49 protein-coding genes (1 of these 49 running past the window's edge) are annotated in these 57,671 nt (G+C 68.4%); 24 read left to right on the top strand and 25 right to left on the bottom strand.

What is annotated here, in order from left to right:
* The 3 genes in view from IEY88_RS31750 to IEY88_RS31740 are tightly spaced (each overlapping or abutting the next) and all read right to left on the bottom strand, a layout consistent with a single transcriptional unit that may run on beyond the window.
* Positions 1-226: the 5' end (the start) of a tripartite tricarboxylate transporter permease gene (locus IEY88_RS31750; RefSeq protein WP_189158586.1), read on the bottom strand. It extends 1,271 nt beyond the left edge of the window; the window shows 226 of its 1,497 coding nt (coding positions 1-226); it begins with the start codon at positions 224-226; the stop codon falls past the left edge of the window.
* On the bottom strand, positions 219-710 hold the full coding sequence (locus IEY88_RS31745) for a tripartite tricarboxylate transporter TctB family protein (RefSeq protein WP_189158585.1): 492 nt from the start codon (positions 708-710) through the stop codon (positions 219-221). The genes IEY88_RS31750 and IEY88_RS31745 overlap by 8 nt, the downstream gene beginning before the upstream one ends.
* Positions 707-1,681 carry a Bug family tripartite tricarboxylate transporter substrate binding protein gene (locus IEY88_RS31740; RefSeq protein ID WP_189158584.1) on the bottom strand — a complete coding sequence of 325 codons (975 nt, stop codon included), beginning with the start codon at positions 1,679-1,681 and terminating at the stop codon, positions 707-709. The genes IEY88_RS31745 and IEY88_RS31740 overlap by 4 nt, the downstream gene beginning before the upstream one ends.
* Before the next feature lie 204 nt (positions 1,682-1,885).
* Between IEY88_RS31740 and IEY88_RS31735 the strand changes: the two genes are divergently transcribed.
* From IEY88_RS31735 to IEY88_RS31715, 5 genes are all read left to right on the top strand, one after another.
* On the top strand, positions 1,886-3,394 hold the full coding sequence (locus IEY88_RS31735) for an ATP-binding protein (RefSeq protein ID WP_229693978.1): 1,509 nt from the start codon (positions 1,886-1,888) through the stop codon (positions 3,392-3,394).
* Positions 3,391-4,062 (top strand): response regulator, encoded by a 672-nt coding sequence (locus tag IEY88_RS31730; protein WP_189158582.1) that lies wholly within the window; start codon positions 3,391-3,393, stop codon positions 4,060-4,062. The genes IEY88_RS31735 and IEY88_RS31730 overlap by 4 nt, the downstream gene beginning before the upstream one ends.
* A gap of 75 nt (positions 4,063-4,137) precedes the next feature.
* Positions 4,138-4,665, top strand: coding sequence for a DUF4232 domain-containing protein (locus tag IEY88_RS31725; protein ID WP_189158581.1), 528 nt, complete (start codon positions 4,138-4,140; stop codon positions 4,663-4,665).
* Between the two features lie 62 nt (positions 4,666-4,727).
* Entirely contained in the window at positions 4,728-5,336 is a 609-nt protein-coding gene (locus IEY88_RS31720; protein ID WP_189158580.1) for a LysE family translocator, read from the top strand.
* A gap of 19 nt (positions 5,337-5,355) precedes the next feature.
* Entirely contained in the window at positions 5,356-5,964 is a 609-nt protein-coding gene (locus IEY88_RS31715) for a LysE family translocator (RefSeq protein ID WP_189158579.1), read from the top strand.
* Here IEY88_RS31715 and IEY88_RS31710 read toward each other — a convergent pair.
* From IEY88_RS31710 to IEY88_RS31695, 4 genes are all read right to left on the bottom strand, one after another.
* A complete protein-coding gene (locus tag IEY88_RS31710) occupies positions 5,961-8,111 on the bottom strand; it encodes an ATP-binding protein (RefSeq protein WP_189158578.1) in 2,151 nt (716 codons plus the stop codon). The two genes, IEY88_RS31715 and IEY88_RS31710, sit on opposite strands and share 4 nt — an antisense overlap.
* 159 nt (positions 8,112-8,270) lie before the next feature.
* Positions 8,271-10,712, bottom strand: a complete 2,442-nt coding sequence (locus tag IEY88_RS31705) for a DUF2156 domain-containing protein (RefSeq protein ID WP_189158577.1) — start codon at positions 10,710-10,712, stop codon at positions 8,271-8,273.
* On the bottom strand, positions 10,709-11,995 hold the full coding sequence (locus tag IEY88_RS31700; protein WP_189158576.1) for an alpha/beta hydrolase: 1,287 nt from the start codon (positions 11,993-11,995) through the stop codon (positions 10,709-10,711). The genes IEY88_RS31705 and IEY88_RS31700 overlap by 4 nt, the downstream gene beginning before the upstream one ends.
* A 103-nt stretch (positions 11,996-12,098) precedes the next feature.
* On the bottom strand, positions 12,099-13,037 hold the full coding sequence (locus tag IEY88_RS31695) for a maleylacetate reductase (protein WP_189158575.1): 939 nt from the start codon (positions 13,035-13,037) through the stop codon (positions 12,099-12,101).
* 101 nt (positions 13,038-13,138) lie between these two features.
* Between IEY88_RS31695 and IEY88_RS31690 the strand changes: the two genes are divergently transcribed.
* Together IEY88_RS31690 and recQ are read left to right on the top strand one after the other, a co-directional pair.
* Positions 13,139-14,989 (top strand): Xaa-Pro dipeptidyl-peptidase, encoded by a 1,851-nt coding sequence (locus tag IEY88_RS31690; RefSeq protein ID WP_229693964.1) that lies wholly within the window; start codon positions 13,139-13,141, stop codon positions 14,987-14,989.
* Positions 14,990-15,028: 39 nt separating this feature from the next.
* Positions 15,029-17,005 carry a DNA helicase RecQ gene (gene recQ / locus IEY88_RS31685; RefSeq protein ID WP_189158574.1) on the top strand — a complete coding sequence of 659 codons (1,977 nt, stop codon included), beginning with the start codon at positions 15,029-15,031 and terminating at the stop codon, positions 17,003-17,005.
* A gap of 14 nt (positions 17,006-17,019) precedes the next feature.
* On the opposite strand, the gene IEY88_RS31680 is transcribed toward recQ, so the two are convergent.
* The 5 genes from IEY88_RS31680 to IEY88_RS31660 form a co-directional block, all read right to left on the bottom strand.
* Entirely contained in the window at positions 17,020-17,718 is a 699-nt protein-coding gene (locus IEY88_RS31680; protein ID WP_189158573.1) for an RlpA-like double-psi beta-barrel domain-containing protein, read from the bottom strand.
* A 51-nt stretch (positions 17,719-17,769) separates the two neighbouring features.
* The gene (locus tag IEY88_RS31675; RefSeq protein WP_189158572.1) at positions 17,770-19,785 is read right to left on the bottom strand and encodes an NACHT domain-containing protein; all 2,016 of its coding nucleotides are present in this window, start codon (positions 19,783-19,785) and stop codon (positions 17,770-17,772) included.
* 147 nt (positions 19,786-19,932) lie between these two features.
* Positions 19,933-20,127: an antitoxin gene (locus IEY88_RS31670; protein ID WP_189158571.1), complete on the bottom strand. Its 195-nt coding sequence runs from the start codon at positions 20,125-20,127 to the stop codon at positions 19,933-19,935.
* A 54-nt stretch (positions 20,128-20,181) separates the two neighbouring features.
* Positions 20,182-21,957: an FtsX-like permease family protein gene (locus IEY88_RS31665; RefSeq protein ID WP_189158570.1), complete on the bottom strand. Its 1,776-nt coding sequence runs from the start codon at positions 21,955-21,957 to the stop codon at positions 20,182-20,184.
* On the bottom strand, positions 21,954-22,637 hold the full coding sequence (locus tag IEY88_RS31660; RefSeq protein WP_229693963.1) for an ABC transporter ATP-binding protein: 684 nt from the start codon (positions 22,635-22,637) through the stop codon (positions 21,954-21,956). Before IEY88_RS31660 ends, IEY88_RS31665 begins: the two co-directional genes overlap by 4 nt.
* Positions 22,638-22,745: 108 nt before the next feature.
* On the opposite strand from IEY88_RS31660, the gene IEY88_RS31655 reads away from it, so the two are divergent.
* From IEY88_RS31655 to IEY88_RS31640, 4 genes are read left to right on the top strand one after another with little or no spacing between them, the layout of a single operon-like run.
* Positions 22,746-23,819 (top strand): sensor histidine kinase, encoded by a 1,074-nt coding sequence (locus tag IEY88_RS31655; RefSeq protein WP_189158568.1) that lies wholly within the window; start codon positions 22,746-22,748, stop codon positions 23,817-23,819.
* Entirely contained in the window at positions 23,816-24,442 is a 627-nt protein-coding gene (locus IEY88_RS31650) for a response regulator (RefSeq protein ID WP_189158567.1), read from the top strand. The genes IEY88_RS31655 and IEY88_RS31650 overlap by 4 nt, the downstream gene beginning before the upstream one ends.
* Before the next feature lie 60 nt (positions 24,443-24,502).
* On the top strand, positions 24,503-24,835 hold the full coding sequence (locus IEY88_RS31645; RefSeq protein WP_189158566.1) for a hypothetical protein: 333 nt from the start codon (positions 24,503-24,505) through the stop codon (positions 24,833-24,835).
* 59 nt (positions 24,836-24,894) lie between these two features.
* The gene (locus tag IEY88_RS31640; RefSeq protein WP_189158565.1) at positions 24,895-25,590 is read left to right on the top strand and encodes a peptidylprolyl isomerase; all 696 of its coding nucleotides are present in this window, start codon (positions 24,895-24,897) and stop codon (positions 25,588-25,590) included.
* On the opposite strand, the gene IEY88_RS31635 is transcribed toward IEY88_RS31640, so the two are convergent.
* The 7 genes from IEY88_RS31635 to IEY88_RS31605 all read right to left on the bottom strand — a co-directional run bounded on the left by IEY88_RS31635 (position 25,587) and on the right by IEY88_RS31605 (position 32,777).
* Positions 25,587-26,129, bottom strand: a complete 543-nt coding sequence (locus IEY88_RS31635; RefSeq protein WP_189158564.1) for a TetR/AcrR family transcriptional regulator — start codon at positions 26,127-26,129, stop codon at positions 25,587-25,589. The two genes, IEY88_RS31640 and IEY88_RS31635, sit on opposite strands and share 4 nt — an antisense overlap.
* 103 nt (positions 26,130-26,232) lie before the next feature.
* A complete protein-coding gene (locus IEY88_RS31630) occupies positions 26,233-27,393 on the bottom strand; it encodes an acyl-CoA dehydrogenase family protein (RefSeq protein ID WP_189158563.1) in 1,161 nt (386 codons plus the stop codon).
* Between the two features lies 1 nt (position 27,394).
* On the bottom strand, positions 27,395-28,480 hold the full coding sequence (locus IEY88_RS31625) for a CaiB/BaiF CoA transferase family protein (RefSeq protein WP_189158562.1): 1,086 nt from the start codon (positions 28,478-28,480) through the stop codon (positions 27,395-27,397).
* Positions 28,477-28,872 (bottom strand): hypothetical protein, encoded by a 396-nt coding sequence (locus tag IEY88_RS31620; RefSeq protein WP_189158561.1) that lies wholly within the window; start codon positions 28,870-28,872, stop codon positions 28,477-28,479. The genes IEY88_RS31625 and IEY88_RS31620 overlap by 4 nt, the downstream gene beginning before the upstream one ends.
* A 152-nt stretch (positions 28,873-29,024) precedes the next feature.
* The gene (locus IEY88_RS31615; RefSeq protein ID WP_229693961.1) at positions 29,025-30,143 is read right to left on the bottom strand and encodes a Glu/Leu/Phe/Val family dehydrogenase; all 1,119 of its coding nucleotides are present in this window, start codon (positions 30,141-30,143) and stop codon (positions 29,025-29,027) included.
* Positions 30,144-30,151: 8 nt separating this feature from the next.
* A complete protein-coding gene (locus IEY88_RS31610; protein WP_229693977.1) occupies positions 30,152-31,249 on the bottom strand; it encodes an NAD(P)/FAD-dependent oxidoreductase in 1,098 nt (365 codons plus the stop codon).
* A 43-nt stretch (positions 31,250-31,292) separates the two neighbouring features.
* Positions 31,293-32,777, bottom strand: a complete 1,485-nt coding sequence (locus tag IEY88_RS31605; RefSeq protein WP_189158559.1) for an aldehyde dehydrogenase family protein — start codon at positions 32,775-32,777, stop codon at positions 31,293-31,295.
* Positions 32,778-32,858: 81 nt separating this feature from the next.
* Here IEY88_RS31605 and IEY88_RS31600 point away from each other — a divergent pair, with 81 nt between their 5' ends.
* The 4 genes from IEY88_RS31600 to IEY88_RS44535 all read left to right on the top strand — a co-directional run bounded on the left by IEY88_RS31600 (position 32,859) and on the right by IEY88_RS44535 (position 42,493).
* Positions 32,859-33,776 carry a LysR family transcriptional regulator gene (locus tag IEY88_RS31600; RefSeq protein WP_189158558.1) on the top strand — a complete coding sequence of 306 codons (918 nt, stop codon included), beginning with the start codon at positions 32,859-32,861 and terminating at the stop codon, positions 33,774-33,776.
* A gap of 341 nt (positions 33,777-34,117) precedes the next feature.
* Positions 34,118-40,231 (top strand): PA14 domain-containing protein, encoded by a 6,114-nt coding sequence (locus tag IEY88_RS31595; protein ID WP_229693960.1) that lies wholly within the window; start codon positions 34,118-34,120, stop codon positions 40,229-40,231.
* A 117-nt stretch (positions 40,232-40,348) separates the two neighbouring features.
* A complete protein-coding gene (locus IEY88_RS31590; RefSeq protein ID WP_189158557.1) occupies positions 40,349-41,104 on the top strand; it encodes a hypothetical protein in 756 nt (251 codons plus the stop codon).
* Positions 41,105-41,326: 222 nt separating this feature from the next.
* On the top strand, positions 41,327-42,493 hold the full coding sequence (locus tag IEY88_RS44535) for an RHS repeat protein (RefSeq protein WP_229693959.1): 1,167 nt from the start codon (positions 41,327-41,329) through the stop codon (positions 42,491-42,493).
* A gap of 7 nt (positions 42,494-42,500) precedes the next feature.
* Here the strand turns inward: IEY88_RS44535 and IEY88_RS31580 are convergent, their stop codons facing one another.
* The 5 genes from IEY88_RS31580 to IEY88_RS31560 form a co-directional block, all read right to left on the bottom strand.
* Complete coding sequence (locus tag IEY88_RS31580) at positions 42,501-42,986, bottom strand: DinB family protein (RefSeq protein WP_189158556.1); 486 nt, start codon at positions 42,984-42,986, stop codon at positions 42,501-42,503.
* On the bottom strand, positions 42,983-43,153 hold the full coding sequence (locus IEY88_RS31575; protein WP_189158555.1) for a DUF397 domain-containing protein: 171 nt from the start codon (positions 43,151-43,153) through the stop codon (positions 42,983-42,985). Before IEY88_RS31575 ends, IEY88_RS31580 begins: the two co-directional genes overlap by 4 nt.
* A gap of 13 nt (positions 43,154-43,166) precedes the next feature.
* Entirely contained in the window at positions 43,167-44,000 is an 834-nt protein-coding gene (locus IEY88_RS31570) for a helix-turn-helix domain-containing protein (protein WP_189158554.1), read from the bottom strand.
* A gap of 109 nt (positions 44,001-44,109) precedes the next feature.
* Entirely contained in the window at positions 44,110-45,489 is a 1,380-nt protein-coding gene (locus IEY88_RS31565; protein ID WP_189158553.1) for an ArnT family glycosyltransferase, read from the bottom strand.
* 29 nt (positions 45,490-45,518) lie between these two features.
* Positions 45,519-47,105 carry a thiamine pyrophosphate-binding protein gene (locus IEY88_RS31560; protein ID WP_189158552.1) on the bottom strand — a complete coding sequence of 529 codons (1,587 nt, stop codon included), beginning with the start codon at positions 47,103-47,105 and terminating at the stop codon, positions 45,519-45,521.
* A 430-nt stretch (positions 47,106-47,535) separates the two neighbouring features.
* Between IEY88_RS31560 and IEY88_RS31555 the strand changes: the two genes are divergently transcribed.
* The 4 genes from IEY88_RS31555 (at position 47,536) to IEY88_RS31540 (ending at position 50,170) form a co-directional block, all read left to right on the top strand.
* Positions 47,536-47,892, top strand: coding sequence for a PLDc N-terminal domain-containing protein (locus IEY88_RS31555; RefSeq protein ID WP_189158551.1), 357 nt, complete (start codon positions 47,536-47,538; stop codon positions 47,890-47,892).
* A gap of 166 nt (positions 47,893-48,058) precedes the next feature.
* A complete protein-coding gene (locus tag IEY88_RS31550) occupies positions 48,059-48,490 on the top strand; it encodes a signal protein (RefSeq protein WP_189158550.1) in 432 nt (143 codons plus the stop codon).
* Positions 48,491-48,694: 204 nt separating this feature from the next.
* A complete protein-coding gene (locus IEY88_RS31545; protein ID WP_189158549.1) occupies positions 48,695-49,516 on the top strand; it encodes a hypothetical protein in 822 nt (273 codons plus the stop codon).
* A 42-nt stretch (positions 49,517-49,558) separates the two neighbouring features.
* Positions 49,559-50,170 (top strand): ANTAR domain-containing response regulator, encoded by a 612-nt coding sequence (locus IEY88_RS31540; RefSeq protein WP_189158548.1) that lies wholly within the window; start codon positions 49,559-49,561, stop codon positions 50,168-50,170.
* A gap of 1 nt (position 50,171) precedes the next feature.
* Here IEY88_RS31540 and IEY88_RS31535 read toward each other — a convergent pair whose 3' ends face one another.
* Positions 50,172-51,578: a hypothetical protein gene (locus tag IEY88_RS31535; RefSeq protein WP_189158547.1), complete on the bottom strand. Its 1,407-nt coding sequence runs from the start codon at positions 51,576-51,578 to the stop codon at positions 50,172-50,174.
* A 450-nt stretch (positions 51,579-52,028) separates the two neighbouring features.
* Between IEY88_RS31535 and IEY88_RS31530 the strand changes: the two genes are divergently transcribed.
* The 5 genes from IEY88_RS31530 (at position 52,029) to IEY88_RS31510 (ending at position 57,488) form a co-directional block, all read left to right on the top strand.
* On the top strand, positions 52,029-53,255 hold the full coding sequence (locus IEY88_RS31530; RefSeq protein ID WP_229693958.1) for a branched-chain amino acid ABC transporter substrate-binding protein: 1,227 nt from the start codon (positions 52,029-52,031) through the stop codon (positions 53,253-53,255).
* Positions 53,256-53,333: 78 nt separating this feature from the next.
* Positions 53,334-54,248: a branched-chain amino acid ABC transporter permease gene (locus IEY88_RS31525; RefSeq protein ID WP_189158546.1), complete on the top strand. Its 915-nt coding sequence runs from the start codon at positions 53,334-53,336 to the stop codon at positions 54,246-54,248.
* Complete coding sequence (locus IEY88_RS31520; RefSeq protein ID WP_189158545.1) at positions 54,245-55,960, top strand: branched-chain amino acid ABC transporter permease; 1,716 nt, start codon at positions 54,245-54,247, stop codon at positions 55,958-55,960. The genes IEY88_RS31525 and IEY88_RS31520 overlap by 4 nt, the downstream gene beginning before the upstream one ends.
* Positions 55,957-56,775 (top strand): ABC transporter ATP-binding protein, encoded by an 819-nt coding sequence (locus IEY88_RS31515; protein ID WP_189158544.1) that lies wholly within the window; start codon positions 55,957-55,959, stop codon positions 56,773-56,775. The genes IEY88_RS31520 and IEY88_RS31515 overlap by 4 nt, the downstream gene beginning before the upstream one ends.
* Positions 56,772-57,488: an ABC transporter ATP-binding protein gene (locus tag IEY88_RS31510; protein ID WP_189158543.1), complete on the top strand. Its 717-nt coding sequence runs from the start codon at positions 56,772-56,774 to the stop codon at positions 57,486-57,488. Before IEY88_RS31515 ends, IEY88_RS31510 begins: the two co-directional genes overlap by 4 nt.
* Positions 57,489-57,671 lie beyond the last annotated feature (183 nt).

Here is a 57,671-nt window from a genome sequence, read left to right as displayed (position 1 = left end):
AGCCGCCGTACATGCCGCCGTAGTAGATGCCGGCGAAGATGATCAGCGCCGCGGTCGGTTCCAGCGTGTAGGTCAGCGGCAGCAGCAACGCCACCGTCATCGCCGGTCCGATGCCCGGCAGCACACCGACGGCAGTGCCGAGCGTGACGCCCAGCAGCGCGTACAGCAGGTATTCGGGCTGCGCGGCCGTCGCGAAGCCCTCCATCAGCATGGTGATGCTATCCATCGAGGAACGGCACCCCTTCGAAGATCCCGGCGGGCAGCGACAGGCCCAGGCCGTACGCGAACACCACCTGCACGACCAGCGCCAGCACCACCGCGATCGGCAGCGCCCGCCACCAGGTCGCGCCCAGCGTCCAGGCCGCGCCGAAGAACAGCAGCGCTGCCGCCACCGGCCAGCCGATCACGTCGATCAGCACCAGGTGCGCGACCAGCACGGCCACCAGCTTGGCCACGGTGAGCCAGTCGGTGCGGACGTTCTCGTCGACGTCCTCGGCGTCCTCGGCCTGGCCGAGCTTTCCGCGCGCCGTCGCGATGATGGCCGCGATGCCCGTCACGACGAGCAGAATCCCCACGGCGTAAGGGAACGCGCGTGGTCCTACGACGTTGTCGTCGCGCCCGGCGATCGTGGTCGCGTCGACCAGGGTGAAGACCCCGACCGCCGCGACCAGACCGCCGAACGCGTACTCCTCGACTTTTGCAGCAATCACTTGACGAGCCCGATGTCCTGCAGTGCGGGCTTCACACGACCGATCTCCTTGGCCATGAACGTGGAGAACTCGGCGCCGGTCAGGAACGTGTCCGTCCAGCCCTTCTTGGACAGCTCGTCCTTCCACTGCTGGCTCGCGTGCATGTCGGTGACGAGCTTGGTCAGCTTGGTCTTGGCCTCGGCCGAGATCGACGCGGGCGCCACGACGCCACGCCAGTTGATCAGCTCGACGCCCAGTTCCTTGAACGTCGGCACGTTCAGGTCGGGGACCGGGTTCGGGCCGGACGTGCCCAGCGCGCGCAGCTTGCCCGCCTTGATCTGCTCCTTGTACTCGCCGACGCCGGAGATGCCCGCGTCGACCTTCTTGCCCAGCAGCGCCGCCAGCGACTCACCACCACCGGAGTACGGCACGTAGTTCAGCTTGTCCGGGGCGATGTTCTTCGCCTTGAGCAGCATCCCGGCGAGGATGTGGTCGGTGCCGCCGGCCGAACCGCCGGTGATCGAGACGCCCTTGCCCTTGTCGGCGACGGCGGCCAGGAGGTCGTCGATCGTCTTGTGCGGCGAGTCGGCCGGCACGACGACGACCTCGTCCTCGGCCGTCAGGCGCGCGATCGGCGTGGTCTCCTCGAGGCGGGCCGGCGACGCGTTGGTCTCCACCGCGCCGACCATGACCAGGCCGGTGATCATGAGGAACGACTCGGAGCGCTCGTTGAGCAGCTTCTGCAGGCCGACCGTGCCGCCGGCCCCGCCGACGTTGCTGACCTGCACCGAGTTCGCGAGCTTCGCACCGCTCACCGCCGCCTGCATCGACCGCGCCGTCTGGTCCCAGCCGCCACCGGGGTCGGCGGGCGCCATGATCTCCAGCTTCGCGATGGAGTCACCGCCGCTCGCGCTCTTCGCCCCCTGACCGCATCCGGCGAGCACCAGTCCAGCAGCGGCGACCGCCACTGCTCGTCTCCAGGCCGTACCCATCGAGGACTCCTCGCTTCGTCGCGAACGTTGGGCGGGGACGCTAGGTAACTGCCGGAAGACCCGTAAGGGTTAGGTCGTAAGTTCCGTATTGGTCGTTTAGTTCGTGACCTGTTTCACAGCTGATGCGTCAGAATTCCCATCATGTTCCGTCGATCTGTTTCGTTTGGAGCTCTGCTTCTGGCGTTGCAGGTGGTCATCGTGCTCATGACCACCTGTGCGGCCGGGCTGCTCGCCGCCAAACTGCAGAGCGACCGAATCCGCGACTCGTACAAAGACCGGATGTTGTCCGTCGCCGAAAGCGTGGCGCGGCTACCCACGGTGATCGAGGCGTTCGATTCCGTTGACCCGCCCGCGACGATCCAGCCGCTGGCCGAACTGATCCGCAAGGCGTCCAACGTGACGTACGTGGTGGTCACCGACCACAACGGGGTCCGCTACGCCCACCCCGATCCGAAGCGCATCGGCGAGCGGGTGTCGACGGACCCGACGTCGGCGTTGTCCGGTGAGGTCTTCGTCGGCACGGAGACGGGCACGCTCGGCACGTCGCTCCGCGCGAAGGTGCCGGTGCGGGCGGCGGACGGGCGGATCATCGGCATGGCGTCGGTCGGCATCCTGGAGAGCCAGCTCTCCGCCGACCTCGCCGAGGACCTGCCGGAGCTGATCGGCTGGCTCGCGGCCGCCGCGCTGGTCGGCGTGCTCGGGGCCGCGTTGATCACGCAGCACGTGCGCCGCCGGACGTTCCGGCTCGAACCCGCGGAGATCGCGCAGCTCCTCGAGACCAGGGACGCGATGCTGCACGGCATCCGCGAAGGCGTGGTCGCCCTGGACGACCAGGAGAAGCTCGCGCTGGTCAACGACGAGGCGCTGCGGTTGCTGGGCCTCGCGGAGAACCCGAGTGGGCGGCCGGCGGCGGAGGTCCTCGACGACGGCCTGCTGGACCTGGCCCGGGACGACGACGACGTCGCGGACCGGCTCGTGCTGGCCGGGGAACGGGTGCTGGTCGCGAACCGGATGACGGCCAAGACGGACGGCCGGGCGGTCGGTGTGGTGCTGACGTTGCGCGACCGGACCGAGCTGCACGACGCGTTGCGCGAGCTCGACGGCCAGCGCACCGTCACCGAGGTGCTGCGCGCGCAGGCCCACGAGTTCTCGAACCACCTGCACGTCATCGGTGGTCTGCTGGAACTGGATCGCGGCACGGACGCCGTCGCGTACATCGAACGGGTCGGCGGTGCCGGGTCGCTCACGGCCGACATCATCGACGGGGCGAACGCGGATCCCGCGCTCGCGGCGTTGTTGCTGGCAAAATCCTCCACCGCGCACGAACGAGGTGTGGAGCTCCGGCTCGATCCCGGCAGCTCCGTCGACATCCGTGCGGGCGACGACGCGTTGACCGTGCTGGGAAACCTGGTCGACAACGCCGTCGACGCCGTGGAGACCGGCGGAACCGTGCGGGTGCTGGTGCGCTCGTCGGTCAGCGGGGTGCGGGTGGTCGTGGACGACGACGGACCGGGTGTGGCGGAGTCGCAACGCGGCCGCATCTTCGACCTGGGCGTGAGCTCGAAGGACGTCCAGGGCGCGCACGGCAGGGGAATAGGTCTTGCTTTGGTGTCGAGGGTGGTGACCCGGCGCAGCGGCCGGGTGGCGATCAGCGACTCGGAACTCGGCGGCGCGTCGTTCGACGTGTGGCTGCCGGAAACGGGGAACCGATGAGCGTCCGGACGCTCGTGGTCGACGACGACTTCGCCGTGGCGGCAATTCACCGCGGGTTCCTGGAGGCGATGCCGGAGTTCGAGGTGGTCGGCGAGGCGCACCGCGGCGGAGAGGCGTTGCGGGCCGTGGAGGCGTTGCGGCCGGACCTGGTGCTGCTCGACATCCACCTGCCCGACATGTCCGGGCTGGAGGTGCTCTCGCGGCTGCGTGCCCGCGGCGGACCGCCGGTGGACGTCATCGCGGTGACGGCGGCCCGCGAACGGGAGACCGTGCGGCAGGCCATGTCCCGCGGTGTCGACAACTACCTGGTGAAGCCGTTCACGCGGACCGCTTTCCTGGACCGGATGCGCGAGTACCTCGCCCAGCGGATCGAGGTGCAGCGGCTCGGGCAGGTGCTGGACCAGGACGAGGTCGACTCGTTGATGCACCACCGGCCGCGCTCCCCGGCGATGCCCAAGGGATTGTCCGCGGTGACGTTGCGACTGGTCACCGATGCGTTGCGGGACAGCGAGAACGACCTGTCCGCGCAGGAGGTCGGGGACCGGGCGGGACTGTCCCGCGTGAGTGCCCGCCGGTACCTGGAGCACCTGGTGACGATCGGCAAGGCGGAGGTGCAGCCGCGGTACGGCATGGCGAACCGCCCGGCGCACGGCTACCGGCTGACCTGACACCTTCACAACCGGGCGTTTCTCCGCTTGTGAAGGTTTCCCGCAAGATCCACGACCTGTGGCACCATCGGTCGCATGGGATCTGGGGGCAGAATTCTCGTCGTGGTCACCGTGCTCGCCGGCTTGGTCGCGGGCACAACCGGTTCGCAGGCGGCGGAAGAACCGTTGTGCGACAACGGTCTGCGGTTCACCACGGGCGGAACCGGCGCGGCGATGGGCTTGCGCGTGATGTCGGTCGAGTTGACCAACTGCGGCAGCGAACCCGTGCAGCTCAACGGTTATCCGCAGGTGAAGGTGCTCGACGCGCAGCGTGAGCAGTTGGACATCGCGGTTCTCGAAGGCTCCGGGGGCATCGCGTCGGTCGAAGGTTTCGACGACGCGCCGCAGCCGATCGCGGTGCAGCCGGGGGAGACCGCGAAGAGCGCGATCGTCTGGCGGAACACGCACGCGTCGGAGGAACCGCCGCTGGTCGGCAAGCACGTCGACATCGCGGCCGTGCCGGGTGACGCGTGGCAGCCGCTGGTGGCGACGTCGCCGGAGAGCAGGATTCTCCTCGACCTCGGCAGCACCGGACGCATCGGCGTGCGGGCCTGGTACCGCTAGCCGGACGTGACGGGCGCGTTAATTCTTGTGGTGTCGCTGGGTTTCCGTGTTCTCATGGCGTCATGTCGGCCACCGCGCTCCTGAGCTTCACGTTCGTCGCGCTGCTCACGGTCATCACGCCGGGCCTGGAGACGTTGCTGGTGCTGCGGACGGCGTTGCTGGTCGGCCGCCGCACGGCCATGGGTGTGGTGGTGGGCAGCACGCTGGGCTGCCTGGTGTGGGCGGCTGCGGGGCTCATCGGTCTGACCGCGTTGTTGCAGGCGTCCGAACTGGCCTACGACATCGTCCGCTGGCTCGGCGCGGGCTACCTGGTCTACCTGGGTGTCACCGCGTTGTGGAAGTCGAGGCGGCCGGTCGAGATCGACGAACCCGCGCCGGTGCCGTCGGTGCGCGCGGCCGTCCGGGTCGGGCTGCTGACGAACCTGCTCAACCCCAAGCCGGGTGTCTTCTACATCTCGTTGCTGCCGCAGTTCCTGCCGGTCGGCCAGCCCGCGTGGGGCGCTGTGCTCGTGGCCGTCCACCTCGGCATCGGGCTGGTGTGGTTCCCGATCCTGATCACGGCGGCCGGCCGCGCGCGTGCTTTCCTGCTGCGGCAACGGCTTCTGCTGGACCGGCTGTCCGCTTCAGCGCTGATCGCGTTCGGCTTGAAGACGGCGGCGGACGCGCGCTGACGTGTGATGTGATGGGCGCATGCCGACCGCCGCACTCCTGAGCTTCTCGCTCGTCGCGCTGCTCACCGTCCTCACGCCCGGCCTGGACACGGTGATGGTGTTGCGCACGGCGTTGTTGAGCGGCAAGCGCGCGGCAATGGGCGTGGTCCTCGGCATCACGCTCGGGTGTCTGGTGTGGGCAGTGGCGAGCCTCGCCGGCCTCACCGCGTTGTTGCGGGCGTCCGCACTGGCCTGCGACGTCGTCCGCTGGCTCGGCGCCGCGTACCTGATCTACCTGGGTGTCAAGGCGTTGTGGCTCTCGCGCAAGGCCGTGTCGCTCGAAGACCCACGTCCGGTGCCGGGAGCCGGCGCGTCGTTGCGCGTGGGGCTGCTGACGAACCTGTTGAACCCCAAGGTCGGCGTCTTCTACCTGTCGCTGCTGCCGCAGTTCATGCCCGCCGGTGAGCCCGCGTGGGGTGCGGTGCTCGTCGCGATCCACCTCGGGCTCGGCCTGGTGTGGCTGCCGGTCCTGATCGCGGTGGCCGGGCGCGCACGTGCGTTCCTGTTGCGCCAGCAGGCTTTACTCGACCGGCTGACGGCGTCCGTGTTCGTCGCGCTGGGGCTGAAGCTCGCGTTCGAGGCGCGTTAACGCTCGCCGGAGGCCGTGCGGTGCCAGGCCGCGAGCGCACCCCTGCTCGGCAGGCCGAGCTTCACCCGGATGTTGACCACGTGGCGGTCCGCGGTGCGCGGCGAGATGTACAGCCGTGCCCCGATCTGCTTCGACGTGAACCCCTCCGCGACCAGGCCGGCGATGGTGAACTCCTGCCGGGTCAGGCCGCCGGGCAGCAGCGGCCTCGCCGGCCGCCGTTCGGAGTCCGGCACCGGTTCGAGCGCGAACGCCATCGCCTGCTCGGGACGCAGGTCCGCGCCGAGCGTCGTGATCACCTGGTAGTCATCGCCGAGCGAGCGGCGGACGGTCCGGTCGGCGCGGTCCAGCAGCAGGTGGAACGGCCTCATGCCGCCGAACGAGATCCGCGAGACCCGTTCCTGCGACCGCAACGCGCCGAGCAGCCGCGCCGCGCGGTCCAGGGCGCCGAGTTCGGCGCACGTGCAGGCGAGCAGCCACAGGCTGAACGGGGCACTCCACGTGTCGCCGAGCTTTAGCTGGATCCGCAACGCCTCGACCACCAGCGGATGCACCTGCGCCGGGTCGCCGTGCAGCAGTTCGTAGAGGCCGCGATGCCACAGACCCCAGGCGTGCGACCAGTTCACGCCGTTGTTCTCCGCCTGCCTGGCCAACGCAGTCGTCGCCTTGTCGGCGGCCTCGGCGTCGAGCAGGAAACACGTGGCCATCGCGTGCATGAGCTCGGTGATGTAGGTGTCGCCCGGCGACGCGTACGGACGGCACTGTTCGACGATGTGCGCGTACAAGGGAACGCAGTCCGGTGAGCCCTCGACGAAGAAGAGATGCGTGGCCTCGGCGAGAACCAGGTGCACGTCGGTGATCGGTAATCGCGGTAACGCGCGTGCCTCGGACATCAGCAGGAACGCCACCGCCGCGTCGCCACGCACCTGCGCCATGTATGCGCCGTGTGCCAGCAACGACGTCCGCAGCGGCGCCTCGGTGATCACCTCGCGAGCGGCCGCGAGCAGGTCCGACGCCTGCCCGAGCATCCCCGCGAAAGACGTGAAGCGCGCCCGCTGCACGTTCATCGCCATGACGGCTCCGGTCGCGGCCAGGTCACGGGTCCGCAGCGCGTACCCGGCGGCAGCGCGGACGTTCGGCCACTCCTCCCACAGCCTGCCCATCCACAACGCCTCGTCCGGCGAGAACCACGAATCGGCGGCCTCGTGCACGAACTCGCTGTAGTGCACGGCATAGCGGCGCAACACCTCGTCCGCGTCGCCCAGCAGCCGCGCCCCGAACTGCGACACGGTGTCCTGCAGCCGATAGCGCGTCTCACCGGTGATCGGGCTCGTCGCCGTCGCCACGATCGACCTGAGAGCCAACGCGGACAACGGTTCCCGCACGTCCGCGTCCGCCACGGCCTCGGCGGCGGCGAGGTCGAAGTCCGCCGGGAACACCGACAGCCGCGCCCACAGCCGCCGTTCCTCCTCCGTGCAGTGCCGCGCCGCCCACTCAAGCACCTGTTCCAGCGTGGCGGGCTCGGCCTGGTGCGGCACCACGCCGGCCGGCAGCGCGGCCAGCAGTTCGATGGCGAGCGGCAACCTCTCGACCGCCCGGCACAGCGTTGCGACGTCAGCTGGACCGGCCGCCTCCGCCCGGTCCAGGAACAGCTCGGCCGCGTCCTCCACGCTCAGCGGCGGAACCCGTAGCGCTTGCTCGCCGTAGACGCCGAGCGGTTCCCGTGAGGTGGCGAGGACCGTCAGCCCCTCGCAGTCGCGCAGCAGGTGGTGCACGAGGTGCCGGACCGCGTCCAGCAGGTGCTCGCAGCCGTCCAGGACGAGCAACAAGTGCTTGTCGTGCAACGACTCCACGAGCCTGCCGAGCCCGGGCTCCGGCGAGTTGTCGACGATCCTGAGCTCGGTGGTGACGGTGCGGGCCAGTGCCGCCGGGTCCTTCAGGCCCGAGAGCCGCACCCGCCACGCCCCGTGCTGGAACGCCCCGGCCAGCGCACGCCCGGTCTCCACGGCGATCCGGGTCTTGCCCGCGCCGCCCGTGCCGGTGAGCGTGACCAGGCGGGATCGCCGCAGCAGTGCCTCGGTGTCGGCGAGCACCCCGGAGTGGCCGATGAACGTCGTGGTCTGGGCAGGCAGAGTGCCCCGCACGGTCATCGGCGCATCTTCGCCTAGTGGGGCGGGAGTGTGATGACGAGCATCACCTCACCACCCTTTCGGTCTAGCGGCGTGACCCAGAAGGCTGGCTGGGCAGTTCACGCTCAGCGCGAGGCATTCGCCCGGCCGCGAATTCGCCCGGCGACGTCCCGGGTCACGTCACTGGCGAGTGGTCACGCGCTCACGCGTCCGGATGATCATCTTGCTCGCGAGCCTGAGCCCCTGGCGTGCGTTGAGGTGCGGCAGGTACGCGCGGCTCACCGCGTTCGCGATGCGCGGCAGTGCCGCCGAGTCCGGGTACACCATGAACATCGGCTGGTAGGTCGGCTGGAACTTCGCCTTGAACGCGAACAGCGAGCGGAACCCGTACACCGGCTCCAGCACCTGCCCGGTGAGGTCCAGGACGCGCTGCAACGCCCGCGGCCGCTCACCGCGGTCGAGCCTGGCGAGCGGTGCCCCGGACAGGCTCAGGAACCGCGCTCCCTCTGCCTGCAGCTGTTGTGCCGCCGAGGCGATCAGGAACTCCATCGAGCCGCGGAAGCCGTGTGAGCGGCGGCGCATGAAGTCGAGCGTCCACCCGACGACCTCGCCACCCTCGTACACCGGCAGCCAGCTCGTGATGCCGTGCACCGTCCGGTCCTCGTCGACCGCCAGCAGGCAGCGGACCCCGTCACCGGCCAGCTCCTCCAGGCCTCCCAGCGTGAAACCCATCTCGGGCAGGCCCTTGTCCGCCACCCACTCCGCCGAGATCGACCGGATCTGGTCCGTGATCGCGTACGGCGCGTCGGCGTACGTGCACCACTCGGCGGTGATCCCGGCCTTGGCGGCCTTGTTGAACGCCGTGCGCACGTCCTGCCACTTCTTGCCCGTGAAGCTCAGCTGGTCGAGCTCGATCATCGTGTCCTCGGCGACCTGCACCGCGGACCAGCCGAGCCCCTCCACCGCGGCGCGCGTCTCCGCTCCCACGCTGTAGAGACACGGCGTCCAGCCGTTCTGCGCGCAGAACTCCGCGAACCCGCGCACGGCGTCCACCCGTGCCGGGCCGATCGGGTCGCCGACCGTCAGCGCGATGGTCGCCACCACGCGGTACGCGATGGCCGTCTCGCCGTCCGGCGTGAACCAGTACTGGTTGCCGCGCCACGTCGTCATGTACGACAACGACGAACCGCCGTGGCGCCGCATCAGCTCGCGGGCGTGCGCCGCCGACTCCTCGCACGAGGACGGCCACGTCCGCCACGACGCCATCAGCAGCCCGGCCAGCACGATCAGCCAGAACACCACGCCCGTGTACTCGAACAGCAACGTGCCGACGAACCCCTCGGCCGAGAACCGCAACGGCACCAGGTCGAGGTAGCCGGGCGGCAGGAACCGCGTCGGCAGGTCCGCGAGCAGCGCACCGAATCCCGGCTCCGGCGTGAACTGGTCGCGGACCAGGTACCCGCCGAAGACGTACAGCGCCGAGAGCAACGTGACGCTGATCGCCGTGAACCGCCAGAACTTCACGACGGCACGCCGAGGCAGACGCACGTCGAAATGCCCGCGCGTCAGCAACAGCACCACGATGATCGCGAGCGGTGCCAGCATCGGCACACCGAACGAGACCGACAGCTCCAGCACGCTCGCGTCCGGGAACTGCGCGACGTACACGACATACGAACCGATGAACGCCGCGAACGCCACGTTGAACACGAGCGCCGTCCGCCACGCGAACCGGCGCCCGCGCCGCAGCCCTTCCGCCAGCACCAGCAGCAGCAACGCCGGCAGCAACGACATCACGAGCGCGGGGAACCGCCCGTACGACAGCTGGACCACCATCGTCCGGCACAGCTCGACCGCGTCCGAGGAGCACACCGCCTCGACGTCCTCCTGCGACGGCTGGGCGACCGCCACGACGTCGGCGAACCACCACAGCGGCCCGTTCGGGTACGGCGACATCATCGACACCACCGGCCCGAGCGCCGAAGCCGCGAGCAGCAGCGCCACCAGCACCCGCGTCTCCTGCAGCGAACGCGCCTTGTGCACCGGCCCGCTCTTCAGGAACAAAGCTCCGATCAGCAACCCGGCCACGCCACCGGACAGTCGGAGCAGGTCTTCCAGCCAACCCGAGTACAGAGTAAGGACCAGCACCGACAAGATCATCATCAGCCGGACGCGACGCCTCCACAGCGGCGGCATCCGGAACGTCAGCGCGAGCACCAGGCCCACGCCGCCGGTCGACGGCCCCGCCGCCACCTCGCCCACGAGCGACTCGAGCCAGCCCCAGTGCAGGTCCCGGCCGATCATCACCAGTCCGAGCCCGAAGAACGAACCGACCACGTGCGAGCCGAGGAAGACGGCTGCGGTCCTCGGTGCGCCGAGCGTGCGTTCCGCGAACGGCCCGGCCACGAGCAGCAGCACGGTGGTCGCGGCGTACCCCAGCAGGTCCATCGACCACAGCGCCGAGGTGAGCACCGTCCACCAGGGACTCCCGGTGCCGAACCCGGTGCGCGTGAGCAGGTCGTCGCTCGCGCCGCCGATCGCCCCGGTCAACGCCCCCGCCGTCCAGAAGACGATCAGGAACGAGCACGTCAGCGGTGCGGTGCGGAACAGCCGGGCGGTCATCTGCCCAGCCCTGTTCGCTGCGCGAGCCACGGCAGCGACCCGAAGAGGCCTTCCCGGGCCATGTTCCAGTCGTGGCTGTGCGGCAGTTCTTTCCACTGCACGTCCATTCCGGCCTTGCGGCACGCCTCGAACAACTCGGCGTCCGCGTTGCGGTACGCGGCGTCGTCGCGTCCGGCGACGACCACACCTGCGGTCTGCGGGAAACGCTGGCGCGCGAGGACGTCCATCGGGTTGACCCTGAAGAACGCGGCCTCGTCGCCGCCGAAAGCCGTCTGCACCGTCTCCTGCCGCGTGCCCAGGGTGGGCTCGTGCTGAGGGGCGAGGGCGATGAAGTTGCCGTACACGTCCGGCGCGCGCACGGCCAGCTGCAGCGAGCACGTGGCGCCTTGGGAGAAGCCCGAGATGGTCCACGCCTCACGGCGTTCGTCGACGTTCAGCCGTTGCTTGATCCACGCGGGCACGTCGCGGGCCAGGTACGTCTCGACCTGGCCCAGCTTCGAGTCGAAGCACGCCGGGTTCGCGGTGGACGTGCCGAGCTGGTCGACCACCACGACGATCGGCGCGAGCCCGTCGTGCTGCCGTGCGTACGCGTCCAGGTTGTCGAGGATGCGGCCACCGTCGAACCAGTCGCGCGGACTGCCCGGCTGGCCCGGCATCAGCACGATGACGGGCAGTTTCGGGCGCGGGGTCGTGTTGTACGCGGGAGGCAGGTAGATCCACGCCGGCCGCGCCTTGAACGCGCCGGGGATCTCCGCCTCGGAGACCGTGCCCTTGTCAGGCAGGTCCACCGGCCGCTTCCAGACGTCGGCGAGCGTCTTGCCGGCGGGCACGTTTACGAACGCGGAGGGCGGGGGAGCGGCGGCGTTCAGGTCGACGTGGTCGTTGCGGAAGACGTCGAGCACCGCGCGCGCGGTGGGGTACTGCGCGAAGTGGGCGTTCGTGGCGACCGCCGCGCTCATCGTCACGCCCAACGCGAGGAGCACGCCGAACGCCCGGCCGTACCATCGGCCGGAGCGCAGCCTGACGGCCGCGAGCGTCAGCGCGACGAGGGCCGCGCCCACCCACACCACCAGGATCGTCGGCAAGGGTTCCGGCCACGGCTTCCACACGTGGTCGATGAACAGCGCCAGCCCGGTCACCACGAGCGCGCACGCGAGCACGGCGATCGGCAGCACGCGGACCCACCAGGTCCGGTTCTTCCGGATCGCCAGGTACGTGAGAGCGAGAGCGGCCGCCACCGTCGCGGCCGTGGGGATCGGTCCGTTTATCAGAGACAGATCCAACGGGCTGAGCATGCCTTCGATGCTTCAGGAAGTCTTCAGGAAGCACATCGGAGGTTCGTCTGAGTTCAGAGCCGTGAACATCAGCCTTAAGAATGACAACCCATCAGTCGGACGATGCGTCGCGCCAGGCGTTCGTGAGCACCCGCAGGGCGTCCGGGTGGTCGGCGATCTCCGCGGCACGGTACAAATCGGACTCCGCCATCCCCAGTTCGCGCAACGAGGTCGCCGCGCCGAACCGCGTGGCCGTGTCGTGGATCCTCCGTGCCAGGTCAGCGGGCGCGGTGTGGGGGAGCAGCGCCGTGTGGGTTGCGGCATGGGGCAAACCGAACGCACCGCCCAGGACGTGCGCGAGCTTGTGGTGCAGTCCCATGGGGACGGACGCGAGGCACGTGCCGGCGAGCCACGCCGAGGACAGCAGCGCGGTCCGGTTGTCCACAGTGGAAGGATTTCCGCTCAAAGCGTGCAAAACGCCCTCGATCGCCCTGGTCGCGATGGCGTCGATCAAGGGGTTCTCGTTACCGCGGGCCGCGACGGCGTGCGCGAGAGAGTTGAGCGCGCTCGTCACCGTGACGTCGAGCGGCAGGTCCAGCGTGAGGTCGACGTCGTAGATCACCGTGTCCGGCTGGATCGCCGGGTCGCGCCGCGTCTTCTTCAGCCCCGACGCCGTCTCGCCGAGCACCTGGGTGACCTCGGAACCCGCGTAAGTCGTCGGGACGATGAGCTGCGGTACGTCCGCACGCACCGAGAGCGCCTTCGACAGCCCTGTGCTCGACCCACCGCCGACCGACACGATGCAGTCCGCTCCGTGTTCGCGTAACGAGGCGAGCGCGCGCTCCGTGACCTCGACCGGCGTGTGCATGGCCGCGCCGGTGAACCGGGTGACGAGCAGCGAGCCGAGTTCGGCCGCCACCCTGTCGCCGCCGTGCCGGGCGATCAGCAGCACGCGCGTCGCACCGAGCCGTTCGGCCTCCGCGCGCACGGAGGCGACCGTGCCGCGGCCGAAGACGACGCGGGTGCGGCCGGGTTCGAAGGTGAAGCTCACGAGTGACGAATATTCGTGAGGGAACTGCGCGGCGCAACAGCAGAGGGTCAAGCCTTTCGGCTCTGACGGGGCGACTTCGTCACTCCTTAGCGTGAATCTTCATGAAGCGTGTTCGTGTTGTAGTGGCGCTCGCAGGGGCCCTGACCCTGGCGCCACTCCCTGCCACAGCGGCGACACCAGCGTTCAGCCTGTCCGGCGGTGTGACCGCGCCGATCCACTCGATGGCCGACGCGGTCCGCGAGACGGTGTACGTCGACTCCGGGCTCGACCTCGACGGCGACGGCACCCGAGACCGGGTGGCGGCCGATGTCATCAGGCCGTCCACGACCGGGCGCGTGCCCGTGATCATGGACGCCAGTCCCTACTACCAGAGCGCCGGGCGCGGCAACGAGAGCGAGGTCAAGACCTACGACTCCGCCGGGGTGCCGGTCAAGTTCCCGCTCTTCTACGACAACTACTTCGTCCCGCGCGGCTACGCCGTCGTGCTGGTCGACTTCCTCGGCACGAACCGGTCGCGCGGCTGCGTCGACGTCGGCGGCCAGTCGGAGATCGCCTCCGGCACCGCCGTCATCGACTGGCTGAACGGCCGGCGCACCGGCTACTCGACCCTGACCGGCTCCGCCACGAAGTCCGCGTCCTGGTCGACCGGTGCCGTCGGCATGATCGGCAAGTCGTGGGACGGCTCGATCGCGAACGGCGTCGCGTCGACCGGCATCGACGGGCTGAAGACCATCGTGCCGATCGCGGCCATCAGCTCCTGGTACGACTGGTTCCGCTCGGACGGCGTCGCGTACCCCGGCTACAGCTCGCCGACCGGGCTCGGGTCGCAGTTCGAGAACTCCAACGCGCGCTCGCGGTGCGGTGCCGTGCGCTCGCAGATGACGAACGGCTCTCCCGCCAACGGCGACTACACGCCGATGTGGCAGACACGGGACTTCGTGCGCAACGCGTCGAAGGTGAAGGCGTCGATCTTCGCGATCCACGGCCTGAACGACCTCAACGTGAAGACGCTGCAGTACGGGCAGTTCTGGGACGCGGTGCCCTCGACGGTCCCGAAGAAGCTGTGGTTCTCGCAGACCGCGCACGTCGACCCGTTCGACTTCCGGCGCAGCGAGTGGGTGCCGACCCTGCACCGGTGGTTCGACCGCTGGCTGCTCAACGTCCAGAACGGCATCGAGAACGAGGCGCAGGTGTCGGCCGAACGCGCGCCGAACCAGTGGGCGGACGACCAGACGTGGCCGCCGGCAGGGACCGTCAGCACCGTGCTGCGTCCTTCTTCTTCGGGACTCGGCACGGCGCCGGGCACCGGCACGTCGGCGTTCACCGACAACGGCAGCGGCACGCCGGCGAACTGGCTCTCCGGCTCGAACACGGGCAGGGCGATCTACTCGACGGCGCCGCTGACCTCGGACCTGCGCGTTGCGGGCACGTCCTCGATCACGGTGGGGGTGTCGTCGTCGACGCCGACCGCGCACCTCACGGCGTACCTGGTCGACTACGGACCGGCGACGGTGCGGACCGGCGAGGGCATCCGGACGCTGACCACGGAGTCGTGCTGGGGCGAGAGCCGCACGGGCGATGACGCCTGTTACCGCAACACGGAGGCGACGACGGGCAACGTCGACGCGCAGATCATCGCGCGTGGCTGGGCGGATCTCGCGAACTACCAGTCTCTCTCGACGCCGCGCACGATCACGCCGGGAACCAAGTACCGGATGACGTTCCGACTGTCCACAACGGACCATCTCCTCAAGGCGGGGCACCGGCTCGGCCTGGTGATCGGGGGCACCGACTCGACCGCGATCGTGCGGCCGGGCCAGCTGCCGAGGCTGACCGTCGACCTGGCGGACACGTCGGTGCGGATCCCGCTGAAGGGCTCGGTGCCGGCCGCGTCGTCCGCTCCGCTGGTCGCCGGCAGCGTTTCCGCTGGTACGAAGAGCGAGCTGGGCTAGCGATCCGGACTGTCGGTGCTGCTCGCTAGCATCGGCGGCATGGGTTCAACCGAGCACGGGGACGCGCTGCAGGTTCTGCAGCGCGTCTTCGGGTACCCCGAGTTCCGCGGCGACCAGGCCGCCATCGTCGAGCACGTGATCGCGGGTGGCGACGCGCTCGTGCTCATGCCGACCGGCGGCGGCAAGTCCCTGTGCTATCAGGTGCCCGCCCTGGTGCGGCCCGGCACGGGCGTGGTGATCTCCCCGCTCATCGCGCTGATGCAGGACCAGGTGGACGCGCTGCGTGCCCTCGGCGTGCGCGCGGGCTTCCTGAACTCGTCGCTGTCGTGGGACGAACGGCGGATGGTCGAGGCCGAGTTCGTCAACGGCGAGCTCGACCTGCTCTACCTGGCGCCGGAGCGGCTGACGTCGGAGGCCACGCTGCGGCTGCTGGAGCAGGGCGAGATCGCGTTGTTCGCGATCGACGAGGCGCACTGCGTCTCCCAGTGGGGCCACGACTTCCGGCCCGACTACCTCTCGCTCACGCACCTGCACGAGCGCTGGCCGAAGGTGCCGCGCATCGCGCTCACCGCCACGGCCACGGAGGCGACCCGCAAGGAGATCCTCACGCGCCTGGAGCTCGGCGAGGGGCGTCAGTTCGTCTCCAGCTTCGACCGGCCGAACATCCAGTACCGCATCGTCGGCAAGAAGGAGCCGAAGAAGCAGCTGCTGGACCTGCTGCGCGGCGAGCACCCCGGCGACGCGGGCATCGTCTACTGCCTGTCCCGCGCGTCGGTGGAGAAGACGGCGGAGTTCCTGGTGGCGAACGGGATCCCCGCGCTGCCGTACCACGCGGGTCTCGACGGGTCGGTCCGCCAGCGCAACCAGGCCCGGTTCCTGCGGGAGGACGGCCTGGTCATGGTCGCCACCATCGCGTTCGGCATGGGCATCGACAAGCCGGACGTCCGCTTCGTCGCCCACCTCGACCTGCCGAAGTCGGTCGAGGGCTACTACCAGGAGACGGGGCGCGCGGGCCGCGACGGCCTCCCGTCCACCGCGTGGCTCGCCTACGGCCTGCAGGACGTGGTGCAGCAGCGCAAGATGATCGAGTCGTCGGAAGGTGACCTGGCGTTCCGCCGCCGTTCGCAGGCGCACCTCGACGCGATGCTCGCCCTCTGCGAGACGGTCTCGTGCCGCCGCACCCGGCTGCTGGAGTACTTCAACGAGTCCGGCGTCCCGTGCGGCAACTGCGACACCTGCCTGAGCCCGCCCGAGTCGTGGGACGGCACGGTGGCCGCGCAGAAGGTCCTCTCCACGGTCTACCGCCTGCGCAAGGAGCGGAACCAGAAGTTCGGCGCCGGGCAGGCCATCGACATCCTGCTGGGCCGCAAGACGGCCAAGGTCATCCAGTTCGACCACGACCAGCTCAGCACGTTCGGCATCGGCGAGGACCTGACCGAGGGCGAGTGGCGCGGCGTGGTCCGCCAGCTCCTCGCGCAGGGTCTGCTGGCCGTCGAGGGCGAGTACTCGACGCTGGTGCTGACCGAGGCGAGCGCCGAGGTCCTCGGCCGCAAGCGCGAAGTGAAGATGCGCAAGGACCCGGCGCCCGTCCGCTCGACCACGCGCACGGCGTCGTCCTCGTCCGGCGCGGCCAAGGTGAAGGTCGACCTCCCGGCCGACGCGGGCCCGCTCTACGAGGCGTTGCGCGAGTGGCGTGCCGCCCAGGCCCGCGAGCAGGGCATGCCCGCCTACGTGATCTTCCACGACGCCACGCTGAAGTCCATCGCGGCGTCACGCCCCGGCTCGCTCGCCGCCCTGGGCGCGGTCAGCGGTGTCGGCCAGGCCAAGCTCACGAAGTACGGCGAGCAGATCCTGGAGGTGGTGGCGGTCGGCGGTCCCGCATCGCCGGCGGCACCCGCGGAGGCACCCAAGCCGAAGTCCAGGACGACGACCACAGGTGGAGCGGCCTGGGGTTCGGGCGCGGAGGCCGACGAGTGGCCGGAGCCGGAGGAGCCGGACGAGTCCGCGGACTGGTGATCTGACCGGCTCGGTCAGGTCACCATCTCGATCTGGGCGCGCTTGATCAGGTTCTTGCCGGACTCCCCGAGGAGCTCGAAGGCAGCGCTGTTCAGCACGACGCAGGCCGACCCGACACCGACGATCGGGACGGTCATCTGCTTGCCGTTGTCCAGGTTGGTCACCCGCACCGAGGTCCCGATCGGAAGCTGCGCCGAGAACGCCCCTGGCGCCCCGCCGACGGCCGACAACCCGACGGTCGCACCGTCGCAGACGACCTGCCCGACCGTTCCGGAAGCCCGCACCCGCGGGGTGGACGTGCGCGTGGTGGGTGTCGGCGCCGGCGCGTTCCCCACGATCTCCACCCGGATGCGCTTGAGAACGCTGTCCACTGCGCCTTCCTCTGTTTCCGCGGACCACAGGGAATCAAGCGCCGCGGTGTTCAGCACCGCGCAAGCGGTCGACTTGCCGGTCACGGTCACGGTGATCACGCGCCCGTTCCCGGGATTGGTGACGCGCAACAGCGTGCCCACCGGGAACTTGTCCGACAGCACGGTCGCCGGCCCCTTGGCGTTAGTCGTCCTCACCTGCTGCCCACCGCACACCTCTTTGCCCGCCACCCCCGGCTGCGACGAGGAGGCACCGGATCCCGCGAGTGCGAAGGCCGTGCCCCCGATGGCCGCGACGACCGAGAAGACCCCGGCGGCCGCGATCCAGCCCTTCGACCAACGCATGCACAACACCCGACCTTTCTGTCAGGCCTACGGCCCGCAGAACGGGAAGGTTCAACGGCGCGTGGCCCGGACCAGCGCCGTCGGGTCGCACGACGCGAGGTGATCGCGCAGGGCGACGTGCGCGAAGCGGTACTCGCCGTCGACGCGGGTGAGCAGCAGCCGGTCCTGCGCGAGGTGGAGCAAAGCCTTGCGGCGGAACGACAACTCGCCCAGCGACAAGGGGCGCGTCACCGCCTCGGCGGCGACTTCGGCGAGCGCGTCGAACGGCCACACGTAGTCGCGGGCGGCGGTCGGGGTCACCAGCAGACCCAGTGCCACTCCGAGCGCCGTGCCCCAGGAGCCGAGCGCGCCGATCCCGCCCAGCAGACCGACCGTGCCGAGGACCGGGACCGCCGGCTGCACCCACCACGGGCGTCCTTGTCGCATGCGTTGCTGTTGCACCGGACGCACCGTGCGCCACACACGTCCCACAGCGGCGGCGAAAATTCCGCCTGCCACACCCGCCGAGAAGCCGATCCCCATGCCCGTCAGTACCGCGTAGGGACCGGTCCAGATCATCGAGACGCCGGGGGCGGCGGCGATCAGCAACGCCCAAGGCACGGGTGCGTCACCCGGTATGAAACCCAACGCCAAGAAGAACGACGCCACCACCACGAACACGTACGCGACGGCGTACGGCCACGGCGTGCCGATATCGCCCAGCCACAAACCCGCGAGCCCGACCAGCAATCCCGCGAACACACCGGCCAGGAATCCCAGCGCGGCAGTCACAATGCCGTGCGCGCGCCCAGGAGGGTGGAAGACGTGCGGCAGTTTGTTCACGAGCACGAGCAAAGAAGAAGCGGCGACCACGAACACCACAGCGGGCCACAAACCGAGGCGCAGTCCTGTCATGAACGCCACGGCACACACACCACCGGCATACGCCGCAGGCACCGCGCGCACGAACAGCAACCACAGCGGACGCGTCGGCAGCAGTGGAAGCCACGCACGGCGGTGAGGCATGTGCACGGGCGCGCCGAGGTCTGGCCGCCCCAACCGTGCGAGGAACTTCAACGCGCGAATGGTGGGCCCTGCGCCGCGTTGGCCGGAAAGCCTTTCTACGACGAAGGAGCCCACGAAGTCGGTGCCGATCGTGTCGACCTGCTTGTCGAGATGCGTCAGCGCTAGGAGGTTCAACGCCAGAGGGGAGTCCAGCCGCTCCCAGATCTCCGGGGTCAGGGCTGATTCCAGGCTGTCGAGGCGAGGGCTGACCGACGCGATGTACTCGAGCACCTGACCGCGTGACAACGGCTCGACCACCACCGACGGCAGGTTCTCGATCGGGCCCGTCGAGCTCACCACGGAGGCGAACGGCGCGAGTTCGGCCTCGCAGTGCGCGCGGTCGACGCGCGGCACCTCGTCCAGGCCGTCGATGAGCACGGCCACCCGCTCGCGGCGCAGCCAGATCGTGCCGGCCGAGCGGCTGATGCCGTAGCAGCGGTTCATCTCGCGCAGCAACCAGGCGGTGAACTCAGTCGGCTTGCGGGCGCCGTACGCGCGCCACGTCGACAAGTCCACGACGACCGGGATCGGCGCGTCCGGGTTGTTGCGCGCCCTCTCGACCAGCACCAGGCACAGTTCACGCAGCAAGGTAGACCGGCCGCTGCCGACCGGCCCGATCAGGACCATGGTCTGGCCGAGGCGGTCGTAGACGGCCTCCACGTCTGCCGAGGAGACCTCTTCGCCCTCGACCCGCACGGACAGCCGGGGCTGCTTCAGGACGCCGAGTTTGATCTGCGTCTGGGCCGCCAGTGAGGCGGCGAGCAGGTCTTTCACCCGCGACTCGACCCGTGCGAGGGCGGCGGCGCGGTTGCTGGTCTCGTGGCCCCGGACGCGTTCCCAGAGCGCGAGACCGACCGCGACGAGCACCATGACGCCGACCGCGGGCCACAACCACCGGCCGAACTCGCCGATGAACCCCGGCACGGTCCCGCCGGTGCTGACGCTGATGGCCGCAGGTAGTAATAAAACGACGGTGACCAGGCACAACGCGGCCAACGCGGTCAACCTTGCCGCCCTCGTCACCCCGCTCGGATCCACCTTCACCTCCGCGATCCCGGCGAACGACGGTAACCGTGTCGCCGGGATCGCGGAAGTGAATCCGAACAGGCGTAACCCACACGCGAACCAGCCGCCTGTGCCGCCTCAGGAACCCACTGTGAGTGGGTCCCGCTACTGCTGTTGCTGACCGCCGAAGTTGCGAAGGCCTTCCTTGAGCTTGTCCTCGCCCTGGTCGATGTGCTCGCTGTGCTTGCCGCCGGTCTTGTCGTCGGCGAACTGACCCGCGCGCTCCACACCGTCGTCGACCTTGTCACCGTGCTGGCCGACCAGGTCCTTGGCCTTGTTCTTCAACTCGTCGAATCCCATAGCTGCATTACCTCCCTATGCAGTCCGGGTACCCCGCCCCGGATCCGGCACACCTCACTGGATCGAGTGAAGTGCCGACACCGGACTCACCTGGGCCGCGCGGCGGGCAGGCAGCAGCCCCGCACCCGCGGTGAGTGCGGCCAGGACGAGCACGACCACGCCGACCGGTCCGAGGGGCACCTGCAGAGGCCACTCGACGCCGAGCGAGATGATCGCGAGCCACGCGTAGGGAATGCCGATGGCGAGCCCGATCACCGCGCCGACGATCCCGTACAGGGCGGCTTCGACCGTGACCAGGCGACTGAGTTCCCCTCGGGTCAGGCCGATCGCACGCAGCAGACCGGACTCACGAGTCCGTTCGAGCACCGACAACGCCGTGGTCGAACCTACTCCCACGACGGCGATCAGAACCGTGAGGAACAGCAGTCCTACCGCGACTACGACCAATGAGGTGAACCAGTTCTCCTGCGCCCGGCGGTGGTCCGTGAGCGACTCGACCTCGAGCCCCGCCGGTACGCGTTCCTCGGCACCGTTGGCGAGCACACCGGCCGGCTCACCCTCCACATCGGACGGGTGCAGCAACGCGCTGCCGAGCGGCACCCCGCCGAACAACGTCGCCGCCACGGTCATCGGCACGCCGTTCACGTCCGCCCGGGATCCGGCGGTCAGGCCGAGCCTGCTCGCGGTGGCGGTCGACAGGATGATCCCGCGTGGCCCCATGTCCCCGAGCGCCCCGGCGTCGACCTGGAAGTCCGTGAGGTCGCGGAGCTTGGTCATGTCGAGGTCGGTGGCGCGCATGGTGAGCGTGCCGTTGATGGTGATCTCGGTGCGGCGGTAGGGAAGCACGTCCGTGAGCCCGGCGCCGGTCAACGCCTCGGCGTCGACCGGTCCGGTGATCTCCAGATCGGCCGGGTAGGCGCTCGCCATCTCGGCTTTTCCGAGCCCTTGCAGGGTGTTCGCGCCGGTCAGCGTCGCGATGACGAGGCTGACGCCCAGCGCGACCACCGCGGTGACCGAGGCGGCCCGGCGAGGTGCGCCGCCGACACCGCTCACTGCCAGCGTCGCGATGGTGTTGCGCTGCAAAGGAAGTCCGATCAACCGCAGCACGGGTGCGATGAGCGCGGGCCCGAGTGTGATCAAGGCGCCGAACGCCAATGCACCGCTGATGGTCGTGCGCAGCAGCAGGTCTTCGGTCATCCCGGTCGGCCGTTGTGTGGTCGCAAGGCCGTCGATCACGACGAAGACCACCAACGCACCCGCACCCGTGGCCATCAGGAGCCCCAGCACCCAGCGCGGCCGGCCGATCCGGCTCTGGGCGTCCTGCACGGCCGAGGTGCGCAGCGCCTCCAGCGGCGAGACTTTGGCCGCGGACCAGGCGGGTGCCAGCACGGCGAGCGTCGTCAGCACGAACGATCCGAGCACCACGACCAGCGCGGGAGTGAACGGGAACCCCGGCGCCGCCAGGCCCGCCAGCGGCACGAGCTGTCCGGCGCCCGCAGCCAGCGCGACCCCGGCGACCGAGGCCAGCAACCCGGTCAGCGCTCCCTCGATGATCAGCCCCCGCGCCAGCCGTCCTCGTGAGGCGCCCACGGCCCGCAGCAACGCGAGCTCCCGCATGCGTTGTGCGAACACGATCCGGAACGTCGAGGTGGAGACCAGCGCCGCCACGATCATCGCGACCGTGACGAACGCTCCGAGCAGCGCGAACACTTCGACCAGACGGGCCGCCCCCGCCGCCAGGGTGCGCTCGGTGACGTCCTTGGCGAGCACCGTCGAGTAGGCGAAGAACGCCGCGATCGTGATCGACAGGACAGGCAGGAACCTCCTCATGCCGCGACCGCCTGCACGACCCGGCCGTCGGCCATGTGCACCACGGCATCGGCATAAGAGGCGGCCCTGTCGTCGTGCGTGACCATCACGATGGTCTGGCCGTACTCGCGCACAGCTCGCCGTAGCAGGCCGAGCACGTCAGACGACGACCGCGAGTCCAGGTTCCCGGTCGGCTCATCAGCGAAAACCACTTCGGGGCGCGTGACCAGCGCACGAGCCAATGCCACGCGCTGCTGCTGCCCGCCGGACATTTCCGAGGGCCGGTGCGATAGCCGTGACGACAGCCCAAGCTCTTCCACGAGCTGCGAGAACCAGACCTTGTCCACCCGCCGGCCTGCCAGGGTCAACGGCAGCAGGACATTCTGCTCGGCCGTCAGCGTCGGCAGCAGGTTGAACGCCTGGAACACGAACCCGACGCGGTCCCTGCGCACCTTCGTCAGCGTGGTGTCCGACAGCCTGGTCAGGTCCTTCCCGCCGAGCAGCGCCGCGCCGGACGTGGCCGTGTCGAGGCCCGCCAGGCAGTGCATGAGCGTCGACTTGCCGGAACCGGACGGCCCCATGATCGCGCTGAAGGCGGCCGGCCGGAACCCGGCCGTCACCCCGTCGAGTGCTCGAACCGCGGTGTCGCCGGAGCCGTACACCTTCACGAGGTCGACGGCGGCGGAAGCGAAGTTGTTCACATGGTCAGCAAAGTCCGGAGCGGAGGCGAGGACCTCGGTCCCGAGCACGGTCCGCCTCTGTCTTTCGGCCGATCTGCGGACCGCGTCCGAGTGCATAGGGTCATGGCCATGCTCTGGAGGCTCGGCGCGCTCGCCGCTCTGCTCGCCGCGGCGTCCGTGGACTTCTACTACGGCCTGTTCAGGTCCCCGGGCCTCTACCCGTGGACCGGCTGGGCCGCGTTCGGCTGCATCGTGCTGCCCGCGGTCGCCTGGCTGCGTCCCCACCGGGGCCTGGCCGCCCTCGCCGCCACCGCGTGCCTCACGTTCACGCTGGTCAACCCTCTCGACAAGGAGTTCGGCCTGGCCGAGAGCCTGGCGCTGACCGGCGTGCTGGCGGTCACGGCCGGCCGGGCACGGTCGTGGCGGGACGCGCCGTTGCTCGGCTGGGTCGCCCTCGCGCTGGTCACCCAGCCCCTGCGGTACCCGGTGCGCAGTTCCGAACTGGCCATGGCGATGGCACTGCTGGTCGTCGCCACGGGCGTGGTCGCGGGCGCCGGCTACCTGCGCCTGCTGGGCAACGCGAGGGAGAAGCAGGTCGCGGCCGTCAAGGCCGGGCAGAAGGCCGAGTTCGCCCGCGACCTGCACGACTTCGTCGGCCACCACATCACCGGCATGGTCGTGCTCGCCCAGGGCGCCGGCCGGATCGTCGAACGCGACCCCGCGCAGGCCAAACAGGCCCTGGACCGCATCGAGGAGGCCGGCGGCGAGGCCATGGCCGCGATGCGCCGCATGATCGGCATGCTCCGCGACGACGCCCCGGTGGCGCCGGTCGCGGGCATCGTCGACATCGAGCCGTTGGTCGCCGCCGAACCGCGGGCCACCCTCGAGATCCACGGCGACACCGGGACGCTGCCGCTCGAGGTGGCCAGCTCGGTCCACCGCGTCGTCATGGAGTCGTTGACCAACATCAGGAAGCACGCCCAGGAAGCGACCACGGTGGACGTCCAGATCCAGAGCACACCGGACTGGGTGACGGTCAAGATCTCCAACGACGGCAAGCCCGCGAGACAGGGCAACGGTTTCGGGCTCGTCGGACTCACCGAACGCGTGCAGGCGCTCGGTGGCAGGATCAAGGCGGGGCCTGGCATCGACGGCGGCTGGGTCGTCGACGCCGCGCTCCCGACAGGAAGGGCGACCGCGTGATCAGGGTTCTCGTCGCGGACGACCAGGCGATGGTGCGCACGGGGTTCGGCATGATTCTAGGGGCCGAGTCCGACATCGAGGTCGTGGCGGAAGCGCAGGACGGCGTCGAGGCCGTCGCCGAAGCACGCCGCACCAAGCCGGACGTCGCGTTGATGGACATCCGCATGCCGCGCATGGACGGACTCGAAGCGCTCAGACAGATTGCGAACGACGTCAACGTGGTGGTGTGCACGACGTTCGACCACGACGAGTACGTGCACACGGCGTTGAAGAACGGCGCGTGCGGGTTCTTGCTGAAGGACGCCGGTCCGAACCTGCTCGTCGAAGCGGTCCGTGCGGCCGTCACGGGCGATGCGCTCATCAGCCCGTCGATCACCGTCAGACTGTTGCAGCACATGAACACGCCTGCGTCGCAACAACCGCACAAGCTCTCCTCGCGCGAGCTCGACGTCGTGAAGCTCGCCGCCGTGGGCAAGACGAACGCCGAGATCGCACAAGAGCTGTTCATCTCCATAGGCACGGTGAAGACGCACCTGGCGAGCGTCCAGACCAAACTGGACGCCCGCAACCGCGTCGAGATCGCCGCCTGGGCGTGGGAAACCCGGCTGGTCGGCCAAAAGTAGGACCCGCAACCGGTCTTGCGGCAGAAGTCCCGTCCCGCGCACATCACCAGAATTCGAGTCATGAAGAAACTTCTCCTGCTGATTCCCGTCCTGGCGCTCACCGCGTGCGGTCAGAAGAGCTACACCTACGAGGCGTTCTACGACATCGAGGGCACCGGCAAGGCCGAGATGACGCTCAGCGTTCCCGGCGGCGCGTCCGGGACCGAGACCGTGGACCTGCCGGTGAAAGACCGCGCCCTGCTCGCCAACGCACTCGGCAGGATCACGCTCACGGTGAAGCCGCAGACCGGCCAGGCGACGTGCAAGCTCCGCGTGGAGAAGGAGAAGGAGATCACGGGCTCCGGCGCGGAGGCGAAGTGCGAGTACGAGATCACCGAGTCCACGGACAACTGAGCGACCCGTGTGATCCGTTAAGACTTGCCGCCCGCCCCGGGCTCCACTAGGAAACGCGCATGAGGCGAATCGCAGCTGGACTGGCAGTGGCGGCACTGGTCGTCGGTTTCACCACGACGGGCACCGCGTCCGCCGACACCGGAACGGCCCGGCCCGACTGCGGCTACACCGCGACCCCCGAGGAGCCCGCCGCTCGTCCGGTGTCCATCCCGCGCGACCCGTGGTTCACCAAGGGCAAGGTCCTGGTCAAGGTGAAGACCAACCAGGGTGACATCCCGCTGGTGCTCGACCGCGCCAAGGCCGCGTGCACCGCGCACAGCTTCATCCATCTGGCGCACCGCGGTTTCTACAACCAGACCGAGTGCCACCGGCTCACCGCGTACCCGACGCTTCAGGTGCTGCAGTGCGGCGACCCGTCCAACACGGGTGAGGGCGGCCCCGGTTACAAGTACAAGGACGAACTTCCGACCGACCTGCAGCCCGCGCCGAACGACCCGACCGGCCAGCGCCGCATCTACCCGCGCGGCACGCTCGCCATGGCCAACGCCGGCCCCGACACGAACGGCTCGCAGTTCTTCCTCGTGCAGTCGGACTCGATCCTGCGCCCGAACTACTCCGTGTTCGGCCAGATCCTGCCCGAGGGCCTCAAGACCCTGGACAAGATCGCGGCCGGTGGGATCGCGGGGGAGAACCCGCTCGACGGCCGCCCGAACGTCAAGTCCGAGCTGAAGTGGGTGCTCCCGCTCGGGATCTAGTCGGAGGCCCAGCCCTTCAACGCGCCGTAGAACGCGTCCGAGAGCCGCCGGACCACCTGCTCGTCAGGTAGTCCGGCGGTTTTCGTCAGGTCGAGGATCTCCCGCGGGTCGAACAACGCGTTGTGCAGAAACCGTGCCACGTTCAGCAAAGCGTCGGGCAGCGCCAAGTCGATCAGCACACCGCGCAACGCCTGGTCCCACGCGCCGCACGTCAGCGCCGCCATCTCCTCGGCGTTCTGCAGTCGTGCCAGGATCCCGCGCTGCGACGAGAACCGCACTATCACTGGGCCGTGCACGTTCTGCAGCTTCACCCAGCGCGCGGCCTGGTGCTCGAACAGTTCTTTGCCGGTCTTGCGAGACCGTTCGCCGTGTTCGACCAACGACGTGATGACGTCTTCGTGATAGGCCGCCACAAGCGCCTCCACGGACGGAAAGTGCCGATACGCCGTCGCTTGGGAAAGCGCTGCCTTGCGCGCGATCGACTGCATCGTCGCCGTTGCTGGTTCAGCCCGCAGAACGTGCGTCGCGGCATCCAGCAATCGCCTGCGGTTGCGACGCGCGTCACTGCGGCTGTTTGTCTCCTCCGGCAGAACGTCCTCCCACCCGCGAACCCCGTTGCGGAGTGCAGGATAGGGCGAACGATCAACGAAAAGCTGCGATTCCGGTCAACGCGTGGCCGATGGATAGCAGGTGGATGTCGGAAGTGCCCTCATAAGTAAGTACGGATTCCAGGTTGTTGGCGTGACGCAAGGGCGAGTACTCGAGCGAGATGCCGTTCGCGCCGAGGACGGTCCGGCTTTCCCGGGCGATCGCGATGGCCGACTCGACGTTGTTGTACTTGCCGACGCTGATCTGCTCGGGCTTCAGCGTGCCGGCCTCCTTCAGCCTCGCGAGGTGCAAAGCGAGCAGCATCGCATTGCTGACCTGCACCGTCATGCTCGCGAGCTTGCGCTGGGTGAGCTGGAACGAGGCGATCGGCTGGTCGAACTGGATGCGCGTACCGGAGTAGTCGAGCGCAGCCTGCAACGAATCCCGCGCGGCACCGACAGCACCGAACACGATCCCGAACCGGGCCTCGTTCAGACATGTGAGCGGGGCGCGCAAGGAAGTCGCGAGCGGCAACCGCGCGCTTTCCGGCAGCCGCACGTCCTCCAGGACCAACTCGGAGGTGACGGATGCTCGCATCGACAGCTTCTGCTTGATGTCCTGTGTGGAGAATCCCGGTGTGCCCCGAGGAACGAGGAATCCTCGAATTCCCTCCTCGGTCCGCGCCCACACCGTCGCCACGTCCGCGAGGCCGCCGTTCGTGATCCACGTCTTGGTGCCGTTCAGCACCCAGTCCGCTCCGTCGCGCACCGCCCGCGTGCGCATGCCGGACGGGTTCGAGCCGAAGTCCGGCTCGGTCAGCCCGAAACACCCGATCGCCTCACCGGCGGCCAGGCGCGGCAGCCACTCCTGCTTCTGCTCCTCCGAGCCGTACTTCCAGATCGAGTACATCGACAGCGAGCCCTGCACGGACACGAAGCTGCGGATACCGCTGTCGACGGCCTCCAGCTCCAGGCACGCGAGCCCGTACGCGAGCGCCGACGTGCCGGCACACCCGTACCCCTGCAGGTGCATGCCCAGCACGCCGAGCTTGCCGAGCTCCTGCGCCAGTTCGCGCGGCAGGACGCCCGCCTCGAACCACGAGGCGACGTGCGGCCGGACGTGGCCGCTCAGGTAGGCCGCGACCGTGGCCTGGATGTCTCGCTCCTCGTCGCTCAGCAACGACGGGATGTCCAGCAACTCCAACGGGTCCTGCACGTCACTGCTCCAGCTTCGGCGGGCGCAGCCGGTACGTCACCGGCGTGCGCGACAGGCGGATGGGGTTCGCGACGAGCGTCATGTCGCCGATCGTCGCGGTGGGATCGAGGTCCAGCGACTCGGCCAGCGCGAACGCGTGCGCGACATCGTTGACAGGACCACACGGCACGCCCAGCGGCGTCAGCGTCTCGAACCAGTGCTGCGCGGGCCGCGCCCGCAACCTCACCGAGAGCAGCTCGAACAGCTCGTCCACGTTCTCCACGCGATCGGAGTTCGTGACGAACCGCGAGTCCGTGGCCAGCTCCGGCACGTCCAGCACCGAGCACAACCGGCGGAACTGCCGGTCGTTGCCCACCGCGAGCACGATCGGCTGGTCGTCCGTCGGGAACACCTCGTACGGCGCGATCGACGGATGCCGGTTGCCCATCGGCTTCGGCACCGAACCGGCCAGCGTGAACCCGGCGCTCTGGTTCACCATGCTCGACAACAACACCGTCAGCAGGTCCAGCTCGACGAGCTGCCCCAGCCCGGTAGCCTCCCGATGCCGCAACGCCGCCAGGATGCCGACGCACGCGTGCAACCCGGTCAGCACGTCGACCAGCGCCACCCCGGTCTTCACCGGCTCGTACGGACCTGGCCCGGTCACGCTCATCAACCCACCCACGGCCTGCACGAGCAGGTCGTAGCCGGGCAGATCCGCACCCTTGCCCGAACCGAACCCCGAGATGGAGCAGTAGACGAGGTCGTCACGCCCCAGCGACTCGTAGTCCAGCCCGAACTTCTTCATCGTGCCTGGCTTGAAGTTCTCGACCACGACGTCCGCCCGCGCGATCAGTTCGCGCGCCTCTTGCCGGCCCGCCTCGGAGGACAGGTCGATCTGCACGGACGTCTTGTTCCTGTTGACGGACAGGAAGTACGTCGCCTCGTCCTCGTAGTGCGGCGGACCCCAAGTACGGGTCTCGTCGCCCCTGCCGGGCTGCTCGACCTTGACCACCTCGGCACCGAGGTCGCCCAGCATCATCGTCGCGTACGGCGCCGCGAGCACCCTGCTGAAGTCCGCGATCACCACGCCTTCGAGGGAGCTCATACGCCGTGCCTCCGCTGTGTCGTTGCGTGCGACGTCACCGCTGGATGCGGCACCGCTGTTGCGCGCGCTGTCTTGCACGCCACTGCCTTTGCGCGCGTCTTTGGTTGTGGACGCGCTTCCGTCGTTGCACGCGGCGTCGTCGTTGCATGCGTCATTGCCGACTTGGGGCCGAGGTTCGCGATGACCGCGCTGTCACGCAGCTCGTGCACCAAGTCCCGCCGTGGCGATGTGCACACCGCCGTCGTTGCGTGCGCCACCGCCGGCTTGAGGCCGAGGTCCGCGATGACCGCGTTGCCGCGCGCCTCGTGCATCTGGTCTCGCTGTGGCGATGTGCACACCGCCGGCTTGAGGCCGAGGTCCGCGATGACCGCGTTGCCGCGCGCCTCGTGCATCTGGTCTCGCTGTGGCGATGTGCGCACGGCTGCCGTGTGAGCCTTCGCTGTTGCGCGCGCTGTCTTGCACGCCACTGCCTTTGCGCGCGCCTCCGGTTGTGGACGCGCTTCCGCCGTTGCACGCGGCGCGACCGCCGCACCTGCGAGCGGGCTCATGCGACCCGCCCCCGCAGCTTCATCGCGGCCAGCACGCGTTCTTGCGACAGCTCGCGCGCCGCCACATGTGTTGTGGTGCCACGGCTTCGGGCCTCGGCGATGATGTTCACCGCGTTCGCTCTCAGCTTCGCGGACACGGCCTCCAGCACCGTCGCGGGGTTCACCGGGAACGGTGAGTACCGCGCGTCCATCCCGAACGCCGCCGCGACCACGCCGCCGGCGTTCGCGATGAAGTCCGGCACGACCGTGATCCCGCGCTGTGCGAGGATCTCCTGTGCCGCGACGGAAGTCGGCAGGTTCGCGCCCTCGACCACCAAGGTGGTGTCGAGCTCGCCCGCGAGTTCCGCGTCGATCACGTCCTGCAGGGCGGCCGGCACCAGCACGTCGCACGGCACCCGTAGTTCGGCACCGAGCGCGCGGACCTCGCCGTACTGCCGCACCGCGAGATCACCGAACTCGGCTCGCAGCTTCAGCAGCCGTGCCACGTCCAGGCCGCCGGCATCCACCAGCGCCCCGTGCACCGACGACACGGCGACGACGACAGCGCCCAGTTCGGCGAACCGCTTCGCCGCCGCGGCACCGACCGCGCCGAACCCTTGTACCGCCACGCGTTTGCCGCGCAGCTCCACCAACTCGTCCGCCACCTCGGCCACGCCGTACCCGGTGACGCCCAGCTCGTCGTACGGAAGACCGCCGAGTTGAGCCGGTGCGCCCATCATAGCGCCGCGGTCCGACAGTTCGTCCTGGACGATCGCGGCGTCCCGTTCGGTGAGGCCCATGTCGAGCCCGAGCACGTACTCGCGCGGCACCTCGTTGGAGAGCTTGCGCGCGAACGCCCGCAGCGCCGCTTCCTTGTCGGGAGAGGAAGGATCGAACACGATCCCCGCCTTCGCGCCGCCGAAGAACAGGTCGACGCCGGCCCACTTCCACGTCATCACGCGCGCGAGACGGGCGATCTCCGCGACCGTCACTTGCGGGCTCATCCGCGTGCCGCCCTTGCCCATGCCGCGCGCGGTGTTGTCGATGACGAGCACACCTTTCATGCCGGTGCGCCGATCGGACACGCAGACGACCTTCTCCGGCCCCCACTCGTCCATGAGCTCGAGAACGTCCATCACATTCCTCACACGCAGTTGAGTTCCGGCCGGGCCCGGTCGGCGGCGAACCTGGAGGCGTCCAGAGTGGACACGTCGACGAAGGGCTCGCGGTCCAGCACGAGGTCGCGCACGACCTCGCCGACCGCGGGGCCCTGCAGGAAGCCGTGCCCGGAGAAGCCCGTGGCGTAGAAGAACCTTCCGGCCGAGCCGATCAGCGCGTTGTGGTCCGGCGTCACCTCGTACAGCCCGGCCCACCCGTCGCGCACGCCCACGTCCAGCAGCCTCGGCGCCCGCCTGCCGATCGCCTCGGTGAGCCGGGGCAGCCACGCGTCGGACATGTCCAGCTTGAAGCCCGGTGTCTCGTCGGGATCGGACATGCCGAACAGCAGTCCCCGGCCTTCGCGGTGGAAGTAGAAGGTGCTGCCGAAGTCGATCGTGAAGGGAGTCACCCGATCGTGTAGCTCCGGCATGGGTTCGGTGAACATGATCTGGCGTCGCAGAGGGGAAACCGGCAGGTCAACGCCCACCATCGCGCCGATCTCCCGCGACCAGGCACCCGCCGCGCAGACCAGAGTCCCCGCCGAAACCGCGCCGCGGTCGGTTTCGACGCGAAAAGTGTCGGACCCCGTCCCTACGATCGATCTCACGGTTGTTCTGGTGTGGAAGCGGACCCCGAACCGGCGGGCCGCGGTGGCATAGCCCAGCACGACGGACTCGGGCGTGCAGTGTCCGTCGTCGGGCGAGTAGGTCGCCGCGAGCAGACCGTCCGTTTCGATCAGCGGCGAGATCCGCCGGGCCTCCTCGGCAGTCAGCATGCGACTGCGCACGCCGAGGGAGTTCTGGAGATCGACGTTGCGCTCGAACGCCGTGACGTGTTCCCGAGAAGAAAGGAGGAACAGGTAGCCGACCTGGTGCAGATCGATCTCCTGCCCGGGGCGCTGCTGAAAGCGCTGGAACAGTTCGATGGATCGAGCTCCGAGCCTGATGTTCAGTTCGTCGGAGAACTGGGCGCGCACTCCACCCGCTGCCTTGCAGGTGGAGCCGGACCCCAGGTCATCCCTCTCCACGACCACGACGTCCCGGACTCCTGCCTCGGCGAGGTGGAAGGCGATGGATGTGCCCATCACCCCGCCGCCGATGACGACGACCTCTGCTCGAGCGGGCAGCTCAGGCGAGGCGGTAGTCAAGGTTCGCCTCGATCGCGAGAGTGTCCATCTGCGCTTTCTGCAGCTTCCCGGAGTAGTCCCAGTTCATGGACTGCCAGCGGGTGAACTGGTCGAGCACCCACACGCCCGACTGCCGGGAGCCGTTGCCGCTCTTGCCGTTGCCGCCGAACGGCAGGTGCGCCTCGGCCCCGGACGTCGAGTTGTTGACGCTGACCATCCCGGCGGAAATGCCGGCGCGGAACCGGAAGGCCTTGTTCGGGTCCGTGGTGTAGATCGAGCAGGAGAGGCCGTAGCCCGGCTTGTTGCCGAGCTCGATCGCCTCGTCGAGGTCCGAGTACCTCATGACGCCGACGATCGGGCCGAACGTCTCCTGCAGGAACAGTTCGTCGTCCTCACGCACACCGGAAACGATTGCGGGGTGGTAGAAGAAGCCGTTCTCACCAGTGAAGCCGTTGCGGGGACTGGTGGCCGAGATGCGGCCGGTCGGGCCGTGCACCGTGTGGTGCTCGCCGATCCAGCCGAGGTACTTCTCGTACGCCAGCGCGAACTTCTCGTCCAGCAACGGTCCATAGAGGACATAGCCGGTCGGGTCGCCCACGGTGGCGCCGCCGACGGCCTCGACGAACCGGGTCAGGAACTCGTCGTACACCGACTCGTGCACGATCGCCGTGCCGAGCGAGGTGCAGCGCTGGCCCGCGGAGCCGAAGCCGGCGAACAACGCGCCCTGCACGGCCAGGTCGAGGTCCGCGTCCTCGGTGACGATCATCGGGTTCTTGCCGCCCAGTTCCAGGCACGGTGTCTGGAGGTGGCGTCCGCACAGTTCGCCGATGCGCACACCGACCTCGGTGGAGCCGGTGAAGCCGACTTTGTCGACGAGGCCCTGCTGCAACGACCGCTTCAGTCCGGCGAATGTCTCCGAGCCGTCGGCGAAGACGATCTCGAACGCCCCGGCGGGGATGCCGGCGGCCTGGAACACGTCGTAGAAGGCCCGGGCTGACGCGGCGGAGTACTCGGCGGGCTTCCAGACGACCGAGTTGCCGCACAGCAGCGCGGGGATGATGTACCAGGAGGGCACGGCGACGGGAAAGTTGCCGGCGGTGATGATCGCCGCGACGCCGACGGGGTTGCGGAACGTGAAGAGCTGCTTGTCCGCCATCTCCGAGGGGACCGTCTGCCCGTAGAGGCGCCTGCCCTCGCCGACGAAGAAGTTCGCGGTGTCGACGATCTCCTGGACCTCGCCGCGGGCCTCCGCGATCGGCTTGCCGATCTCGCGGGTCACGAGCTGGGAGAGGGGTTCGAAGTTCGCCTCGACCAGGCGGCCGATGTTGCCGATGACCTGGCCTCGCACGGGTGCGGGCACGCGTGCCCACGCGCGTTGGGCTGCCTTGGCCCGCTGGGCGGCGTCGACGAAGGCGCTGCTGGTCCCGAGCTCGATCTCGGCGACCACGTCGGAGGTGTTCGACGGGTTCGTGGAGATGTAGGGCATGCCTCCACCCTGGTGGCTGCGGGGGGCGTGCGCCAGAGGTCGCAGAACGAAACCTCGCGACGTCGAGCATAAGCTGGCCTGGTGCTCAACCCGGTTCATCTCCGCACGCTCGTCGAGGTCGTGAAGACGGGTTCCTTCGCCGAGGCCGCCCGCCGTCTCGGCTACACGTCGTCGGCCGTGTCGCAGCAGATCTCGGCGTTCGAGCGGGCGGTCGGCGTGACGCTCTTCGAACGCGAGGCGCACTCGATCAGGCCGGCCAGCGCTGCTCTGCTCATCGCCGACCGCGGCGGCGAGCTGCTCGCCGCGTTCGACGGGTTCGAGCACGAGGTGAAGGCGATGGTCCAGGGCCTGCGCGGGCGCCTGCGAATCGGCACGTTCCCCACGGCGAGCTCGCGGGTGGTGCCGAAGGCACTGGCGAGGCTGCAGGCGGAGCTGCCGGGCGCCGAGATCCGTCTCGACGAGGCGGAGCCGGACGCCGTGCTGCCACTGGTGCTGACCGGCGAGCTCGACCTGGCGCTGGTCTACGCGTACGACCTCGTCCCGCGCACGTGGCCGGAAGAGCTGACCGTGCTGCCGTTGCTGGACGAGGCACTCCTGGTGATGGTGCCGAGCGAGCACTCGGCAGCGAAGAACAACGTCAAACTCGAAGACCTCAGAGACGAACGCTGGATCGCCTCTCGCGACGGGACTTCCGGCGCGACGTGTCTCACGCGGCTGTGCGCGGCGGCGGGCTTCGCGCCCAAAATCGCCTTTCGCAGCAACGACTACGAGGTCGTGCAGTCGTTGGTGGCGGCCGGCGTCGGCGTCGCTCTGGTGCCCGCGCTCGGGTATAAGGAGATGGACGGCATGCACGCGATGCTGTTGCGCCACAAGCCATTGCGCAGACACGTGCACGTGGTCCACCGCACGGCGAACACCAACCCGTTGCTGCGCGACGCGGTGAGCGCGCTGCGAGAAGCCTGCCAGAACACCGCGGGTGGCTACATCAGCCAGCCATGACAGAGGTCTGCTGGTCGACCGCACCAAGCCGGACGCGACGCATCACCAGTGCCAGGAGGTGATCGAACGGGTCGGTGCACCCGACAGAGTGGTCAGCCGCTCCTTCCGCCCCGACCGGTCGAACGCTGATGTCCGGAGTGTGACGTCGCCTGCACTGAGTGTGATTTAGGCCGAACGGCTCATTGCTTTCGTATGTCCGTTTTCGGCATGCTTTGCGACGATCACTATCAAGGGGATCGTCCGGGCTGCGGAGCCCGCGCGCTCCCCTTCATCCTGGGGGATACAACAACATGACGCGTCGCTCAGCGACGCGGCACACTCGTGCGCGAAGATTCGCACGGGTGCTTGCCGCTGCGCTCGCAACCTCTCTGACGATCAGTCTGGCGTCCGCACCCGCGTTCGCCGCGCCTCCCGCGAAGTCTCCGGCCGTCGACACGACGCAGCTGCCGGTGCTCAAGGGGCGCGAAGTGCCCGCACCGCCGATCGCGGCAGCGGATCCGAAGGCCGACTTCGGCCCGCTGGCCAAGCGGGAGACGTCGAGCTTCGACCCGGAGAAGTCGAAGGTGACCTCCCGGTCGATGTTCGTCGACGAGTACACCAACCCGGACGGCACCAAGACGATCAAGCAGTCCACGGAGCCGCTGAACGTCAAGGACGCCACCGGTTCCTGGCAGCCGGTCGACTCGACGCTGGTGGCGGACACGCCGACCCGGCGCGTGAAGGCCAGGCAGCACCCGCTCAACCCCACCCTCGCGGGCAAGGCCGACGATGCGGCGCTGATCACCGTCGAGTACGACGGGAACAAGGTCTCGCTGGCGCCGGAGAGGCCGGCCAAGGGCAAGCAGGCCAAGGTCTCGGACTCCAAGGTGGAGTACACCGACGTCGCCGCTGACACGGACCTGCAGTACGAGGTCACGGCGGGCTCGGTCAAGGAGACCATCCTGCTGAAGAAGGTGCCCACCACCAACAAGTGGCGGTTCACCCTCAAGACCGGCACGCTGACGCCGACCGTGACGGAGCAGGGCACGGTCGAACTGCGGGACGCCAAGGGCACCCCGAAGATCGTCATGCCGCCGATCGTCACCTGGGACTCCTCCGGCAAGGCCGAGGAGACGCCGCCCGCCCAGACCGGTGGCACCTACGCGGTCGAGAAGTCGGGCCAGGACTGGGTGCTCACGGTCGCGGTCGACGAGGCGTGGCTGAAAGACCCGAAGCGGGTCTACCCCGTCAGCGTCGACCCGACGTTCAGCTTCGGTGTCACCTACGCCGAGTCGTACAAGTCCGACGGCTACTGGTGCCAGATGTGCAGCGTGCAGTTCGGCAACTCGCTGGACCGCGGTGACAAGTACTGGCGCAGCGCCATCCGCTTCGACTACCAGTCGTTGTACGGCCAGCGCATCGTCGGCGCCAAGGTCGACGTGACGAAGAAGAGCGGGCCGCTCAGCCCGGACAAGACGTGGCCGGCGCAGCTCTACCACGCCTCCGCGATGGACTTCAACGGTCTCGGAGGCCTGCTGGCCACCGGTCTCGTCGGCCAGGTCGGCTCGCTGACCGGCGACAGCCTGGTGAGCTTCCTGCAGCACATCGCGGACATCCGGCACATGGCCACGTTCATGATCGTGGGCGCGGAGCAGCCGGGAGCCTGGACCTACAAGGACACGGTCGTCACGCTGACCGTCGACACGGGTTCGGCGCCGCCCGCGCCGACGCTGGTCGGTCCCGCGGACCACAGCGTCATCACGAACACGACGCCGACCCTCGAGGTCAGCCCCGTCAGCGACCCGGACGGCGAGCAGGTGAGGTACTGCTTCACCGTCGCGACCGGTGCGGACGCGAAGTCGGGTGTCGTGGTCGACTCCGGCTGCCTCGACACTCCGAAGTGGACGATTCCGTCCGGCGTCCTGCAAGACGGTGTCTCCTACACGTGGCAGGCCAAGGCCGTCAGCGGTGCCACGTCGAGGATCCCGAGCTCGGTCTTCCACCTGAAGGTCGACCAGCGCATCGGCAACCGCGGCCCGGCGCCGGGGGACAAGGTCGGCCCGATCGAGGTGAACCTCGCCAACGGCAACGTGACGACGTCGATCTCCTCTCCGACGTTCACGACGGTCGGCGGTACCGCGGGTCTGAACATGACCTACAACTCGCAGCAGCAGGAGCAGAAGGGCCTGCGGGCGTCGTACTTCCCGGACCTGTCGCACAACGGCGAGATCAGCCCGCAGCAGGAGCCGGTGCTGGTGCGCACCGAACCCCAGGTGAACGTGGACTGGGGCGACACGTCGCCGTTCGCTCCCGCACTGCCGAAGGACTGGTTCGTCGCGCGCTGGGAGGGCTACTTCCAGGCACCCTCGACCGGGGACTACCAGTTCGCCGGTGTGCACGACGACCGGTTGCGCGTGTGGGTCAACGGCAACTCCGTCTACGACCAGGGTTGCTGCAGTGACGTGAACTGGGGTGTCGCGACCAGCGTGAAGCTGACCGCGGGACAGCGGGTGCCGATCAAGGTCGAACTGGCCGAGGCCACCAGCTGGGCGTACCTGCGCCTGTTCACGCGCACGACCGACGGCACCACCGTGCCGCCGCAGATCATCCCCGCCGACTGGTTGCACTCCTCGGACCTGCCCGCACTGCCCAAGGGCTGGACGCTGAGCGCCGACCTGGACGGCAGCGGCACGGGCTTCACCGAGGCCAAGGTCACCGACCAGAACGTCGTGCTGACCGACGCCACGGGTGCGAAGCACACGTGGACGAAGAAGACCACCGGTGGCTACACCCCGCCGGACGGCGAGTCGGGCACCCTCGTGCTGGACACGGCGGGGCGCATCACGCTGACCTACGGGTCGGACGTCTTCGTGTTCAACTCCGCCGGCAAGCTCGAGTCGCAGACCGGTGCGATCGACGCCCGCAAGCCCGCGGCGCTGCAGAACGTCTACGACGGGTCGCCCTCGCGGCTCAAGGAGATCAAGGACCCGGTCTCCGGCCGTTCGCAGAAGCTCTTCTACAACCGGCCGGGTGACGACTGCTACGCGGGCGCCACTCCTCCGCCGGACGCGGAGAACCTGCCTCCCGCGCAGATGCTGTGCCGGATCCAGTACTGGGACGGCAGCCAGACCAGGCTGTTCTACCACCGCGGGAACCTCGCGGGGGTGGAGGATCCCGGCCGCGAGATGACCCAGTTCAGCTTCACGACCAACGGCCTGCTCGACGGCTTGAGGGACAGCCTGGCGGTCGACTGGGTCAGCCAGGACCACGCGAACCGCAACAACGACCGCGCGAGCTTCATCGTCCACTACGTCGACCACACGGCGACCAGCCCGGTCGTCAAGCAGATCTACGAGCCGGTGACGTCGGCGGCCGTGGAACGCGGTCACCACGCGTACCGCTACGACCGCGCCCAGCGGACGTCCTTCGTGGACATCGCCGGGGTCAACCCGCTGTCAGGCTTCTCCCGCAAGGTCGTCTACGACGACGCCTTCCGGATGCTGACCAGCACGGACGCGACCGGCAAGACCACGTCGCAGACGTGGAACGTCAAGGACCAGCTGCTGACCAGCACGGACGCCGCCGGCCGGGTGTCGTCCACGCTGTACGACGCGCAGGACAGGCCGACCGACAACTACGGTCCTGGCCCGGCGTCGTGCTTCACCGGCCAGGAGCTGAAGCCGGAGTGCGTGGCGACCGTCCCGCACACGAAGACGAACTACGACGAGAACCTGAACGGTCTCGCCGTGTCGTTCTACGACAACAAGGAGCTGACCGGCACGCCCAAGGTGTACCAGACCGGTCTGGCCGCGGACGGCACGTTCGTGCGGAACTGGGGAGAGGCTGCACCCGCCACCGGCATCGCGGCGGACAACTTCTCCATCAGGGCCACCGGCGACATCGTGTTCCCCGAGGCGGGCAACTACAAGCTCCGCGTCGTCGCCGACGACGGCGTCCGCGTGTGGATCGACGACGCGAACGTCATCGACGACTGGATCGACACCGGCTCGAAGTGGCGCGAGGCGACGGTCAACAGCCCGTCGGCGGGCGCCGCGAAGAAGATCCGCGTCGAGTACTACGACCTCACGTCGTTCGCGCAGCTCGAACTGCACTGGACCACTCCCGGTGGCACCCAGCAGGTCGTGCCCGCGGCGAACCTGAAGCCGAAGTACGGCCTCACGACGTCCGTGACCAAGGGCGAGTCGCTCGGACTCACGCCGTCGGTCACAACGACCAACTTCGGTGAGAACGGTCTCGACCCGGTCTACGGGCTCGCCAGCAGCAACACGGCGAACGGCAGGCAGGTCAAGACGTCCTACGAGAACGTCGGCACCGGGTACCTGCGCAAGACCGGCGTGACCGCGCCGAACAACGCGCAGACCACCTACGTCTACTACGGCGACCAGGAGACGCGGGACAACCCGTGCACCCCGCAGGTCGAGGCGATCAACCAGGGCGGGCTGGCGAAGCTCACCAGGATGCCCGCTCCGGCGACAGGTCCGGCGCGCGAGGACGAACAGATCTTCGACGCCTCGGGCCGTGTCGTGGCCGAGGGCAGCGCGGGCAAGTGGACCTGCACCACCTACGACGAACGCGACCGCGTGGTCTCGGTCAAGTACCCGGCGAACGGCTCGGCGGGGGAGCGCGTCGTCACCACGAACCACGCGGTGAACGGCGATCCGCTCGTGTCGAGCGTGTCGGACCACAACGGCATCGTCACCACGAGGGTCGACCTCCTCGGCCGCGTGGTCGAGTACACCGACGTGCACGGTGTGCGCACGGAGTCCACGCATGACCGCGCCGGACGCCTCATCACGGAGAAGGTGAACCTGCCGCAGAACACCGCTCAGGTCATCACCAACACCTACGACGACGCGGGCAGGCACCTGACCGTGTCGCTCGACGGCACGCTGCTCGCCAAGCCCGCGTACAACGCGGCCGGTGAGCTCGCGTCCGTGGCGTACGCCAACGGCACCTCGCTGTCGGCGATCGGCAAGGACGGCACCGGCCAGGTCACCTCGCACACGTGGAAGACCAAGCCCGGCGCCGAGGTCACCGCGGCCGTGACGCGCACCCGTGCGGGCACGATCGTCGACGAGACGCTGAACGGTTTCGATGCGGGCGCCGGTGGCCACAACTACATCTACGACACGGCGGGAAGGCTCACCAAGGCGGCGGTCAACGGCCACGTCTACACGTACGACTTCTCCTCGTCCACCGCGGAGGGGTGTCCGGCGGGTTCGATCGGCAACGCCGGTGCGAACACCAACCGCGTCAAGCTGCTCGACCAGACCGCGAGCGGCACGCAGACCACGAACTACTGCTACGACGCGGCCGACCGGCTGCTGGCCACGACGGGTCACAACGCGGTGTCCGGCATCAAGTACGACGACGCCGGCAACACCACCGAGTACGCGGTCAACGGTTCCACGACGCACCTGACGTGGGACGCGGCCGGCCGCAACATCAGTGCCCGCTCGGTCGGCGCGGACCCCGCTGCCGTCGCGTACCAGCGCGACGCCAGTGACCGGATCGTGCGCCGGGGTGCGGAACAGGGCGACGCGCAGACGGTCGTGCTGTACGGCTACACCGCCGAAGGTGATGCCTCGGACCTCGCGCTCGGCGAGGACAAGAAGCTGCTGACCCGCTCGATCTCGTTGCCCGGCGGGGTGTTGCTGACGATCAACGGTGACACCCGGTCGTACGACCACCCGAGCGTGCGCGGCGACACGGTCCTCACGACCGACGCGGCGGGCAACCAGGTCGGTCAGTTGCGGCACTACACGCCGTTCGGGGAGCCGCTGGCCGGCAACGGTGCCGTCGACAACGACAACGTGCCGGACAACCAGCCAGGCCAGATGGACTACGGCTGGCTCGGGCAGCACCAGCGCCCGTACGAGCACGCGGGTGCGTTGTCGATCGTGCAGATGGGAGCACGGCCCTACAGCCCGCTGCTCGGCCGGTTCCTGTCCGTCGACCCGGTCGAGGGCGGTTCCGCCAACGACTACGACTACGTCAACGCCGATCCCGTCAACGCCAACGACCTGGACGGCAAGTGCCCGTTCTGCGTCGTGGCGGCCGTGATGGGTCTGCGGGTGGCGATTCCGTGGGCTGCTCGTGCCTCGGCGCCGTACCTGTTCAGGTTCGGTGCGTGGGCCGCGACCAAGGCCGCGCCGCGGGTCTGGTCCGGCATGAAGTGGACCGGCCGCAAGGTCGTCGCGGCGGGCAGCTGGGTTCGCAACACCGCGGTGAAGACCGTCAGCCGGGCCAAGGGCGCCTTCAAACAGGCCAAGGCACGCTTCCAGGCGAGCAAGGCCGGAAGGCTGTACAACCATGTGAAGATGAATCCCCGGGTAATGCGGTGCAAAGACAACATGCGCGAGATGTCGATACGTCTGGCGACGTCAGTGACCGCCTGGAGCATCAGGATGATCGCCAGCGGCACGGCGTGCGCGATCGGTCTGTTCGGAAGATGATGAGCCAGATCTCCGTCCACTTCGGTTCGAACCGGGCATGAGCAGAACAAAGTCGGGGTGGGGCGTTGCGAAACGTCCCACCCCGTTCGTTTCGACACAGTGTTGAGGTACCAACAGATGAACATCGATGTCGCTCTGGCCGGAGTGTTCGATCGAAACTCCCCGGATCGAGGGGCGCGCATCCGTGCTCTGGTCGAGTCCGACGACGCGAGCGTCGATGCTCACATCGAAGCTCTGCTCGAAGAGCACAGCCGATCGATGGCAGTGGCGCCGATTCTGTGCCGTGTGCTCGCGGAACGCCGTCCGGACCGCGATCCGTCGTACGTGCTGGAGTTCTTCGGGAAGGGACGCAAAGGTGACCCTGCCGATTGGCTGGTACGCCGTAGTCCCTACCGCAGCCCGGCGTTGTGCTACTACGGGATCCCACGGCTGCGGCTGTTGAAGCCGGTCGAGCACCTGGCACGAGATCTGGGACAGTGGTCGGCTCACCGCCGGGGCATCGCGGTGGTAGGGCTGGGGGACACGGCTGATCCTGAGGCCGCGCGGCTCGTCGCCGGCAGACTGAAGGACTGGCGCTCGAAGATTCGAGTGGCGGCGGCCGATTCGATTCGGCGGCTGGCCAGGGACGGCGCCCTGCCTCCGGAATCGCTGGACGTCGTGGGTGATGGGCTCGTCGCGTGTTTGTTCCACCGCAAGGAGGCGGTGGTGCGGCATGCCGCCGCAGCGTTGGCGGTCCCTGCGCTGAAGGAACGGCTGGTCCTGGTTCGGCAGGCCGGCACGCTGTCGCCAAGCGCGGCATCCGAGGTAGACGACGTGCTTGCCGGTACTGTCGTGTCGTTGAGGGAGAAGCTTTGGCCGGGCGAGATCACATGATGGTCAGGGCGTGTCACATTGGAGAAGGTGAACCGGCCCCTGACCCGGTGCAGACCATCACCTGCACCCACGACGGCTCGCCGAGCCGTTGTCAGACGGCGGATGTCACGTCCGCAGTCTGACAACGTGCCCACCAGTGCACCCTGGTGGCAGCGCAGGCGAAATCGCAAGATCGAGGCGTTCTGCGCGGAGAGATTCCACCGCTGCCGAAGATGTGGACAGGTGAACGCCGGCTATTCGCCGGTCTGGCCGTCCGCCAGTTCGCGGAGCAGTTCTGCGCAGGAAGTCCAGGAACTCCCAGGCGAGCACGGCTTCGTCGGCGAGTTGGTGCTGGGCGAGGACAAGAAGCTGCTGTCCCGCTCGCTCTCGTTGCCCGGCGGTGTGCTGCTGACGGTAGGCACGCAGTCACGTGCCTACGACCACCCGACCGTGCGCGGTGACTTGTCGCTCAGCACGGACACAACGCGCAAGCAGTTTCGGCGCTCTCCGCGCGTTCTCGCCATTCGTGAGCCGCTGGCCGCCAACGGCGCGGTGGACTCGGACAACCGGCCGGGTCAGATGGACTACGGCTGGCTCGGTCAGCACCAGCGTCCGTTCGAGCATGCGGGTGCGTTGACGATTGTGCAGATGGGAGCTCGGCCGTACAGCCCGCTTCTCGGCCGTTTCCTGTGCGTCGACCCGGTCGAGGGCGGTTCCGCCTACGACTACGTCAACGGCGACCCGATCAACGAGACCGACCTCGACGGCAAGTGGTGGGCCCCGAGCTGGTTGCGCAAGGCGGGCAACTGGGCGTGGCAGAACCGCAACCGCATCGGCCACTGGGTGGTGACGGGACTGACGGGCGTCGCCGCCGGTGTCGGTGCTGGCCGCGTCGCTGTGGCGCGGTGGGCGGGCGAACCCGTCACCCGCCGTGAGGTCGTGGGCTGGATGGCGTCCAAGGCGTTCGGTGGAGCCAGGAAGGCGGTCTTCAAGCCGGCGGACTCGGTGGCCGCACCCTCCGGAAGGTCTACGTCAGACCAAGGCTTGGAACAACTCGACCAGGCTCAGAAGCCACATCTCTGCAGGAGCGGGTCTTCTCATCAACCGCAGGAACTGGGAAATGAAGTTGTTCTGATCTGCGCATGTATCGCCAGAGTCGTGACCGCACTTCGCGAATCCGGAGGATGCGATGGGTGTTGTTCAACGCTTCAAGAAGTTCTTCATGGAGCGAGTTTTCGGGTTCGTCCTCGTCATGGGGTTCGCGTTGCTCAGCAGTCTGGCGCTGTGGTTGCGGACCACCTTCTGGGTGGGGCTCGCCTGTTTCGTGGGACAGATCCTGCTGTTGCTCGGCGGGATCGCGTTCAGCGTGTTGCGCGATCGGTGGCGGACCCGTCGCGGCCGCACCGCTGACTGAGTCCTACTCGCCGGTCTGGCCGTCCGCGAGTTCGCGGAGCAGGTCCAGATGGCCCACGTGGCGTGCGGTTTCCTGCGCCACGTGGGCCAGGATCCACCGCACGGTGCGCTTGCCGTCCGCCGCCGTCGCGTCCGGGTCTAGTTTCTTCAGCGCCTCGGCGTTCGCCCATTCCTCGCGGTAGGCCTGGATGAGCGACGCCGGGGTGTCGTCGTCTTCAAGGTTCCAGGACGGGTCCGGGTCGCCCCGCCAGAGTGACGGCAGGTCGAGGCCCGCGCCCGCGATGCAGAGCCAGTAGCGTTCGACGGCTGTCAGGTGCTTGAGCAGGCCGAGGGGCGTCAGCTTCGGGGATGTGGCGATCGGGGCTGTCGCGGCCTGCTCGCGGGTGAGGCCCTCCACCTTCATCACTGCGGTCTTGCGGAGGAAGTCCAGGAACTCCCAGGCGAGCACGCCTTCGTCGTGGGCGAGGTTGGTCGGCCAGGATCGGGTCACCGGGTGAGTTTGTCAGCCTTCGTCGCCGTGAGGAACGCGGTCCACGCACCTGGTCCGAGTGCGATGTGGGTGGCCGGAGCCTTGCTGTCCCGCACACCGACGCCGTGACCGATCTCCACGCAGTCGGTGCCGTTGACGCTGTAGGTGCTCTTTCGCCACTCGGTCATCTGACGTGCCCCCTCATGAGGTCAAGCGTTCGATCAACTCCATCGATTGTTCCGCATCCAGTGCGACTCGGTCGAGAGAGCTCACGATGTTCTTGTACGCCTTGGCGGAGCCCTTGTCGTCCAGGAAGACGGCGTGGTTCTCAGCATCGATGAACACGACCGGTTCCAGCTTGTCGAACGTCATGAGGGTGAAGGATCCGGCCAAACCCGCGTGCGCCCCCGCCGACGTGAGCAGAATTCGGTAGGTGATGTACGGACGGACTCCCATGGTCACGAGGTGGTGCAACTGGTCTGACATGACCTCGGAACTGCCGACCGGAAGCCGTAGCGCCTGCTCGTGGATGTAGAACGTCATGTCGCAGCGGCGTCTGAACAACTGCTGCTGACGAGCGGCACGAGCTGCGACGCGTTCGTCCGCCTCCCGCTGGGGAGTGTTCGGGTTGCTGGCGATCAACGCGCGGAAGTAGTCCGGTAGCTGGAGCGGTCCGGGGATGAGGTTCATGCTCCAGCAGATGCTCTCGGCGGCCACCGCTTCGTGCTCGCTGAGCGTGCGGGGCAGTACCGGTTGCCTCTCGCCGTGCACCTGGAGCCAGCCTGACCGGTCGGCCTCGCGGAACACCGCCAGCAGGTGGTCGGACTCCTCGATCGGCGTGCGGCAGACGCCCAGCAGCCGGACGAGGTCGTGCTCGCTGATACCTCCCTTGCCGTTGAGCAGGTCGGACAGCTTGGCGGGGTCCCAGCCCGCGAGGTGGGCGGCGCCGCGTCCGGTCAAGCCCGCCTTCTCGAGGGCCGCGCGTATGCCCGCGCCGAACTCACGTCCTCGGACAGTGGAGTCTCTCTTTGGCATGAAATGAAGCTAGAGCCACACAACCAGTGTTTCCAACAAGTTCGGGCGAATTCAGCCGAAGAGGGGTTCGTGGTGGAGCTGCTCCAACGTCCTAAGTGGCCGGTGTTGTTCAGTAGTAGTGGCGGAGCTTTGGCCAGAAGGAGTCCCATGGTTCCGTTGGCGCCGTGCACACCTTTATCTCCGTGCCGTCTTCTTCGTTCTCCACGGGGTTGTGGTGCGTGGCGACGACCTCGCAGTCGTCGAACGGCGGCTGCCTGAACCCGACCAGCAGGACTTTCGAACTGGTGGGCTCTGGCGGTCCCCAGTCGTAGAACGACATGTGGCCGGAGTGCACGGGGATCTCGGTGTAGGCCTCGATCGCGCCGGCCTGGCCGTAGTTGCGGGTGATGACGACGGGGCGGTCGTTGTCCTGCCAGGCGTCCTGGACGGTCTGGGCCAGTTCGCGCCAGCCGACCTGTTCGCCCTGTTCCGGGTTGATGGCGATGACCGGGCCCAGGGCGCTCGGCGGGAGGATCGGCAGCGAGCCGACCACGGCCGGCACGACGCTCAGGGTCACCAGGACGCTGCCGAGTTTCTTGTTGCGTCGCAGCCATTCTTGAGCCTGGCGCGCGCCTGCGGCCATCAGGACGAGCAGCAGCGGGACCGCGTAGTACGGCTTGCCGCCGGTGATGAGGCACAGGACGCAGAGGATCGGGTAGGCGAGCGCCATCGAGCGGAAGGTCCTGTCGCGCCAGAGGTTTCGCAGGCCGATCAGCCACACCGGGACGAGGAGCGGGGACAGCATCAGGAGCTGCATCGGGACGAACATGATGCGGTTCTCGGCGCCGTCGTCCTCGCTGATCCCGCGGGCCACCGTGAGCAACGGGAAGTCGTGCAACGCCTGCCACACCACCACTGGAGTAGCGATGACCGCGCACACCGCCACACCCGCGGGGAGCCACCACGTGCGCAGGACGGTGCGCGGGCCCACGGCCAGGAGCGCGGCCCCTAGTGCCGCCAAGAGCAACAGCAGGAGCCACTTGTTGGCCAGGCCGACGCCTGCTGTCGCGCCGAGGGCGAGCCACCAGCGGCCGTCGCCGGATTTCAGGAGCCTGACGGCGAAGTAGCCGATGAGGACCCAGATCAGCAGGTCGACGGTGGCGGTGGAGAGCATGTGGCTCACGGCGAGCACGAACGTCGACGTCGCGGAGGCGGCGGCCGCGAACGTGGTGCCGCCGCCCAGTTCCTTCGCCGTCAGGGCGACCACGACGGTGATGGCGAGCGCGAAGAGCGTCGCCATGACCCGCAGGCCTGTCGGGGTTTCGCCGAACACCTCGGTCGTGAGGCGGGCGAGGACCGGCGTGATCGGGGGCTGGTCCACGTAGCCCCAGTCGGGACGTTTGCCGGCTGCGACGAAGTAGAGCTCGTCGCGGTGGAAGCCGTAGCGGCCGGACAACGCGGTCAGCACCACCGCCTGCACGATGAGCACGATCCCCAGGCCACGTCCCATGAACGGGACGGTACCGAGGACGTGCCTGATCAAGTGGCGTTTTTGCGGTACCAGCGCGGGGACGTGGTGATCGGCGGGTCGAGGTGCGCGTTGACGACGATCATGGCCGGGCCGGAGGCCGCCGCCAGTGCGTCGGCCAGCCCGTCGAAACCGTCCAGGGTGACGGCCGGGATGCCGAAGCTCTCGGCCAGCCTGGCGAAGTCCGGGCGGGTCAGGTCGACACCGCTGATCGCGTGGTTCGCGATCCGCTGGTCGTAGCGGAGCATGCCGTAGCCGCCGTCGTCGACGAGCACGATGGTGAGCGGCAAGCCTTCCTGCCTGAGAGTGGCGAGGTCGCCGCACGCGAAGAGGAAGCCGCCGTCGCCCACGACCGCGATCGTGCGGTGGTCGACCGCCGCGCCGATCGATGCCGGGAAGCCGAAGCCGAGAGTGCCCCAGCCGACCGGGTAGGCGAGGCCACGGGGTTTCGTGACGTGGTGGAAGCCGCCGATCCAGTAGCCGGGGATGCACATGTCGGCGACGATCGTGGCGTCCGTGCCTTCCAACGCCCGCAACAACTTCATGGCCTCGGGGGAGTCGGCTTCGGCCAGCGCGCGCACCTCGGCGTTGACGGCGTCGATGTCGACGGAGGCTTGTTTGGCGGTCACCTCGTCGGCGAGCGCCGCGGTGACGACGGCCGCGTCGCCCTCCAGCGTGACGTCCGCCGGGTAGTTCTTGTTCGCCTCGGCCTTGTCGATGTTGATGGCCAGCAGGGCGGGCGGCTGCGGCTGCGACCAGTTCTGGGTCATCATGCCGTCGAAGTCGGTGCCGATGCCGATCACGAGGTCGGCGTCGTCCCACAGCTTGCCCACGGGCGGTGCGTGCACTGGGCCTCGCACGACGTGAGGGCTGTCCGTCAGGCCGCGTGCGCCGTACGTCGTGATGATCGGTGCTTGCAGTTTCGCGGCCAACGCACTGATCGCGTCTCCGGCTCCTGACCGCGCCGCGCCGCCGCCCGCCCAGATCAACGGTCGCACCGCTGCGGAGATCAGGCGTTCGGCCTCGGTCAGGTCGACGGCCGCGTGGACGGGTTCGACCTTCGTGACGGTGTAGTGCGGGACCTCGGCGGAGAGGAAGTCCGTGGGGACGCCGAGGTACACCGGACCGTGCGGGCTCTGGGTGGCCTGCTGCACGGCCTTATCCGTGTACGCGGCCACGTCCACAGCGGAAGGAACGTCGAACGACGCCTTGGTCACCGGGACGAACATGGCCTTCTGGTCGCGTGTCTCGTGCAGCACGCCGCGGTGGACGCCGGGGCGCCGGAGCGTCGACGGGATGTCCGTGGCGATCACGAGCACCGGGCTGCCGGACGACCACGCCTCGCCGGTGGCGCCCAGGGTGTTCGCCGCACCGGGGCCGGTGGTCACGATCGCCACGCCCAGCCTGCCGGTGGCGCGTGCGTATCCATCTGCCGCGTAGACCGCCGTCTGCTCGTGGCGCACGCCGATCATGCGGATGCCTGGATGTCGTTGCAGCGCTTCCCAGATGGCGAGGTTGTGCACGCCGGGCAGTCCGAACACCACCTCGACGTCGTGCGCGGCCAGCACGTCCAGCAAGCTCTCGGCACCCTGGGGCATACCTCCGACGCTAAGGCCCGCTTACGGCCTGGACAACGGGAGTGCAGCAGGTCTGGTGCTCAGCGTCAGGCGCGGAACGGCTCGGCGGCGTGGTCGTCGACGTGGTCCAGTCCAACTGGGACGGTGTGAACGTTCCGGCCGGCGAAACGTCGTTCGAATCGAGTGGAGGCTATTCGGAGCGATGAGCCGAGTTCGGAACAGCGGCCCGTTGTTGCCCCTTTTCCTCCTGCGGGGTCAATTGGTTGCTCAGGTCGGCGGGCAGCCGCCATGGGCCTGATGGCCGCAGGGGCGGAGTGCTGTCAATGCCGCTTTTGTTTCGGTGGATTCACGGCTTCGTGAATTGGCCGCGAGATGATTGACGTGTGAACTGTGTTCTCGGAGTGGCACTTGTGTCAACATGTGCGGCGACCGCACGACCTGGGGGTAGGAGATGCTGTACTTCGGTGGGCTGTTCGGAGTGGTGATGCTCGGCGTGACGATCTTCGCCGTCGTGGACGTGATCACGACGGACGAGGGTTCGGTTCGCAATCTGCCGAAGATGATGTGGCTTCTGCTGGTCTTGCTGTTCCCGTTGGTGGGCTCGATCGCCTGGTTCGTCGCGGGCCGTCCGGTGGTGGGGACCGGACGCGCGCGTTTCGGAGCGCACGAGCGGAGTGCTCCTGCTTTTCCCGAGTACGACCGGCCGGGACGGTTCGCGGCCACTCAAGCTGATGACGATCAGGAGTTCCTGCGCCGCTGCCGTGAGCGCGCGGAGGAACAACGACGCAAGGGACGCGAGAACCAGTGAGGATTGTCCTGCTGTTCTTGGTTGTTCTGCTCGCCGGATGTGGCGGAAACGCGCAAATGGCGGCACAACCCCCACCTCTCCATCGTCCACTTCGGACAAACTGGCGCCGGCCGACTTCCAGGCCCGCTGGTGGACCTGGGCTTCCCAGCCCTCGGGCAGCAATCCGGTGTCCGACACCTCCGGGCGCTTCTGCATGCGGGACCAGCCGGTCGAGGTCTGGCTGCTCGCCGGGGCGCTCACCGAAGGTCCGGTCGAACGTCAGTGCCGGGTCCCCGCCTCCAAGCCGTTGCTCGCACCCGTCGTGAATCTCGCGAGCGACGTCACCTCCTGCGAGACGTTCATGAAGAGCGCGCAGGGCGAGGTGCTGCTGGACGGCTCGACGCAGACGCTCACGAAGGTGACCGCCACGCCGTTCACCTACGAAGCGCGCGCGGGCAACCCGTACGGCACCTCGGCTGGCCGGATCAACTCCGTCGGCTGTGGTCTCTACGCGTGGATCCCCGCGCCGGCGTCCGGTGAGCACGAGCTCCTGATCCGCGGTTCCGGGGGCGGCAAGGAGGTCGACGTGAGGTACAAGCTGATCGTCGGCGCCCACTAGCCCGGAAAAACAGGTGCGCCGGTCCGGTACCGTGGTCAGTGGCGTCCGAGCAGACGTGAGGCTGGAGCCACTCCCCGGCACCGAGTGGCATTCTCCGCCGCAGTGTTCAGCAACTCCTGCTCGCTGAAGCGAACCGACCACCGAAGACGCGTGCACATGCGTCCTTGTCGGCCGAGCCGGGCGGCGGAAACGAGGACTGCTGTCATGGCACGTCTGTCCACGACGGACCAGCTCGCCGATCTCCGGCGCACCTACACGGGTGAGAACCTGTCCCAGGCGGTTCCGGCCGTCCGCGACGGGGACGCGCTGCTGCCCGACGCCACCACCGAGTCCCAGCGTCAGCTGGAGGCCGAGGTGCTGGTCGCGGGCTGCACCGCCGCGAGCATGCTCCAGCTGATGCCGCCCGCGAGCATCATCAGGCCCGCCCACGCGTTCCGGACGGTCGAGCCGGGGGAGACGCTGCGGCTGCACCTGAGTCCCAGGGCTCTCGGCCCGCTGCTGTTCGAACTGCTGCCGCGCACCGAGGGCGGGTTCGGCATGGGCGTCGCCGGTCTCGCGCACCGGCAGTACCGGCGGTCGGCCGAGCTGACCACCGGGGACGCCGGGGTCGTGCTGGCCGGGGTCGACGAACCGGCCTGGGATCTCGGCATGCGGTACGTGCGCTGGATGCACGAGCACCGCGGCGTCGAGTACACCGATGGCGGAGGTACCGATGACGCGGTCGCGGAATCGGCCACTGGGAGCGCCCTGCTGCGGCGAGTACACCTGTGGCATGACGCCAGCTGGTTGCGCGCACTCCCGATGGGCGGGGCCTGGTTCGCCGAGTGGGCCGGTGGTCCCTCGGAGGACGAGATCCGGCACAGCCTCGGCCACCCGGACTTCGGGACCACCCGGCAGATCGTGCTGCGCCGCCTCGACGCTCCGGCCGAGGACGTCGAGGAAGGCCTGCGGACCTATCCGTGGCCCGAGGAGTTCGTGTCTGCCATCACGGCCGGTGAGCCTGATCAGCGGCCTGACCACCGCTAGACTGCGCTTTCGCCCGCAGGAACGATCGTCAGGAGGACCCCGGTGACCCAGCAGGCTGCCGAGGCCCAGTCCGAAGCCACGCGCAAGGCCCCTCGCGTGCTCGTCGCCGAGGACGAGGCGCTGATCCGCCTCGACCTCGTGGAGATGTTGCGCGAAGAGGGCTACGACGTGGCGGGCGAGGCCGCAGATGGTGAAGAGGCCATCAAGCTCGCGACCGAACTCGACCCCGACCTCGTGATCCTGGACGTCAAGATGCCCAAGGTCGACGGGATCGAGGCGGCGCAGCACATCGCGGGCAACCGGATCGCGCCGGTCGTGATCCTCACCGCGTTCAGCCAGCGCGACCTGGTCGAGCGCGCCCGTGACGCGGGTGCGATGGCCTACCTGGTCAAGCCGTTCCAGAAGCGGGACCTCGTGCCCGCGATCGAGCTGGCCATGAGCCGGTTCAACGAGCTGGCCGCGCTGGAGCAGGAGGTCGCCGGGCTCACCGAGCGCCTGGAGACCCGCAAGGTCGTGGAGCGCGCCAAGGGCGTTCTCATGACCAAGCAGGGGCTGAGCGAGCCCGAGGCGTTCCGCTGGGTGCAGCGCACCGCCATGGACCGCCGCACCACGATGAAGGCCGTCGCCGAGGCCGTCATCGAGAACTTCGGCTGAGTCAGCTTCCGCTGAGTTCGAGCAACACGGAGTCCGTCTGCCGCCCCGGATCCTCAGGGCGCAGGCGGACTTCGACGTTGTGGCTGCCTTTCAGCTCGATCAGCAGCTCGTGCCGGCCACCTACGCCACCGGGCATCGGCACGGTCGCCGCGAGAGAGCTGTCGACGTACACCTCGAAGCCCGCTATAGGCGCCACAGAGCGCGCATGGGCGGCGTCGAGGGTGACGACCAAGGTCACGTCGTTCGGGCCCTTAGCGGTGAACTCAGCGGTCATGACGGGCAAAACGGGCGGAGGCTCGGCCGGGGCGTTCTCCAGCTTCGCCGGCGACTGGCCCGGAATTTCCAGGTAGCTCTCCAGCACCTGGGCCTGCGACGCACCCGGCATCCGCAGCACGAACGGCGTCAGCGCGTGCGTCCCGGCTTCTCCGAGCAACTCGGCGGGCAGGTCTCCCACCAGCGTCAACTCGCTGTCCTCCGCCGTCGACCAGCCGCTCACCTCCGGCCGCAACGGCACCTTCGCCGGCCCGAGCTCCGCGACCAGGCCGTTCGGATCACCGCCGTCGCCGAATCGCACCGTCGTCCGCAACCGCGCTGAAGGCGCCGCACGCAACGGTGCGCGCGCTATGCCGATGCTCGGCGCCTCCTCGTCGGGTTCGAGCACGCGCAACGTGCCCGCGACGACCGGTGTCTCGATCACGTCGGTGACGGGCTGACGGCCACCCGTGAAGCCCACGGCGTCGATCTCCACGCGTCCGGGATAGCTGGCCGGCGGGGTGACGCTGATCAACACGCTCGCCTCGCGCCACTTCGGCACGACCGGCAGCGCCGCGATCTGGGCGCCATCTTGCATGACGCGCACATCGTTATCTGTCAGCACTGCTTCGAATCGATGCAGAACGCCTGCTCCACGCGTTCCGGGGGCCACGGAGTCGTCCACCACCACGCGGATCGCATCAGGAGGAGGTATGGGTCCGAGTCGATCAGGGGTTCCGGGGACCAGGTCGAGCACGAGCCTGCCGCGTGGCCCGGCCGCGTCCGTCACGACGGCCACCCGCCCCAGTTCGCCCGACTCGTTCAGCTGCATCGGCGTCCGTGCGCGCAACACGGCCGTGTCGTTCCCGCACGGCATGTCGAGCACCAGGCGGCCGCCGGAACCCGAACTCGGGTTGACGCACCCTCGCCGCCCGCTCAGGTGGTAGCGGCGTTCGAGGAACGTGTCGTCGAAGTCGTCCAGCCATCCGTCGATCGTTCGGCGCCAGCCGTAGTCGCTGGGCCGTTCCTCCGCCCTGACCGGCGAAGATCGCTGGCCGAACGCGTCCACCGCGCGCACCTCCGGCCGCCCGGATCCCGCGATCTCGGGCGCGACGACGAGCTTCCCGGCGACCTCGTAGCCGGCCGCACCGTCCACGGGAGTCCATTGGACCCGCCCGTCGCTGCTCCAAACGGTGGACGGAGGGCTGGGCCGGGCCGGCTGAGATGAAACCTTGACGAAATCCGCCGTGTACTTAGTTAAGCGAACGGCCTCTGAACTGGGCTTCTTCGAGGCATCATCGGTGGCACGCAGAACCAGCACCGCCGCGACGATGATCGCGACAGCGCCCACCGCGGTGATCACCCGACGACGGGGAGTCATACGTCCACGTTATGGCAGCCGTCCAAAGAGTGAACGAAGGTTACAGGCTGTGAGATTGCTTAAGTAAAACATAACGCCGCGTTGCGTTATGGTCACGAGCCCATTGGCTTTGATGACTGCGGTCACAGTCATCGCCTAGGTTCCGGCCATCCCTCAGGAGAGGGTGATGGAGCGGCGCGCGGAGATCTCGCGCAGCCGGGAGCAGGGATAGAGGAGGGACATCACGTGCGTAAGCACTCTGTGAAGTCCGCAGCGATCGTCGGTGCCTCACTGCTTGTTCTTGCAGCCTGTGGCTCGAACAAGGATGAGGGCAGCGGTAGCAACGGGGGCAGCTGCGACACGTCGAAGGGCACTCTGACCGTCGGTGTTGTCGCCCCGTTGTCCGGGAACCTGTCCGCTCTCGGCGTCGGCATCAAGCAGTCCGCCGAGCTCGCCGTGGACGAGGCGAACAAGAAGTGCACGGTCAAGGGCTACAAGTTGACGGTGTCCGCCCAGGACGACGAGGCCAACCCCGCCAAGGGTGCCCAGGCCGCCACGAAGCTGTCGACCGACCCGAACGTCGTCGGTGTCGTCGGCACGCTGAACTCGTCGGTCGCCCAGACGGTCCAGCCGATCCTGCGGGACAAGAAGATCCCCCAGGTGTCGCCCGCCAACACGAACCCGTCGCTCACCAGGGGCAACGACTTCCTGACGGCCCCGAAGCGGCAGTTCGACAACTACTTCCGCGTCTGCACCACCGACGACCTGCAGGGCCCGTACGCGGCCAACTACCTCGTCGAGAAGGCCGGCAAGAAGAAGATCGCGATCATCACCGACGGCAAGACCTACGGTGAGGGCCTCGCGGCCGAGCTGTCGAAGCAGGTCGCCAAGAAGGGTGGCCAGATCGTCGGCTCCGAGAAGGTCGGCGAGAAGGACACCGACTTCTCCGGTGTCATCTCCAAGATCAAGGCCCTGAGCCCGGACGCCGTCTACTACGGCGGTGAGTACCCGGTCGCCGGTCCGCTGTCCAAGCAGATGGCGTCCGCGGGCCTGAACGTTCCGCTGATGGGCGGCGACGGCATCTTCGACGGCAAGTACATCGAGCTCGGCGGCAAGGAGGGCGACCTCGCCACCTCCGTCGGCGCCCCGACCGAGTCCCTGGCCACGGCCAAGGCCTTCGTCGACGCCTACAAGGCCAAGTTCGGCAAGGAGGACTACGCCGCCTACGGTGCGTTCTCCTACGACGCCGCGAACGCCATCATCGGCGCCCTGGCCGCGACCGTCGACGGCGCTGCCTGGGACGAGTCGAAGCGTGACGCCATGCTGCAGAACGTGGGCAAGTACAGCGGCTCCGGTGCCACCGGTGAGGTCAAGTTCGACCAGTACGGCGACAGCACCAACAAGGTCCTGACCGTCTACCAGGTCACCTCGGCCAAGTGGAAGGACGTTCAGACCGGCACCTTCACCGGCTGATCGACTACCTAAACACTGATTGAAGCCACGGCGGGGGCGGGCGTTGTTTGCTCGCCCCCGCTGTCTACGGAGGTAGTCGTGTCAGTCCTGCTCCAACAGCTGGCCAACGGGGTCGTTCAGGGTGCGTTGATCGCCCTGATCGCCCTCGGGTACACGATGGTGTACGGCATCATCCAGCTGATCAACTTCGCCCACGGCGAGGTTTTCATGGTGGCCTCGTACGGAGGTCTCGCCACGTTCACCCTTCTTCCTGACGATCTCAAGAAGTCGGCTGCCGTGGCACTGCCGCTCATGTTCGTCGGCGGCATCCTGGTGGCGGTCGTCGTCGCCGTGATCATGGAACGGTTCGCCTACCGGCCGCTGCGCAACGCGCCCCGGCTGGCGCCGCTCATCACAGCGCTCGGCGTGTCCGTGTTCCTGCAGGAGGCTGTGCGCGTCTTCTACCCGAACGCCAAGTCCAACCTGCCGTACCCGAAGGTCTTCCCCGAGGGCAACCTGACGATCGGCTCGATCAACGTGTCGTGGACCGGCGTCATGCTCGTCGTGCTCTCGGTGGGTCTCGCGGTCATCCTGCAGACCTATGTCAACCGTTCACGCATGGGCCGCGCGATGCGTGCCACCGCGCAGGACCCCGACACCGCGAAGCTCATGGGTGTGAACCCGAACCGCGTGATCGTGCTCACGTTCATCTTCGGCGCCGTGCTCGCCGGAGTCGCCGGCATCATGTACGGCGGCTACCTCAACAACATCAACATCGACATGGGCTTCCAGACCGGCATCTTCGCCTTCACGGCGGCCGTCCTGGGCGGCGTCGGTAGCATCCGCGGTGCGGTCATCGGCGCGTTCATCATCGGTCTGATCAAGACCGTCGCCGGTCAGTACATGCCGGGTGGCACCCAGTACGACTACGTCTGGATCTTCGTCGTGCTGATCCTCGTGCTCGTCTTCCGCCCGCAGGGTCTGTTCGGTGAGCCGGAAAGGGTGCGCGCATGAGTACGGTCGACACGACTTCTGGCAAGCCTTCTCCGCTCGCGTCGCTCGGCAAGCCGTTCGCGGCCGCCGGTGGCGTGCTGGGCATCGTCGCGGCGCTCCTGCCGTGGGTCACGTTCAGCCTCAACGACGGCAACTGGCCGGACAAGTCCACGCTGCAGTTCTTCGACGCGCCGTTCGCCGTCACGGGCTTCCGCTGGCACGTCCTGCTGCTGGGCGTCCTCATCCTGGTCGCGACGTTCGCACCGGTTCCGTCGAGGGGCCGGGTCGTCCGGGCGCTCGGCTGGGGCCTCACGATCGTTTCGCTCGTCAACGCCGTCTACATCACGGTCAAGGGCGGTGGCCTCGGCGCCATCACGGCCGTCGACGGAGCCACCGCGTTCGGCGGCGTGGTCGGACTCGTCGCGGGTGTGCTGGCGATCCTCGCGGGCTACGGCATCGGCATCGGGCCGGTGGGCGAGTGGAAGTTCAAGATCTCCACGCCGGTCGCCTACCTGGTGCTGCTGGTCTCGTTCGGCGCGGTGCTCTACGCCGTCGCCGCGATGCTCACCACCGGTGGCGTCGGCTCGGCCAACCCGTACGCGGGCGCGATCTTCCTGTCGTTCCTCGGGTTCGCCGGCGGTCTGCTCGGCGCGCTGAGCGGCGTCGGTTACGTCCGCTGGATCTCGGCCCTGTCCGAGCAGCACCGCGTCTTCAGCGTGATCGTGCTGGCGGCGTGCGCGCTGCTGCTGCCGTTCACCGAGGCGGGCAACGAGTACTGGATGACGGTCGCGGCGAACATCGGCATCTACGCCGCCACCGCGATCGGCCTGAACATCGTCGTCGGTCTCGCGGGTCTGCTCGACCTCGGGTACGTGGCGTTCATGGGCATCGGTGCCCTCGTGGCAGCGAACTTCTCCGGTGCCGCCACCGCGTACTTCGGCTTCGACCTGCCGTTCCCGGTCGCCGCCGTCATCGCGGCCGTCGTGGCCGGCATCTTCGGCGCCATCGTCGGTTCGCCGACGCTGCGGGTCCGCGGTGACTACCTGGCGATCGTGACGCTGGCGTTCGGTGAGATCTTCACCCGCTCCGCGCAGAACGACATCGGTGGTTTCACCAATGGCTCCAACGCCATCCCGGGCATCCCGGCGCTGTCGTTGTTCGGCGCCGAGTTCAACAAGTCGTTCACCATCGGCGCGATCAAGCTGCCGGCCGGTGTCCTGTACTACGTCCTGATCGTGCTGCTCGTCGCGGCGACGATGGCGGTGTTCGCGAACCTCAAGTTCAGCCGCATCGGCCGTGCGTGGATCGCGATCCGCGAGGACGAGGACGCCGCCCGCGCGATGGGCATCCGCACCGGCAAGATGAAGATCCTCGCGTTCCTCATCGGTGCCATGCTCGCGGGTCTCGCGGGCGCCGTGTTCGCGCACAAGAACGGCACCGTGTCCTACGAGTCGTTCAAGTTCCTCGAGTCGGTCACGCTGCTCGCGGCGGTCATCCTCGGCGGCATGGGCTCGATCCCCGGCGCCGTTCTCGGTGCCGCGCTGCTGTTCGTGCTGCCCGAGAAGCTCCGCGACTTCGAGGACTACCGCCTCATGATCTTCGGCCTCGCGCTGATCCTGATCATGCGGTTCCGGCCGGTCGGCCTGATCCCCGATGCGCACAGGCGCGCTGAGATGGTCGAACGCGCCGATGAAAACGCCGATGAGGCGCATTTGGAGGCGAAGAAGGCATGAGCACGCCAGTTTTGGAGGCGCGCGACGTCTCGATGGTCTTCGGTGGCCTCAAGGCGTTGAAGGGCGTCACCCTGACGCTCGAAGAAGGCAAGATCGTCGGCCTGATCGGCCCGAACGGCGCGGGGAAGACGACGTTCTTCAACTGCCTGACGGGTCTGTACACGCCGACCACCGGCGAGGTGTTGCTCAAGGGCAACGTCCTGCCCGGTGACCCGGCGAAGGTGACGGAGGCGGGCGTGGCCCGCACGTTCCAGAACATCCGCCTGTTCCCCAGCATGTCCGTGCTGGAGAACGTCATGGTCGGCCGCCACGTCCGGATGAAGCAGGGCCCTCTGGCCTCGCTGTTCCACGGCCCGGCCTACCAGCGCGGTGAGAAGGCGGCCCGCGAGCGGTCGCGGGAGCTGCTCGCGTTCGTCGGCCTGAACAACGTCGACGACGAGCTCTCGCGCAACCTCCCGTACGGCGACCAGCGCCGTCTGGAGATCGCGCGCGCGTTGGCGACGGACCCGGCGGTGCTGCTGCTGGACGAGCCCACCGCGGGTATGAACCCGCAGGAGACGGAAGCGACGCAGCAGCTGATCTTCCGCATCCGCGAGACGGGTGTCTCCGTCGTGGTCATCGAGCACGACATCAAGTTCATCTTCGGTCTGTGCGACTCGGTCTCCGTGCTCGTGCAGGGCGAGCTGCTCGTCGAGGGCAGCCCCGAGGTCGTGCGGGCGGACCCGCGGGTGGTCGAGGCCTACCTCGGCAAGCCCCCGGACGAAGTCCAGCACGACGTCGAGGCCGCCGCTGCTGCTGAGGAGGAGCAGGCATGACCGCGCTGCTCGAAGTCCGCAACCTCTCCGTGTCCTACGGCGCGATCGAGGCCGTCCGCGACATCTCGTTCACCGTCGAGGCCGGCCAGATCGTGTCGTTGATCGGCTCGAACGGTGCGGGCAAGACCACGACCCTGCGCACCATCTCGGGGTTGTTGCGGCCGACGTCCGGGTCGATCCGGTTCCAGGGCAAGGAAATCCACAGCGACCCGGCGCACGCGATCCTCGGTGAGGGCATCGCGCACTGCCCCGAGGGCCGCCGGCTCTTCCCCCGGATGACCGTGGAGGAGAACCTGCAGCTCGGTGCCTACGTCCGCAAGGACGACGGCGTCGAAGCCGACATCCAGCGGGTGTACGAACTGTTCCCCGTGCTCGGCGAGCGCCGGAACAACAAGGCCGGGCTCTTCTCCGGTGGTGAGCAGCAGATGCTCGCCATCGGACGCGCGATGATGTCCAAGCCTCGGTTGCTGATGCTCGACGAGCCCTCCATGGGGTTGTCGCCGATCATGACGCAGAAGATCTTCGACACCATCAAGGAGCTGCAGTCGTTGGGCACCACCATTTTGTTGGTGGAGCAGAACGCGTTGGCTGCGTTGGCGTTGTCGGATCACGGGTATGTGATCGACCTTGGGAAGACCACTTTGGATGGTCCGGGGCATTCGCTTCTGGCTGACCAGCGGGTGCGCGATGCGTACCTGGGTGAGGCTCACTGAGGGTTTTGGGTTTTGGGAGCGGGGTGGGGGCTTGGCCTCTGCCCCGCTTTTGTTTTGGGTTTTGTCCTTTCGCGCTGCTGTCGTAGGTGGTTGGGGTGCGTTGGCGGGGTTGCGGTTGCGTGGTTCCCCTGGGGGCTCTGCCCCCAGACCCCCGGCAATCTCTTGGGTTCTAGCGGTCGTTGC

Origin of the sequence: Lentzea pudingi, assembly GCF_014646255.1 — a bacterium.
GTDB lineage: Bacteria > Actinomycetota > Actinomycetes > Mycobacteriales > Pseudonocardiaceae > Lentzea > Lentzea pudingi.
This window is presented reverse-complemented; position numbering and strand designations above follow the sequence as displayed.

Excerpts from the sequence above, each read along its gene's own strand:
- IEY88_RS31615 (WP_229693961.1), bottom strand. The coding sequence starts at position 30,143 with ATGGACGTTCTCGAGCTCATGGACGAGTGGGGGCCGGAGAAGGTCGTC.
- IEY88_RS31665 (WP_189158570.1), bottom strand. The coding sequence starts at position 21,957 with ATGAGGAGGTTCCTGCCTGTCCTGTCGATCACGATCGCGGCGTTCTTC.
- IEY88_RS31565 (WP_189158553.1), bottom strand. The coding sequence starts at position 45,489 with ATGGGACGTGGCCTGGGGATCGTGCTCATCGTGCAGGCGGTGGTGCTG.
- IEY88_RS31575 (WP_189158555.1), bottom strand. The coding sequence starts at position 43,153 with ATGACCGAGTGGCGAAAGAGCACCTACAGCGTCAACGGCACCGACTGC.
- IEY88_RS31640 (WP_189158565.1), top strand. The coding sequence starts at position 24,895 with ATGAGGCGAATCGCAGCTGGACTGGCAGTGGCGGCACTGGTCGTCGGT.
- IEY88_RS31545 (WP_189158549.1), top strand. The coding sequence starts at position 48,695 with ATGGCACGTCTGTCCACGACGGACCAGCTCGCCGATCTCCGGCGCACC.
- IEY88_RS31570 (WP_189158554.1), bottom strand. The coding sequence starts at position 44,000 with ATGCCAAAGAGAGACTCCACTGTCCGAGGACGTGAGTTCGGCGCGGGC.
- IEY88_RS31510 (WP_189158543.1), top strand. The coding sequence starts at position 56,772 with ATGACCGCGCTGCTCGAAGTCCGCAACCTCTCCGTGTCCTACGGCGCG.
- IEY88_RS31715 (WP_189158579.1), top strand. The coding sequence starts at position 5,356 with ATGCCGACCGCCGCACTCCTGAGCTTCTCGCTCGTCGCGCTGCTCACC.
- IEY88_RS31690 (WP_229693964.1), top strand. The coding sequence starts at position 13,139 with ATGAAGCGTGTTCGTGTTGTAGTGGCGCTCGCAGGGGCCCTGACCCTG.
- IEY88_RS31560 (WP_189158552.1), bottom strand. The coding sequence starts at position 47,105 with ATGCCCCAGGGTGCCGAGAGCTTGCTGGACGTGCTGGCCGCGCACGAC.
- IEY88_RS31735 (WP_229693978.1), top strand. The coding sequence starts at position 1,886 with ATGACCACCTGTGCGGCCGGGCTGCTCGCCGCCAAACTGCAGAGCGAC.
- IEY88_RS31605 (WP_189158559.1), bottom strand. The coding sequence starts at position 32,777 with ATGCCCTACATCTCCACGAACCCGTCGAACACCTCCGACGTGGTCGCC.
- IEY88_RS31710 (WP_189158578.1), bottom strand. The coding sequence starts at position 8,111 with ATGACCGTGCGGGGCACTCTGCCTGCCCAGACCACGACGTTCATCGGC.
- IEY88_RS31705 (WP_189158577.1), bottom strand. The coding sequence starts at position 10,712 with ATGACCGCCCGGCTGTTCCGCACCGCACCGCTGACGTGCTCGTTCCTG.
- IEY88_RS31515 (WP_189158544.1), top strand. The coding sequence starts at position 55,957 with ATGAGCACGCCAGTTTTGGAGGCGCGCGACGTCTCGATGGTCTTCGGT.
- IEY88_RS31625 (WP_189158562.1), bottom strand. The coding sequence starts at position 28,480 with ATGAGCTCCCTCGAAGGCGTGGTGATCGCGGACTTCAGCAGGGTGCTC.
- IEY88_RS31680 (WP_189158573.1), bottom strand. The coding sequence starts at position 17,718 with ATGCGTTGGTCGAAGGGCTGGATCGCGGCCGCCGGGGTCTTCTCGGTC.
- IEY88_RS31730 (WP_189158582.1), top strand. The coding sequence starts at position 3,391 with ATGAGCGTCCGGACGCTCGTGGTCGACGACGACTTCGCCGTGGCGGCA.
- IEY88_RS31555 (WP_189158551.1), top strand. The coding sequence starts at position 47,536 with ATGCTGTACTTCGGTGGGCTGTTCGGAGTGGTGATGCTCGGCGTGACG.
- IEY88_RS31720 (WP_189158580.1), top strand. The coding sequence starts at position 4,728 with ATGTCGGCCACCGCGCTCCTGAGCTTCACGTTCGTCGCGCTGCTCACG.
- IEY88_RS31620 (WP_189158561.1), bottom strand. The coding sequence starts at position 28,872 with ATGCACGAGGCGCGCGGCAACGCGGTCATCGCGGACCTCGGCCTCAAG.
- IEY88_RS31655 (WP_189158568.1), top strand. The coding sequence starts at position 22,746 with ATGCTCTGGAGGCTCGGCGCGCTCGCCGCTCTGCTCGCCGCGGCGTCC.
- IEY88_RS31590 (WP_189158557.1), top strand. The coding sequence starts at position 40,349 with ATGAACATCGATGTCGCTCTGGCCGGAGTGTTCGATCGAAACTCCCCG.
- IEY88_RS31645 (WP_189158566.1), top strand. The coding sequence starts at position 24,503 with ATGAAGAAACTTCTCCTGCTGATTCCCGTCCTGGCGCTCACCGCGTGC.
- IEY88_RS31725 (WP_189158581.1), top strand. The coding sequence starts at position 4,138 with ATGGGATCTGGGGGCAGAATTCTCGTCGTGGTCACCGTGCTCGCCGGC.
- IEY88_RS31520 (WP_189158545.1), top strand. The coding sequence starts at position 54,245 with ATGAGTACGGTCGACACGACTTCTGGCAAGCCTTCTCCGCTCGCGTCG.
- IEY88_RS31670 (WP_189158571.1), bottom strand. The coding sequence starts at position 20,127 with ATGGGATTCGACGAGTTGAAGAACAAGGCCAAGGACCTGGTCGGCCAG.
- IEY88_RS31740 (WP_189158584.1), bottom strand. The coding sequence starts at position 1,681 with ATGGGTACGGCCTGGAGACGAGCAGTGGCGGTCGCCGCTGCTGGACTG.
- recQ (WP_189158574.1), top strand. The coding sequence starts at position 15,029 with ATGGGTTCAACCGAGCACGGGGACGCGCTGCAGGTTCTGCAGCGCGTC.
- IEY88_RS31610 (WP_229693977.1), bottom strand. The coding sequence starts at position 31,249 with ATGGGCACATCCATCGCCTTCCACCTCGCCGAGGCAGGAGTCCGGGAC.